Annotated in this window: 49 protein-coding genes and 1 riboswitch (2 of these 50 cut by a window edge); of the genes, 19 read left to right on the top strand and 30 right to left on the bottom strand. The window is 66.9% G+C overall.

Going from position 1 to position 57,671, the window contains the following annotated elements:
- From IB225_RS09520 to IB225_RS09500, 5 genes are all read right to left on the bottom strand, one after another.
- On the bottom strand, positions 1–1,803 hold the 5' portion of the coding sequence (locus IB225_RS09520; RefSeq protein WP_192311031.1) for a TonB-dependent receptor. Its footprint begins 438 nt before the window's first position; 1,803 of the gene's 2,241 nt are visible here — the first part of the coding sequence; its start codon is at positions 1,801–1,803; its stop codon lies beyond the left edge, outside the window.
- 228 nt (positions 1,804–2,031) lie between these two features.
- Positions 2,032–2,907: a LysR family transcriptional regulator gene (locus IB225_RS09515; protein ID WP_192311030.1), complete on the bottom strand. Its 876-nt coding sequence runs from the start codon at positions 2,905–2,907 to the stop codon at positions 2,032–2,034.
- A 72-nt stretch (positions 2,908–2,979) separates the two neighbouring features.
- The gene (locus IB225_RS09510; protein ID WP_345776604.1) at positions 2,980–5,415 is read right to left on the bottom strand and encodes a sodium:solute symporter; all 2,436 of its coding nucleotides are present in this window, start codon (positions 5,413–5,415) and stop codon (positions 2,980–2,982) included.
- Entirely contained in the window at positions 5,412–6,254 is an 843-nt protein-coding gene (locus tag IB225_RS09505) for a CoA ester lyase (protein ID WP_192311029.1), read from the bottom strand. Before IB225_RS09505 ends, IB225_RS09510 begins: the two co-directional genes overlap by 4 nt.
- A gap of 132 nt (positions 6,255–6,386) precedes the next feature.
- Positions 6,387–7,403: a sugar kinase gene (locus IB225_RS09500; RefSeq protein ID WP_192311028.1), complete on the bottom strand. Its 1,017-nt coding sequence runs from the start codon at positions 7,401–7,403 to the stop codon at positions 6,387–6,389.
- A 239-nt stretch (positions 7,404–7,642) separates the two neighbouring features.
- On the opposite strand from IB225_RS09500, the gene IB225_RS09495 reads away from it, so the two are divergent.
- Positions 7,643–10,414, top strand: coding sequence for a TonB-dependent receptor (locus IB225_RS09495; RefSeq protein ID WP_192311027.1), 2,772 nt, complete (start codon positions 7,643–7,645; stop codon positions 10,412–10,414).
- Positions 10,415–10,799: 385 nt separating this feature from the next.
- Here the strand turns inward: IB225_RS09495 and IB225_RS09490 are convergent, their stop codons facing one another.
- Positions 10,800–12,128: a pectate lyase gene (locus IB225_RS09490; RefSeq protein WP_192311026.1), complete on the bottom strand. Its 1,329-nt coding sequence runs from the start codon at positions 12,126–12,128 to the stop codon at positions 10,800–10,802.
- A 215-nt stretch (positions 12,129–12,343) separates the two neighbouring features.
- Here IB225_RS09490 and IB225_RS09485 point away from each other — a divergent pair, with 215 nt between their 5' ends.
- The 8 genes from IB225_RS09485 (at position 12,344) to IB225_RS09450 (ending at position 20,138) form a co-directional block, all read left to right on the top strand.
- A complete protein-coding gene (locus IB225_RS09485; protein WP_225583777.1) occupies positions 12,344–13,150 on the top strand; it encodes a 2-keto-4-pentenoate hydratase in 807 nt (268 codons plus the stop codon).
- Positions 13,147–14,142, top strand: a complete 996-nt coding sequence (locus IB225_RS09480) for a TRAP transporter substrate-binding protein (protein ID WP_192311024.1) — start codon at positions 13,147–13,149, stop codon at positions 14,140–14,142. The genes IB225_RS09485 and IB225_RS09480 overlap by 4 nt, the downstream gene beginning before the upstream one ends.
- Positions 14,143–14,151: 9 nt before the next feature.
- Entirely contained in the window at positions 14,152–14,670 is a 519-nt protein-coding gene (locus IB225_RS09475) for a TRAP transporter small permease (protein ID WP_192311023.1), read from the top strand.
- A 3-nt stretch (positions 14,671–14,673) separates the two neighbouring features.
- Complete coding sequence (locus IB225_RS09470) at positions 14,674–15,957, top strand: TRAP transporter large permease (protein ID WP_192311022.1); 1,284 nt, start codon at positions 14,674–14,676, stop codon at positions 15,955–15,957.
- A gap of 116 nt (positions 15,958–16,073) precedes the next feature.
- Positions 16,074–17,129 carry a LacI family DNA-binding transcriptional regulator gene (locus IB225_RS09465; RefSeq protein WP_192270758.1) on the top strand — a complete coding sequence of 352 codons (1,056 nt, stop codon included), beginning with the start codon at positions 16,074–16,076 and terminating at the stop codon, positions 17,127–17,129.
- 131 nt (positions 17,130–17,260) lie between these two features.
- Complete coding sequence (gene kduI, locus IB225_RS09460; RefSeq protein ID WP_192311021.1) at positions 17,261–18,109, top strand: 5-dehydro-4-deoxy-D-glucuronate isomerase; 849 nt, start codon at positions 17,261–17,263, stop codon at positions 18,107–18,109.
- Between the two features lie 32 nt (positions 18,110–18,141).
- Positions 18,142–18,900, top strand: a complete 759-nt coding sequence (gene kduD / locus IB225_RS09455) for a 2-dehydro-3-deoxy-D-gluconate 5-dehydrogenase KduD (protein ID WP_192311020.1) — start codon at positions 18,142–18,144, stop codon at positions 18,898–18,900.
- Between the two features lie 116 nt (positions 18,901–19,016).
- A complete protein-coding gene (locus tag IB225_RS09450; RefSeq protein WP_192311019.1) occupies positions 19,017–20,138 on the top strand; it encodes a cupin domain-containing protein in 1,122 nt (373 codons plus the stop codon).
- A 27-nt stretch (positions 20,139–20,165) separates the two neighbouring features.
- On the opposite strand, the gene IB225_RS09445 is transcribed toward IB225_RS09450, so the two are convergent.
- The 6 genes from IB225_RS09445 to IB225_RS09420 all read right to left on the bottom strand — a co-directional run bounded on the left by IB225_RS09445 (position 20,166) and on the right by IB225_RS09420 (position 23,244).
- Positions 20,166–20,630, bottom strand: a complete 465-nt coding sequence (locus IB225_RS09445) for a hypothetical protein (RefSeq protein ID WP_192311018.1) — start codon at positions 20,628–20,630, stop codon at positions 20,166–20,168.
- Between the two features lie 38 nt (positions 20,631–20,668).
- Positions 20,669–21,391 (bottom strand): HAD family hydrolase, encoded by a 723-nt coding sequence (locus tag IB225_RS09440; RefSeq protein WP_345776603.1) that lies wholly within the window; start codon positions 21,389–21,391, stop codon positions 20,669–20,671.
- A gap of 125 nt (positions 21,392–21,516) precedes the next feature.
- On the bottom strand, positions 21,517–21,804 hold the full coding sequence (locus tag IB225_RS09435) for a hypothetical protein (RefSeq protein WP_192311914.1): 288 nt from the start codon (positions 21,802–21,804) through the stop codon (positions 21,517–21,519).
- Between the two features lie 39 nt (positions 21,805–21,843).
- On the bottom strand, positions 21,844–22,155 hold the full coding sequence (locus tag IB225_RS09430; RefSeq protein WP_192311017.1) for a hypothetical protein: 312 nt from the start codon (positions 22,153–22,155) through the stop codon (positions 21,844–21,846).
- Between the two features lie 116 nt (positions 22,156–22,271).
- A complete protein-coding gene (locus IB225_RS09425) occupies positions 22,272–22,643 on the bottom strand; it encodes an EF-hand domain-containing protein (RefSeq protein ID WP_192311016.1) in 372 nt (123 codons plus the stop codon).
- Positions 22,644–22,848: 205 nt separating this feature from the next.
- Positions 22,849–23,244: a hypothetical protein gene (locus tag IB225_RS09420; RefSeq protein ID WP_192311015.1), complete on the bottom strand. Its 396-nt coding sequence runs from the start codon at positions 23,242–23,244 to the stop codon at positions 22,849–22,851.
- Between the two features lie 168 nt (positions 23,245–23,412).
- On the opposite strand from IB225_RS09420, the gene IB225_RS09415 reads away from it, so the two are divergent.
- On the top strand, positions 23,413–24,048 hold the full coding sequence (locus IB225_RS09415; protein ID WP_192311014.1) for an NAD-dependent dehydratase: 636 nt from the start codon (positions 23,413–23,415) through the stop codon (positions 24,046–24,048).
- Between the two features lie 10 nt (positions 24,049–24,058).
- Here the strand turns inward: IB225_RS09415 and IB225_RS09410 are convergent, their stop codons facing one another.
- From IB225_RS09410 to IB225_RS09400, 3 genes are all read right to left on the bottom strand, one after another.
- Complete coding sequence (locus tag IB225_RS09410; RefSeq protein ID WP_192311013.1) at positions 24,059–24,505, bottom strand: DUF4920 domain-containing protein; 447 nt, start codon at positions 24,503–24,505, stop codon at positions 24,059–24,061.
- 58 nt (positions 24,506–24,563) lie between these two features.
- Positions 24,564–25,067: a hypothetical protein gene (locus tag IB225_RS09405; RefSeq protein ID WP_192311012.1), complete on the bottom strand. Its 504-nt coding sequence runs from the start codon at positions 25,065–25,067 to the stop codon at positions 24,564–24,566.
- A gap of 128 nt (positions 25,068–25,195) precedes the next feature.
- The gene (locus tag IB225_RS09400) at positions 25,196–25,981 is read right to left on the bottom strand and encodes a lytic transglycosylase domain-containing protein (protein WP_192311011.1); all 786 of its coding nucleotides are present in this window, start codon (positions 25,979–25,981) and stop codon (positions 25,196–25,198) included.
- Between the two features lie 155 nt (positions 25,982–26,136).
- Between IB225_RS09400 and ppa the strand changes: the two genes are divergently transcribed.
- The gene (gene ppa / locus IB225_RS09395) at positions 26,137–26,691 is read left to right on the top strand and encodes an inorganic diphosphatase (RefSeq protein ID WP_192311010.1); all 555 of its coding nucleotides are present in this window, start codon (positions 26,137–26,139) and stop codon (positions 26,689–26,691) included.
- 66 nt (positions 26,692–26,757) lie between these two features.
- Here the strand turns inward: ppa and IB225_RS09390 are convergent, their stop codons facing one another.
- The 11 genes from IB225_RS09390 to ilvD all read right to left on the bottom strand — a co-directional run bounded on the left by IB225_RS09390 (position 26,758) and on the right by ilvD (position 43,563).
- Positions 26,758–28,599 carry a sulfotransferase gene (locus IB225_RS09390; protein WP_192311009.1) on the bottom strand — a complete coding sequence of 614 codons (1,842 nt, stop codon included), beginning with the start codon at positions 28,597–28,599 and terminating at the stop codon, positions 26,758–26,760.
- 144 nt (positions 28,600–28,743) lie between these two features.
- Complete coding sequence (locus tag IB225_RS09385; RefSeq protein WP_192311008.1) at positions 28,744–31,614, bottom strand: TonB-dependent receptor; 2,871 nt, start codon at positions 31,612–31,614, stop codon at positions 28,744–28,746.
- Positions 31,615–31,672: 58 nt separating this feature from the next.
- Positions 31,673–32,581, bottom strand: a complete 909-nt coding sequence (locus tag IB225_RS09380; RefSeq protein ID WP_192311007.1) for a helix-turn-helix domain-containing protein — start codon at positions 32,579–32,581, stop codon at positions 31,673–31,675.
- A gap of 148 nt (positions 32,582–32,729) precedes the next feature.
- Positions 32,730–34,964, bottom strand: a complete 2,235-nt coding sequence (locus tag IB225_RS09375) for a winged helix-turn-helix domain-containing protein (protein WP_225583670.1) — start codon at positions 34,962–34,964, stop codon at positions 32,730–32,732.
- 336 nt (positions 34,965–35,300) lie between these two features.
- Positions 35,301–35,987 (bottom strand): ion channel, encoded by a 687-nt coding sequence (locus IB225_RS09370; RefSeq protein WP_192311844.1) that lies wholly within the window; start codon positions 35,985–35,987, stop codon positions 35,301–35,303.
- Positions 35,988–36,003: 16 nt separating this feature from the next.
- Entirely contained in the window at positions 36,004–36,171 is a 168-nt protein-coding gene (locus IB225_RS09365; protein ID WP_192311005.1) for a hypothetical protein, read from the bottom strand.
- The gene (locus IB225_RS09360) at positions 36,168–36,767 is read right to left on the bottom strand and encodes a DUF4136 domain-containing protein (protein WP_225583667.1); all 600 of its coding nucleotides are present in this window, start codon (positions 36,765–36,767) and stop codon (positions 36,168–36,170) included. The genes IB225_RS09365 and IB225_RS09360 overlap by 4 nt, the downstream gene beginning before the upstream one ends.
- Before the next feature lie 94 nt (positions 36,768–36,861).
- Entirely contained in the window at positions 36,862–38,748 is a 1,887-nt protein-coding gene (thiC, locus tag IB225_RS09355; RefSeq protein WP_192311004.1) for a phosphomethylpyrimidine synthase ThiC, read from the bottom strand.
- A 122-nt stretch (positions 38,749–38,870) separates the two neighbouring features.
- Positions 38,871–38,971, bottom strand: a riboswitch (TPP riboswitch).
- Positions 38,972–39,002: 31 nt separating this feature from the next.
- Positions 39,003–40,841 carry a methyl-accepting chemotaxis protein gene (locus tag IB225_RS09350; protein ID WP_192311003.1) on the bottom strand — a complete coding sequence of 613 codons (1,839 nt, stop codon included), beginning with the start codon at positions 40,839–40,841 and terminating at the stop codon, positions 39,003–39,005.
- Positions 40,842–40,913: 72 nt separating this feature from the next.
- Positions 40,914–41,714: a PhnD/SsuA/transferrin family substrate-binding protein gene (locus tag IB225_RS09345; RefSeq protein WP_192311002.1), complete on the bottom strand. Its 801-nt coding sequence runs from the start codon at positions 41,712–41,714 to the stop codon at positions 40,914–40,916.
- 7 nt (positions 41,715–41,721) lie between these two features.
- Positions 41,722–43,563 carry a dihydroxy-acid dehydratase gene (gene ilvD, locus IB225_RS09340; RefSeq protein ID WP_192311001.1) on the bottom strand — a complete coding sequence of 614 codons (1,842 nt, stop codon included), beginning with the start codon at positions 43,561–43,563 and terminating at the stop codon, positions 41,722–41,724.
- Between the two features lie 367 nt (positions 43,564–43,930).
- On the opposite strand from ilvD, the gene ilvC reads away from it, so the two are divergent.
- The 8 genes from ilvC to leuB all read left to right on the top strand — a co-directional run bounded on the left by ilvC (position 43,931) and on the right by leuB (position 52,824).
- Positions 43,931–44,938 carry a ketol-acid reductoisomerase gene (gene ilvC, locus IB225_RS09335; protein WP_192311000.1) on the top strand — a complete coding sequence of 336 codons (1,008 nt, stop codon included), beginning with the start codon at positions 43,931–43,933 and terminating at the stop codon, positions 44,936–44,938.
- Positions 44,935–46,683, top strand: coding sequence for an acetolactate synthase 2 catalytic subunit (ilvG, locus tag IB225_RS09330; RefSeq protein WP_192310999.1), 1,749 nt, complete (start codon positions 44,935–44,937; stop codon positions 46,681–46,683). Before ilvC ends, ilvG begins: the two co-directional genes overlap by 4 nt.
- Positions 46,667–46,939: an ACT domain-containing protein gene (locus IB225_RS09325; protein ID WP_192270800.1), complete on the top strand. Its 273-nt coding sequence runs from the start codon at positions 46,667–46,669 to the stop codon at positions 46,937–46,939. The genes ilvG and IB225_RS09325 overlap by 17 nt, the downstream gene beginning before the upstream one ends.
- A 72-nt stretch (positions 46,940–47,011) precedes the next feature.
- Complete coding sequence (locus IB225_RS09320; protein WP_192311842.1) at positions 47,012–48,151, top strand: threonine dehydratase; 1,140 nt, start codon at positions 47,012–47,014, stop codon at positions 48,149–48,151.
- A complete protein-coding gene (locus IB225_RS09315; protein ID WP_192310998.1) occupies positions 48,148–49,701 on the top strand; it encodes a 2-isopropylmalate synthase in 1,554 nt (517 codons plus the stop codon). Before IB225_RS09320 ends, IB225_RS09315 begins: the two co-directional genes overlap by 4 nt.
- Before the next feature lie 42 nt (positions 49,702–49,743).
- Complete coding sequence (gene leuC / locus IB225_RS09310; RefSeq protein WP_192310997.1) at positions 49,744–51,165, top strand: 3-isopropylmalate dehydratase large subunit; 1,422 nt, start codon at positions 49,744–49,746, stop codon at positions 51,163–51,165.
- Entirely contained in the window at positions 51,165–51,746 is a 582-nt protein-coding gene (gene leuD, locus IB225_RS09305) for a 3-isopropylmalate dehydratase small subunit (RefSeq protein ID WP_192310996.1), read from the top strand. The genes leuC and leuD overlap by 1 nt, the downstream gene beginning before the upstream one ends.
- On the top strand, positions 51,736–52,824 hold the full coding sequence (leuB, locus tag IB225_RS09300; RefSeq protein ID WP_192310995.1) for a 3-isopropylmalate dehydrogenase: 1,089 nt from the start codon (positions 51,736–51,738) through the stop codon (positions 52,822–52,824). The genes leuD and leuB overlap by 11 nt, the downstream gene beginning before the upstream one ends.
- On the opposite strand, the gene IB225_RS09295 is transcribed toward leuB, so the two are convergent.
- The 4 genes from IB225_RS09295 to IB225_RS09280 all read right to left on the bottom strand — a co-directional run.
- On the bottom strand, positions 52,800–53,435 hold the full coding sequence (locus IB225_RS09295; protein WP_192310994.1) for a nuclear transport factor 2 family protein: 636 nt from the start codon (positions 53,433–53,435) through the stop codon (positions 52,800–52,802). The two genes, leuB and IB225_RS09295, sit on opposite strands and share 25 nt — an antisense overlap.
- Positions 53,436–53,490: 55 nt before the next feature.
- Positions 53,491–54,144 (bottom strand): multidrug transporter, encoded by a 654-nt coding sequence (locus IB225_RS09290; RefSeq protein ID WP_192310993.1) that lies wholly within the window; start codon positions 54,142–54,144, stop codon positions 53,491–53,493.
- A 166-nt stretch (positions 54,145–54,310) separates the two neighbouring features.
- A complete protein-coding gene (locus IB225_RS09285) occupies positions 54,311–57,271 on the bottom strand; it encodes a ligand-binding sensor domain-containing diguanylate cyclase (protein WP_192310992.1) in 2,961 nt (986 codons plus the stop codon).
- 83 nt (positions 57,272–57,354) lie between these two features.
- Positions 57,355–57,671 carry the 3' end of an efflux RND transporter permease subunit gene (locus tag IB225_RS09280; protein ID WP_192310991.1) on the bottom strand. Its footprint extends 2,854 nt past the window's final position, so only the last 317 of its 3,171 coding nucleotides appear in the window; its start codon lies off the right edge, out of view; the stop codon is at positions 57,355–57,357.

The raw sequence follows: 57,671 nt of genomic DNA, 5'->3' as shown, positions 1-57,671 counted from the left end.
GCCGCTGAGCTTCCAGTCTTCGTTGATGTTCCAGTCGCCGGAGAACTCGAAACCCTTGATCCGGGTCGGCGCGCGGTTCAGCACGAAGTCGTTGGTGGCCGGATCGATCGCGAGCGAGGTGCCGAAATCGGCCTTCGAGTCGTAGTACGACGCGCTGAATGACGTGGTGTCACCGCGCCAGTTGACGCCGACTTCGCGGTTGTCGACCACGATGGGCTGCAGGTCGATGATGCCGTCGACACTCTGGCCCGGATAATTGATGTTGCGCAGCGGGATGCCGACGTTCGGCAGACCGAAGCCCTCGCCATAGGCCGCGAACACGGACCACTGGTCGGTGATGCGCCAGATCGCACCGAAGTTGTACAGCGTCTCGGTGTAGGACAGCGTACCGCCCTGCACGAATACGCGGTTGCGGTACCAGGTGGTGGTGTAGTCATCCACGCTCAGTTCGCCGTCTTCGTGGCGGATACCGCCGCTGAAGGTCAGAGGACCGACATCCCAGCTCAGCTGGGCATATGGCGCGAGGCTTTCGTACGTCATCGGCGGCACCCACAGGCGATTGGTCAACGCCAGGCGCTGGTCGGCCTTGTCGCGGACCCAGTCGATACCGGCACGCAGCTCGAGACCGTCGACGCCGAACAGCTGGCCACGCACCCACGAGGGGCGGAAACCGACCTTGTCCGAGTTGATTTCCGACTGGTCCCAGATCAGGCCGTCGGGACCGTTCGGCGGGATGTCCGGGTCCTGGCGATCGGCGCCGTTCTCCGGCGGATAGCGCATGGCCTGGTCGGCCCAGTAAGCATTGAGGTTCAGCGTGCCGCCGAAGAAGTCGGCGTCGGTGTACTGCGCGTTGATCTGCCTGAAGTCGTTGAACTCGGCCTTGCTGCCGAAGATGTGGCCGCGCTCGGAGGTGTTCGGATGCGGATCTTCGCACCAGCCCGGCTCATAGCGGCAGCCATCCACCTGGATGTAGTTGCCGTTGCCTTCGATCTTGAAGTCGCTGTAGCTAATCTGCAGGCGCTTCTCGAGGTCTTCGCCGAAGTTGATGCCGCCCTTGACGAAGACGTTGCGCGTAACCGAATCGTGCAGCGAGCCGCTGGTGTTCATGCCCAGGCGCACGCCGTCGGCGTCGTAGCCCATGCCGCGGTCGATGCGCGAGACGCCGGCGACCAGATCGTAGTTGTCCTGCTTGTAGGCGTAGTTCAGGCCGAGCTTCCAGCCTGCACTGTCGTCCTCGAACTGGGTGGAGTAGCGGCTGAGGAAGCGGAACTCGCTGCCTTCCTTGGTCGGCACGGTGGAGATGTAGTTGATGATGCCGCCGGACGCGCCGACGCCCTCGGACGCGGAGGGACCGTTGATGACCTCGACGCGACCGACGATGCCCATGTCGGTGAACGTGGCGTTGCGGCTGCCATCGCGCAGCGGCGAACCCTGCGGCACGCCATCGAACAGACGGAGCGCCACGCGGCCACGCAGCGTCTCGCCGCTGTTGCTCATGGCCTGGGACGATTCGGCGTAGCCCGGCACGGTACGCGCCAGCACGGCGGTCGCATCTTCGGTGACCAGCAGCGTGTGCGCGATCTCTTCCTTGCTGACCAGCGATACCGCGCCCGGGATCCTGTCGACCGCCTTCGGCGAACGGACGCCGGTGACGATCACCTGGTCCAGGTCGGTGGCATCCTTCGCGCGCTCCTGTTCGGCGGCCGCATCCTGCGGCGGCGGGGTGTTCTGTTGGGCCTTGACGCTGGCGCTGACGGCAGCGGCCAGCAGGAAAACGCCGAACGCGGCGGGTACCTGTTTCATGGTCTGTTCTCGGAATGCTTCGGTGGACGGCGAGCGCGCGGGCGCGTCGGCGCGTGACTAGGTGGGTATGCGAGAAAGGCCGCCCTGGCGGCCGGCGTGCCCAGCGTTCCTCCCAGACGCGTGAACCCGACGATGGTCAAAGCCTAGGTCGACGTCCGTCACGGAAGAATCGCCCGCGGATATGTTCACAGGCTAGTTTTTGTAGCGTGCACTGCAACATCGCATCGCTCAGGCATGGCCGGTGGCGACGCGGCTCTCCTGCAGCAGCACGGTGACCAGGCGGATGCGCACCGACGAGCGCGACCACACCATGCCGATCCGCCGCGGCTCGCTGGGCAGCGGCAGCGGAATGCGCACCAGGTCCAGGCCTTCCGGCCACGGGCGCGCCCAGTCGGGCACCAGCGACACGCCCAGCCCGCGGTCCACCATCACCGCGATGGCGTTGAGCCCATTCAGCTCGAAACGCTCGTGCGGCACGATGCCGGCGGCGTGCAGGTAGTCGTCGGCCACGCGTCCGCCCCACTGGTTGCGGTCGTAGCGGATCAGCGGTTCGGTGCGCAGCAGCTCGTGCGGATCGCGGCCGGCCATCCGCGCTGGCGCGATCATCACCAGCGGTTCTTCGCGCAGCAGTTGCCAGTCGCAGGTCTTGGGCAGGTTGTAGGGCGCCTGCAGCACCAGCGCGGCATCCAGTTCGCCCGCCTCGACCGCGCGGTAGAGCTCGGCCGAGTAGCCCGGCCGGATATAGACGTTGATCTGCGGGAACTTGTCGACCATGCGCGCCAGGATGTCGGGCAGCATGCCGGCCAGCGCCGTGGGGCACGCGCCCAGGCGCAGTTCGCCGGAAACTTCGCTGTCGTTGGCGACGCTGCGCATGTCGGCCACGTCGCGCAGCAGGTCCCGTGCGCGCTGCAGGATGCGCGAGCCTTCCTCCGTCAGGCTGACGGTGCGGCCGGCGCGCGCGATCAGTGGCGCGCCGAGCTCGCGTTCCAGCGTGCGGATCTGCTGGGCGACCGCCGCAGGGGTGATGTTGAGCACGCGCGCGGCCGCGGCCATCGAGCCACGGTCCGCCACCACCACGAAGGTATTCAGGAACTGGGTGTCCACGCGCTCCCCCTGTCCGCGTCAGGCTACACGAGCACGGGCGAGGCAGCGACGGGACTTATGGCGCATGCGCGGTCATTCCGTACCCGTCACGGCGTCCTGGCGATGGATGGTCAGGCCTTGCAGCGAACGCGTCGGCGCCGGGAACAGCCAGCTCGCCGCATAGCCGATGACGATGCAGAGCAGGATCGAGATCGCCAGGTAGAAGTACGGATGCACAAGGTCCATGGACCAGATCAGCAGCGTCAGCACGATGCTGGAGCCGATGCCGATGGCGACGCCCTGCGAGTTCGCGCGGCGGGTGAACATGCCCAGGGTGTAGGCGCCCGCGAAACCACCCCCGAGCAGGCCGGCGAGTTCGATGGACACGTCGAACAGGGAGTGGATGTCGTAGCGCGACAGCACCAGCGCGATGGCGATACCGGCCAGGCCGACCAGCACACCCATGATCTCGGCGAACAGGACGCTCTTCTTGGGCGTCGGGTTCTTCGCCAGCTTCTCGTAGAAGTCGACCGACGCCAGCGTCGACACGCTGTTGATGATGCTGGACAGCGTGGACATGGCAGCGGCGAAGATGCCGGCGATGATCAGCCCGGTGACGCCTGCAGGCAATTCCGCCGCGATGAACAGCGGGAACGTCGCGTCGATCGGCAGCAGCGGGTTCATCCGCTCGGGGTGCGACTGGTAGTAGACGTACAGCGCGGTACCGATGGCATAGAAGAAGAAGCCGCCGGGGATCATGATCGCGGCGAACGTCCAGATCGAACGGCCGGCTTCCTTGTCGGACTTGGTCGACAGCACGCGCTGCATCAGCACCTGATCCTTCGGGAACGTCAGCACCACGTCGAACACGACCAGGAAGATGAAACCCCAGACCGTGGCCTTGGTGAGGTCGAAGCTGAAATCGAACAGCTGGGTCTTGTTCTCGGCCATCGCGACCTGGAGGAATTCCGGGACGCCGCCGTTGAGGTGGTAGATGATGAAGCCGATGGCGAAGATCGCGCCGCCGAACATCACGAACACCTGCACGAAGTCCGTCCAGATCACCGCCTTCATGCCACCCAGCGTGGTGTAGACGATGGTGAACACCCCCATGATCAGGATGCTCCACACCACGTCCAGGCCGGTGATCGTGGCGATCGCCAGCGCGGGCAGGAACAGGATGACGCTCATGCGGCTGCCGATCTGCATGGCGATGCACAGCGCACTGGCCAGCATGCGGATGGCCGGATGGAACCGCTTCTCGAGGTAGGAGAAGACGGACATCAGGTCCAGGCGACGCAGCAGGGGCACGATCCAGATGGCGACGAACACCAGCCCCAGCACCGCGATCAGGTTGTTGGTCAGGTACTGCCAGTTCGTCTCGAACGCCTTGGCCGGGATGGCGATGAAACTGATCGAACTGGTGTTCGTGGCGTACAGGCTGACGCCCGCTGCCCAGAACGGAATGCTGCGGCCGCCGACGAAGAAGTCCGCCGTCGAGGCACGCTTCTCCTGCAGGTAGAAGTACAGGCCGATGCCGACCATCGCGGCCAGATAGACCACGATCACCAGCCAGTCGAGCCACTTCAGCAGGTAGGTCTGCGCCGTCAGTTCGACCGTGCCGAGCGTCGATGCCTGCGTGTCCCAGCCGGCGAACCCGGTCCCCCAGGCCGTCAAGGTCGTCGGCAGCACGCCTTCCAACGCCGGCAGGTCTGCCCACGCGCGGGTGATGGTGTGGAACGTTGCCAGGCGGGGCGGCTTTCCGTCCGACGACTGCAGCAGGTACAGCACATGTGCCTGCCCGGTCGCACGCGCACCTTCGCTGGCAAGCACGCGGCCGGGAACCGGAGCCAGCGCCTGCCATCCGTTGTCGGGCGACCAGCGCCACACCGCGTCGTGCGGTTGCGCGGGTGCGGTGACGACCAGTTCGCCACGCTGGGCGACCAGCGTGCCGGCCGCAGCACCGCCCGGCCACGTCGGCATCGCTTGCCAGGCCGACATCGCCTGCGCGAGTGTGCGTCGCAACAGGTGCGGCTGCTTCGCGGCATCGACGCCGGCGACATAGAGGACGCCAGCATGTTCGGCGAGGCGGATGTCGTGCAACGCCACCGGGAGCGCAGGCAGCGACCGCAGCGACAGCCGGTCGCCGACCAGTTCCGCTGTCTGCAACGTGGCCGTCGCAACGTCATCCGTGGTGGATACGCGGTACAGCTTGTCGATGGCGGCGTTCTGCCAGCCGTCCCGTGCCGTCGCCCCTCCCGGGAGCTGCACCGGCTGCCATTGCGGTGACGCCGACGACCAGGCCAGCACGCGGTCATCGGAGAAGGCCAGCAGTCGCCCGCCCGCCGTTCGCAGTGCGTGCACCGGTGCCGGTGGCGCGGGCAGTGTCGACTGGCGGAGTCCTGCCAGGCTTTCCGCGAAGGCCGTTGCCGGCAGCAGTGCGAGCACGCAGGCGAGCAACAACAGGTAGCGCAGCCGCGCTCCCCAGGCCATGGAGCGCTGGATGGGCAGACGGGAAGGGCGCGTCACGCCTGCCGTCCTTCGGCCTGGGCGATCACGGCGCGCGCTCGCGCGAGAAACGGTGCATCCACCATGCGTCCTTCCACTGCATACACCCCGTCTCGTGCGGCATCGACGATGCTTCGCGCCGCGTCCACTTCTTCCTGCGTTGGTGCGAACACCGTATTGGCCCACGCTACCTGGCGCGGGTGCACACAGCTCTTGCCGACATAGCCGAGTGCGCGCGCAGATTCGGCTTCTGCGCGGAAGCCGGTTTCGTCGTCCAGCCCGGGAAAGGCGGCGTCATAGGCGAACACGCCCGCCTCGGCCGCCGCCATGCGCAATGCGTACTGTGCCGCGTGCACGTTGCGCAGGTCGGTGCGGCGGATGCCGTGTGGTTCGAACAGATCGCCGAGCCCAAGCTGCAGGCCACGCACGCGGGGATGCGCGATCGCGATGGCGACGGCATGGCGCAGCGCGCGCGGGGTCTCGATGTTGACGAGCAGGCCTGCACCACCCCGGATACCCAGCCTGGCTTCGATGGCTTCGATCTCCGCCGCGGCCTGCTTGAGCTGTTCGGCCGATTCGATCTTGGGCAGGTTGATCAGGTCGATGTCGAGCGGCAGCAACGCACGAAGATCGTCCTCCCACGCCGACGAGTGCCACGCGTTGGTACGGACGATCACCTGCTTGCCGGCCGCGCGATGCGGCGCATTGCGCAGATAGGCGGACACCTGGGTGCGCGCCTCCGCCTTGGCGGCGACCGCCACCGCGTCCTCCAGATCGAAGGACAGCATGTCGGCATCACCCGCCATCGCCTTGGCGAACAGCGCCGGGCGATCTCCGGGCACGAACAACTTGCTACGCATGGACGGCGCTCATCATGGCGCGCAGTCTGCGGGAAACAGGCAGACAGCAAAGCCCGCCCCGGCATTTTCAAACGATAGATTTTGCTGCGTCCGGAGATGTCGCAACGCAACATCTCCTGCGCTTCCGGAGCATCAGCGCTTGACGTCCAGACTGTTCTCGCCGAGGAACGCCTGCACATCCGCTGCGGCCACCAGATTGAAGTCGCCCGGCAACGAGTGCTTGAGGCAGGCCGCCGCCACGCCGAAGTGCAGCGCCTCGGCCGCGCTCAGGCCGGTCAGCCCACCGTGCAGCACGCCCGCCGCGAACGCGTCGCCCGTGCCGATGCGGTCGACGATCGGCGACACCTCGTAGGACGGCGTGGTCAACAGGCTGCCGTCACGCAGCGCGGTGATGCCCGACAGTGCATGGTGATCGACGCTGCGCTGCACGCGCACCGTGGCCGCCATCTGCTGCAGGTGCGGAAACGCCTTGAACGCGGCCGCCGCGCCTGCCGCGAAACGCTCCTGCGGAGTAGCCTGGGGGAAGTCCAGGCCGAGCACGACCTGAAGGTCGCGTTGACTGGCGAACAGGAGGTCGGCTTGCGACATCAGGCCGCGAAGGATCGCCGGTGCATCACCGCCCCAGGCGTCCCACAGCTTGGGACGGAAGTTGCCGTCGAACGATACCTTCGCCCCCGACGCCCGGGCTGCCTTGACCGCAAGCAGCACGCCGTCCGCAGCCGACTGGCCCAACGCCGGCGTCACGCCGGAGACGTGCAGCCAGTCCGCGCCTTCGAGCAGTGCAGGCCAGTCGTGCGTACCACCACCGGCGCGCGCGAATACCGAATCCGCCCGGTCGTACAGCACTTCGCTCGGCCGCTGGATGGCGCCGGGCGTCAGGAAGTAAAGACCCATGCGCCCGGCCGACTGCTGCACTGCACGCGTGTCGACGCGGTACCTGCGCAACTCGCCCAGTGCGGCTTCACCCAGCGCGTTGTCCGTGACGAGTCCCACCATGCGCGCGTCGTGGCCGAAACGCGCCAGCGACACGGCGACATTCGCCTCCGCACCGCCGACATGGACATCGAGCACCGGCGATTGCAACAGCACTTGGCGACCCGGTGCGCCGAGGCGCAGCAGCAGCTCACCGAAACAGACGATCTTCCCCATCTCCCCTCTTCTCCCGTGGCGTTGAGGCCATGCGCCTTGCAGGCCGTTCCGGCTTGTCCATGGGACAAGATAAACCGGCCCGTCAGACAGTTGTTGTTGCAGCGCACACTCTGTTAGCGTTGTTTTTGACCAGCGGTGTCATTTTATCACCCAGGCAAGATTCGAACAGGGAAATCAAGCGCTTTTACCAACAAAACAGTCGCTACGCGCGGCCATGGTCCCTTGAGGAGGGGAGGAACATGCCAGTACGTCACTACCGCCGGAAGACACCGGTTACCTTGCTTGCCGTTTCGATCGGGCTGGCGCTGCAGATGACCGCGGCCGCTCACGCCCAGGAGACGACACAGGCACCTGCAGAAGCCACACAGGAGGCCGTGGACACCACGCTCGACACGATCAGCGTGACGGGCTACCGCGCCAGCCTGGAGAAGGCGATGGACATCAAGCGTGGCGAGGCCGGCGTGGTGGATGCCATCGTCGCCGAGGACATCGCCGACTTCCCGGACCTCAATCTCGCCGAGTCGTTGCAGCGCATTCCCGGCGTGTCGATCACCCGCGACGGCGGTGAAGGTCGCAACATCTCCGTGCGCGGCCTTGGCCCGCAGTTCACCCGCGTCCGCATCAACGGGATCGAAGCACTGGCCACCGGCGGCGGCACCGACACCGCTGGCGGCGTCAATCGCGGTCGCGGTTTCGACTTCAATACGTTCGCGTCCGAGCTGTTCAGCCAACTGGTGGTGCGCAAGACTTCGTCGGCCGACACCGAAGAAGGCTCACTCGGTGCGACAGTCGACCTGCGCACGGCGCGCCCGTTCGATTACGACGGCTTCACGATGGTCGTCGGCGGCCAGGCCAGTTACAACGACCTGCTGGAAGAAACCGATCCACGCGGTACGTTCCTGATCAGCAACACCTTCGCAGACAACACGATCGGCGCCCTGCTGTCGGTGGCGTACACCGATCGCAAGGTGATCGAAGAGGGCTCGGATTCCGTGCGCTGGTGGACCGCCCAGAGCGGTACCAACTTCTTCAATCCCAGCTCCCCGTACACCGCGGCCCTGGATCCGAACGTATTCCATCCGCGCATCCCCCGCTACAACGTCTACCTGCACGATCAGGAGCGCATCGGCGTCACCGGGTCGCTGCAGTTCAAGCCGAGCGCCGACACCGAACTCTCGTTCGATGCACTGTATGCACGCTTCGACGCGAATCGCTACCAGGACAACATCAACGCCGTCTCGTTCAGCCGGACCAATCCGGCCGGCAAGCAGAACACGATCGTGCGTGACGGCGAGATCGATGCCAACGGCAACCTGGTGTACGGCCTGTTCGACAACGTCGACATCCGCTCCGAGGGGCGTTACGACGAGCAGACCACCGAGTTCAAGCAGTGGGGCGCGGAGCTTCGGCACCGCTTCAACGACTCATTGTCCATGCATGCGCTGCTCGGCGGTGTCAGGTCGACCTATGAGAACCCGATCCAGACCACCGTCATCATGGACAAGTTCGATGTCGACGGATACTCGTGGGATTACCGCGGCAACAGCCGTTTGCCGGTATTCAACTACGGCAACATGGACCCGCTGGATCCGAACGGCTGGACGCTCGCGGAGATCCGCCTGCGTCCGCAGTCGACGAGCAACGACTACGACGCGCAGCAGATCGACCTGACGTGGATCGCTTCGTCCTACTTCACCCTGAAGGGCGGTGTCCACCACAAGGACTACACCTTCGAGTCGAAGGAATGGCGTCGCTCGAACGAAACGGCCGTCCCGGCAATGACGAGCGCGACGCTGGCGACGCTCCTGCGGCAGTTCGGTACCTACGGCATCGGCGCCGGTGGCGTGAACCGCTGGCTGGTGCCGGACGTCAACGCCTTCCAGCAAGCGCTGGGCATCCATGACGGTACCGGTATCTACGAGGTCTACGACAACCTGTCGTCGCTCGCGGCGAACAACCGCACCGTCAACGAGAAGAGCCTTGGTTACTACGTGCAGGGCGACTTCAACTTCGACGTCGGCTCGGTTCCGGTGCGCGGCAACGTCGGTGTCCGCCGCGTGGACACCAAGCTCACGAGCGACGGCTGGTCATTCCTGGGTGCGGTGGCGGTACCTACCCAAGTGGTCCACGAATACAGCGATACCCTGCCCTCGTTCAATCTGGCGGCAGAGATCACGTCCGACTTCGTGGTCCGCCTGGCGGGCGCCGAAGTGATGACGCGCCCAAACCTCGGCTTCCTCAATCCCGGCGCGACGGTCAGTGCTTCCGGCGGTGCCTTCACGGTCACCACCGGCAATCCTAAGCTCGAGCCGTTCCGTGCCAAGACCCTGGACCTCAACCTCGAGTGGTACTTCACCAACGAGGCGCTGCTGTCGTTGGGCCTGTTCTACAAGGATATCGACAGCTACATCCAGAACTCGCGCGAAAGCCGTCCCTACAACACCTCGGGGCTCCCCAACGAGCTGCTCAACGGCACCATCGCCACGCCCGAGGACATCTTCACCTTCAATCAACCGCTGAACACGCCGGGTGGCGAACTGCGTGGCTACGAACTCAGCTACCAGCAACCCTTCACCTTCCTGCCAGGCTTCTGGAAAGACTTTGGTGTGCAGCTGAACTACACCTACGTCGACTCCGACATCCAGTACCTCAGTGCTGCCGGCGTGCCGACAGTAAAGGGACCGCTGGTCGGGCTGTCCAAGAACGCCTGGAACGCCACGCTGTACTACGACAACAACAAGTTCTCGGCCCGCGTTTCCGCCGCGTACCGCGATGAATTCGTCAATACCATTCCGGGGCGCGAAGGCAGCGACGTCGAGGCGACGTCGGAGTTCACCACCGTGGATGCTTCCTTGTCGTACAACATCACCGACAAGCTGACGATCTCGCTGGAAGGCCTGAACCTGACCGACGAGTGGACCGACATGTGGATGGACACGGCAGGTGATCGGTCGATCGCGTACACCCACACCGGTCGCCAGTACATGCTGGGTTTCCGCTACAAGTTCTGATGCAACACAGTCCCGCCCCTCCTTCTTGGGGGGGCACCAAAGCCCGGCCACCTCTCCTGGCCGGGCTTTTTCTTGCCCGCTGCAATACCCGACGTCCAGCCCTAGTTCCATCAGGGAGGACTGACAGCGATGCGCGCGAGCGGCAGGATCCGACGCCGCGCCGGCGGGTGCGTTGGTGCGAAGACTCAGTGCATCGCGCCCCACCATTGCGTCGAGCGCTCTCTGCACGCGTCCACGTAAGGCATGGGCAGCCTCGCCGCACTACCGATCAATGCCAGCCGATCGCGCTACGGAAGGCAAAGAAGAAGGCCCGCCTGTCGGCGGGCCTTCTGATCAGGGAGGTGTCGTCAGCGCGACGCACATTCCAGCAGACTGTTCCGGCGACTTACCTCAGCGGTTCTCCCCGCGGATAACTGCCGGACACCGGCTCCATCACCTCGAGATTCCATTCGCTCTCGACGAATGCCTTGCGGGCTTCCTTGTACTGCGGATAGCCGCCGACCTGTTCCTGGCTGTCGATGATCTCGCCGCGCCCTTCGATGACGTCGGCGACGATGCGGCGATCGATCAGGTCGCGGTTCCAGGGCGTGGCGCCGACGGTTTCAATGACCGTGTCCTGCACCTTGTCCGACGGTAGCAGGTTGACACCAAACGGCAGTGGCGGCGCCTGCTTCACGCGATTCAACTTCACCGGTGCCGTGGTGTAGCTGCCGGTCTCCTGGATGGTCTTGTGGCCGACGCGATCGACCACCAGGTTGTCCTGCGCGTAGAGATCCAGGTCGCCCGAACCGCCGATCATCATGAAGGCGAGTGGCTCGGTCGACTTGCCGGCGCGCATGACATTGCCACGCACGGCCATCTCGCCCTTCGAGTACGGGTGGCCCAGCCACTCTTCCGCGATCAGGTTGTAGTGGATCGCGCGTTGCCCCGGGTTGTAGATCAGGTTGTTGATCACCTGTCCGCGTGCACCGCCCTTGAACAGCGGACTGCGTTCGTAGTTGTGCGCGTAGAGATTGCCGACGATCAGCACGTCGTTCACGTGATCGTGGATCAGCGAGCCCTTCGAGTGCTCGCCCTTGGGGTGGGTGGAATGCGCCAGCCCTTCGCTGACGATGTTGTTGCTGTAGGTGATCCGGCGCGAGGCATTGGCCATCCACTCGGCTTCGTTCTCGCCATGGAAGCGCGTGCTGGAAGCGCTGAGATTCTCGTCCGTCGCCCAGGTGAGCGAGCAATGATCGACGATCACGTCATGGGCGCCGCGCACGGTGGTGATGGCGTCGATGTCGCCGGACCGCGTCGGCATGCCACCGTCGCCCGGCCGGATGCGGATGTGGCGGACCACCACGTCATGCGTGGCGATGGTCAGCCCGCCTTTGATGATGGTGACGCCGGGATGCGGCGCGGTCTGGCCGGCGATGGTCAGGAAGGGCTCGGTGATGCGCAACTCCTTCATACCCAGGTCGATCACGCCACCGACCTCGAACACCACGATGCGCGGCCCGCTGCCGGTCACCGCTTCCTTGAACGAACCGGGACCGTCCGCCGCCAGGGTGGTGACGCGGACGATCTTGCCGCCGCGTCCACCGGGCGTATGCGCCGCTGCGCCCTGGGCGCCCGGGAATGCGAGGGGACGCGTTTCGGCCGCCCATGCGGTGGTCGTGGCGAACGCGATCAGCAGGGCGACCGCGCCGCGGACCAGCCTTCGGGACCGCATCGACGCGGTTGAACGGGTATCAAGCATTGGCTCCCTCCCAGGAGTAAGCGACGCATCGTGGCATCGGGATGGATTTTGCGGCAGTGCACATTGTCAATGACACCGGTTTACCATATACAGGCCATCAGCCTGCACTGTCACTCGGCGGTGCAACAAACGCAGCGGGGAGAGCCCACTTGAGTAACGACCGCAACGCCCACGCCGACGCGCCCATCCTGGCCGCCATCGCGGACAGTTTTGTCGGCGCGCGGCGCCAGGGGCGTGCCCTGACCGGGTTTCCCGGCGAGATTCCGGAAGACCTGGTCACCGCCTACCGCGTGCAGGATCTGGCGATCGCGCAATGGCCGGACCAGGTGGTGGGCTGGAAGGTGGGCTTCATCGCCCCGGAACGACGCGATGCATCCGGCGACGAGCGCCTGCTGGGCCCGATCTTCGCGCGACAGCTGCAGATGACTACCGGTAGTCATTCGGTGTTCCAGATCTTCGCCGGCGGCTTCGGTGCCGTGGAAGCGGAGTACGTGCTGCGTCTCGACGCCGACGCGCCGGCCGACAAGACCGACTGGACGCCGGACGAAGCCGCTGCGGTGCCTTCGACATTGTTCATCGGCATGGAGGTGGCCAGCAGTCCGCTGGCCACGATCAACCAGCTGGGCCCCCGCGTGGTCGTGTCGGACTTCGGCAACAACAACGGGCTGGTGGTGGGTCCCGAGATTCCCGCCTGGACAGAGCGCAGCGATGCGTCGTTGACCTGCTCTACCTGGATCGATGGCCGGCAGGTCGGCCAGGGAGGTGCCACCACGCTGCCCGGCGGCCTGCGTGCGGCGTTCGCGTTCGCGCTGGCGCGTTCCGCGCGTCGCGGCCGGCCACTCAAGGCCGGCGACCTGATCGCCACGGGCAATGCGACCGGCATCCACGACATCCTGCCGGGCCAGCAGGCCCGCATCGACTTCGATGGACATGGCAGCATCGAATGCCTGGCCGCGGCTGCGACACCGAAGGACGAGGGAGACTGGCGCGCATGATGAATCGTCGTCGTTTCCTGGCCGGCGGACTCGGCGTCGCGGCTTCCCTGCCCTTGGCAGGGAAGCACGTCCTGGCCGACGAGGGCCGGCACGTGCTGACCGCGACCGACGTGCACGTGAAGGACTATCCGACGGTGGAAGCCGTGCGCTGGATCGGCGACACGATGGCGCGCGAGACCGGTGGGCGGGTGACGCTGCGCCAGTACCACTCGGGCCAGCTGGGTCGCGAGTCGGAAGCCATCGACATGGCGCGCTTCGGTGCCATCGACATCACCCGCGTGTACGCCGGCGCGTTGAACAACGCATTCCCGCTGACCCAGGCGCTGTGCCTGCCCTACGTTTTCGATTCGGTGCCGCACATGCGGCGCGCGATGGATGGGGGTATCGGCCAGGCGGTGCTGGATGGATTCGCCAAGCGGGGACTGGTGGGCCTGGCCATCTACGATTCCGGCGCCCGCTGCTTCTACAACACCAAGCACGCCATCAATGCACCCACCGACCTGCATGGACTGAAGATCCGGGTGCCGGTGTCGGACATCTTCATCCGCATGCTGCGCCTGTTCGGCGCCAATCCCACACCGCTGTCCCTGGGCGAGGTGTTCTCCGGCCTGGAGACGCACATGATCGACGGTGCGGAGAACAACATCCGCAGCTTCCACTCCAGCCGCCATTTCGAGGCGGCGCACTACTGGTCGCAGACCAACCATTCGTATGCACCTGACGTGCTGCTGGTGTCGCAACGCACGCTGGAAGGCCTGCAGCCACGTGATCGCGCGCTGCTGATCGAGACCGCGCGCCAGTCGGTCGGCGTGATGCGTTCGTTGTGGGATGCGTCGGAAGCCAAGGCAAGGGAAGCCGTATTTGCGGCGGGCGTGAAGCACAACGAGGCGGATCTGGCCGCCTTCGCGCGCGCCTCGCAGCCGCTGCTGTCCGAGTACCGCAACGACCCGGCGATCGACGCGCTGTACCGCCGCATCCGCGACCTGGCCTGAGAACCGACGATGTCCGAAGAATCCACGCCACCTCCCGCCACGCCGCTGCAGCGCGGCATGGACCTGCTGTCCAATGCCGCGGTCGCGGTTGCGGTCGTCGCGCTGCTGGGCCTGGTGGCCGTGCAGGGCTGGCAGGTGATTGCCCGTTACGTCATCAACGACTCGCCCAGTTGGACCGAGCCGGTCACCGTGCTGTTGCTGACCACCGCCATGAGCCTCGGTGCCGCTGCAGGCGTCCACACCAATCGCCATTTCGGCTTCTTCCTGCTGGCCGATGCAGTGGGGCCCCGCCTGAAGCGGCTGTTGCATGCCCTGTCGCCGCTGGTGATCGCGGCCATCGGTGGCGTGATGGCGTATTGGGGTGCGGTACTGCTGATGGACGGACTGGATATCCGCATCGCAGGCGCCTCGATGCCGCAAAGCATCGGCTATCTGCCCCTCGCGATCGGGGGCGTGCTGATGGTGGTGTTCGCCCTGTACCGACTGCTCCTGGTGCTGCGCGCGCCGTTGAACGACGAGGCCCGCTGACCCATGGCAATCACCCTGCTCTTCTCGATCTTCGCGATCCTGCTGCTGATCGGTGTGCCCGTCGCCTATGCCTTGGCTGCCGCATCGCTGGCCACACTGCTTTACCTCGACCTGCCCAGCATCGTGCTGGTCCAGCAGATCTCGTCGGGCACAGGCTCGGCATCGCTGATCGCGATCCCGCTCTTCATCTTCGCCGGCGAGATCATGCTGCGCGGCGGCATCTCGGAACGGTTGATCAGTCTGGCCGCTTCGCTGGTCGGGCGCCTGCGCGGTGGCCTGGGTCAGGTAAGCATCCTGTCGTCGCTGTTCTTCGGCGGCGTGTCGGGCTCGGCGATCGCCGACGTGTCGGCCGTGGGCGGGACGATGATCCCGCAGATGGTCAAGCGCGGTTACGACCGCGACTTCGCGGTCAACGTCAGCATCACCGCCGCGCTGGTGGCGCTGCTGGTGCCGCCCTCGCACAACCTGATCCTGTTCTCGGCCGCGGCCGGCGGTGGCCTTTCCATCGCCGACCTGTTCGCTGCCGGTATCGTGCCAGCGCTGCTGATGACGGCCGTCCTGATGGTCACGGGCTGGGCCGTGGCCTGCAAGCGGGGTTACGGCACCGAACCTTTCCCCGGCATGCGCGCGGTGATGCTTCGCCTGGTCGCAGCACTGCCGGGACTGGGACTGGTGGGCCTGATCTTCTTCGGCATCCGCGCCGGCATCTTCACGGCGGTAGAGAGCGCCGCCATCGCCGTGGTCTATGCGCTGCTGGTGACGAGCGCGCTGTACCGGCAACTGTCGTGGAAGGAGTTCTTCGGCACGGTGACCCACGCCGCACGCACGACGGGCGTCATCCTGTTCGTGATCGCCACCGCCGCCGTGTTCGGATGGCTGCTCGCCTACCTGCAGGTGCCGGCCGCCGCCGTCGACGCCCTGCAGTCCATCGCCCACAGCAAGTACACCGTGCTGCTGCTCATCGTGCTGGTACTGCTGCTGCTCGGCACGTTCATGGACCTGGCGCCGATGATCCTCATCTGCACGCCCATCTTCCTGCCGGTCGCGCGCGCGTACGGCATCGATCCGATCCACTTCGGGCTGGTGCTGGTGCTGACAGGCGGCCTGGGTCTGGTGACGCCGCCGGTGGGCTCGGTGCTGTTCATTGGCACGGCCATCGGCAAGATCACGATCGCCCAGAGCATGCGCACCATCTGGCCCTTCTGGCTGGCCGGCGTGGCGGTGCTGCTGGTAGTGACCCTGTTCCCCGAACTGTCACTTTGGCTGCCACGAGCGCTGAAGGGATGAATCCGAACCCCGCAGTGCGGACGGGCAAGGCGCCGGCACGTAATTCCCGCTATCGCGCCGGGCCGATCCCCAGCCGCTAGAATCCTTCCGACAGACGAACGGACCCGCCCTGCCCCATGCCCGCGCGCAAGAAGCCCGAAACCCCCGCCGCCCTGCCCACCGGTGGCAAGGCCGCGACCATCAACGACATCGCGCGGCTTTCCGGCGTCTCCAAGAAGACCGTCTCCCGCATCATCAACCACTCGCCGCTGGTCCGTAAGGACACCCGCGAGAAGGTCGAAGCGCTGATGCGGGACGTGGGCTACGTGCCCGATCCGATGGCCCGCGGCCTGGCGTTCCGCCGCTCCTTCCTGATCGGCATGGTCTACGACAACCCGACCGCGCAGTACATCGTGAACATGCAGTACGGCGCGCTGGATGCGCTGCGCGACTCGGGCTTCGAGCTGGTCGTGCATCCCTGCGACAGCCGCAGCCCGGGTTACATCGATGGCGTGCGCCGCTTCGTGCAGCAACAGAAGCTGCATGGCGTGATGCTGGTGCCGCGCGCATCGGAAGACCAGGCGTTGGCCGACATGCTGGCCGAGATCGGCTGCCGCTACACGCGCATCGCCTCGGTATCGATGGACGAACCGTCGCGCATGGTGGTGACGCACGACCGCGACGGCGCCGCCGAAGCGGCCGAGTACCTGCTGTCGCTGGGCCACACCGATATCGCGCTGATCACCGGTCCCGCAGCGTACCGGTCGTCGATCGAGCGCACCGACGGCTTCGTGCAGGCGCTGGCCAAGCGCGGCCTGGAATTGCCCAAGTCGCGGATCATCGAAGCAGGTTATACCTTCGAGTCCGGCGTGGTCGCCGCCGAGAAGCTGCTGTCCGGCAAGAACCGTCCCACCGCCATCTTCACTGGCAACGACGAAATGGCCGCAGGCGTCTACAAGGTGGCCATGCGCGCCGGCATCAGCATCCCGCGCCAGCTGTCGGTGGTCGGGTTCGACGACAGTCCGCTCGCGTCCCGGCTGTGGCCTTCGCTGACCTCGGTCCGCCGCAACACCCGCGATACCGGCCGTACCGCGGCCGCCATGCTGATCCAGCCGGAAGGCACGCCGATGCTCGCCGCCGCCAGCATCCGCCCGCACCTGGTCATCCGCGACTCCTCGCAGCCCCCCGAGTAAGCCTTGCCGCGTCGGTGGTTGTCCCGCTGCCGCACCGCAAAATGACACCGGTTACCAAAGTCATTAGAATCGCCCCCACGACTTCCCGACGCCCCGCTTCATGGGCGTCCGCACACGACGGAGCTCCGCGCATGTTCTGCAAGACCTACCACGCCACCCACCCGGACATGATGGACGGCGCCAGCAACGACCAGCTGCGCGACCGCTACCTGATCGGCAACCTGTTCGTTGCGGAAACGGTGCAGCTGAACTACTCGCACAACGAGCGCTTCGTGATCGGTGGCGCCGCGCCCGTGTCGAAGAAAGTCGACCTGCCGCGGCAGACCGAACCTGCGTCGGCCGCCGGCAAGCCCTTCCTGGAGCGTCGCGAGCTGGGCGTGATCAACGTCGGTGGTGGCGCGGGCAAGGTCACCGTCGACGGCACCACGTACGTGCTTGGTCCGAAGGATGGCCTGTACGTGGCGATGGGCAGTGCCGATGTGGCATTCGAATCCGATGACGCCGCCAACCCCGCCAAGTTCTACCTGACGTCGACGCCGGCGCACGCGCGCTTCGAGACCAAGCAGCTGTCGATCAAGGATGCCGTCGCGCTTGAGCGCGGCGCGCTGGAGACCAGCAACGAACGCACCATCTACCAGTTCATCGTGCCGGCCACCTGCCAGTCGTCGCAGCTGCTGCTGGGCCTCACCGTGCTGAAGACCGGCAGCGTGTGGAACACCATGCCGCCGCACCTGCACGACCGCCGCAGCGAGGTCTATTTCTACTTCGACCTGGCCGACAACGACCGCGTCTACCACTTCATGGGCGAGCCGGAAGCGCAGCGCCACATCGTCGTGCAGAACGACGAAGCCGTGGTCTCGCCGCCGTGGTCGATCCACATGGGTTCGGGCACCAGCAACTACGCCTTCATCTGGGCGATGGGCGGCGAGAACCTGGACTACACCGACATGCACGTGCTGGACATCTGCCAGCTCAAGTAACCGCGCCACCCAACATCCGAGGGGAACACACGATGGCACGCAATCCTTTCAGTCTCGAAGGCAAGGTCGCCCTGGTGACCGGCGCCAACACCGGTCTGGGCCAGGGCATCGCGCTGGCGTTGGCCGAAGCGGGCGCCGACATCGCCGCCGCGGGCATCGTCGAAGCCGCGGAAACCAGCGAGAAGGTGCGCGCGCTCGGGCGCCGCTTCCTCAACCTGGAAGCGAACCTGATCAGCATCGATCCCGTCGAGCGCCTGGTGAAGGAAACCGTCGAAGGCCTGGGCGGGCTGGACATCTTGGTGAACAACGCGGGCCTGATCCGTCGCGCCGACGCCGTGGATTTCAGCGAGAAGGACTGGGACGACGTGATGAACGTCAACATCAAGTCCGCGTTCTTCATGTCGCAGGCCGCCGGTCGCCATTTCATCGCGCAGGGCCGCGGCAAGATCATCAACATCGCGTCGATGCTGTCGTTCCAGGGCGGCATCCGCGTGCCGTCGTATACCGCCAGCAAGTCGGGCATCGCCGGCATCACCCGTCTGCTCGCCAACGAGTGGGGCGCCAAGGGCGTGAACATCAACGCCATCGCGCCCGGTTACATGGCGACCGACAACACCGCGCAGCTGCGTGCGGACGAAAACCGCAACAAGGCGATCCTGGACCGCATCCCGGCCGGTCGCTGGGGCGAACCGTCGGATCTCGGCGGCACGGCCGTATTCCTGTCCTCGCGCGCGTCGGACTACGTCAACGGCGCCGTCATCCCGGTCGACGGTGGCTGGCTGGCGCGCTGACGCGGCGCGTATCTGCACGGAATCCTGTGGGAGCGACGTCAGTCGCCAAGCAGGCATCCCGATGCGTCATCGCGACTGACGTCGCTCCCGCAAGGGACGGCGCGAGGAGAGCATCGATGTTTCGTTGGCTTGTCATCGTGGCGATCTTCCTTTGCTGCGCATCTGCGCACGCCGCCTCGCCACGCCAGGTCTTCATCGCCGGCGATTCCACCGCCAGCCAGTACGGCCCGGAGCGCGCCCCGCGTGAGGGCTGGGGCCAGCAGTTGCAGGGCTTCCTCGACAAGGACGCCTACCTCGTGCGCAACCACGCGCAGAGCGGCCGCAGTTCGCGCAGCTTCATCGCGGAAGGCTGGTTCGACGGCATGGCGAAGGACATGCGCGCGGGCGACGTGCTGCTGATCCAGTTTGGCCACAACGACGAGAAAATCGAGGACCCCACGCGCTACAACGAACCGCAGCGCGCGTTTCCCCAGTGGCTGATGCGCTACGTCGCGCTCGCGCGCGACAAGGGCGCGACGCCGATCTTGGTGACGCCGGTGGCGCGGCGGAAATTCGACCATGGCCAGCTGCTCGACACCCACGGGCTGTACGCACAGGCCGTACGCGATCTGGCGCAGCGCGAACAGTTGGGGCTGATCGACCTGACCGCACTCAGCATGGATTGGCTGCGAGCAGCCGGCGATGAGGCGAGCAAAGCCTATTTCATGCACGTGCCCGAACAGGGCCAACAGGACGACACGCACTTCCAGCAACGCGGCGCGGTGATGGTTGCCTGTCTGGTCGTCGCCGGCTGGAAGCAGATCGATCCGTCGCTGGCCGCCCACGTCACGCGCGACACCGACTGCGGTGCGCCCGCTACTGCGCTGGCCGACCGCAAGGCGCAGGCACATCCCTCGCTCGTCGTGCACGAGCGCGACATCGCCGTACAGCAGCCGGGTCCGCACGGCGGTGCCGGCAACACAACGGCCTTTCCGTTCTTCCGTGATGCGCCCGCGCTCGGCTTCGAGTTCCGCAAGCGCGTGCTGCATCGGGGTGCGGGTATCGGCCTGCACCAGCACCACAAGGACGAGATCTACTACGTGCTCAGCGGCCGCGGCATCTACGAGCTGGACGGCAAGGCACAGGAAGTGCGTGCCGGCGATGCGATGCTGACCCGTCCCGGCAGCACGCACGCGATCCGCCAGGACGGTGAGGAAGACCTGGTACTGCTGATCATGTACGCCCGCAAGGCACCGTAGATCGCCGCCCTGTACACACCGTAGCACTCAGTCCCGCGGCGAGGGCCTGTCCCAGCGCGCGTAGCTCGCGTCGATGGCACTGCGCAGGCGTCGATACTGCGCGCTGCCCGGTTCCGCCTGCAGGCGACCGGCAACCGCTTTCCATCCGCCTTCATGGTCGCGTGACCACTCGCGGACCACGGCCCGGCACGGCTGTCCGACGATCTGCGCCAGCGCGCACGCCATGAAGATGTCGCCGGCCGTCCAGTCGGGCTGCTGCTGCATCGCTTCCACATAGGCGCGCGGCACCGCGTAGTAGCGCGCCATCTCGTCCGCGAAGGCCGCCGGATACCGGCTCGCATACTCGTTGATGTCGGCCAGGTGGCGGTCGACCGAGGTGTCGCCCGTGGCAGGCGCGTAGTTGTCCACGTCCTCCTGCGCGAACGCGGGCAGTCCGACCATCAAGGCCAGGCAGCAGGACAGGAGACAGGCAGGTGCGGTCGCGCGCTTCACGGAATCATTGTGCCCCAGCAACGTGCACCTGCGCGCCGTCAGGCGTCAGGCATCGCTTCGATGGCCGCCAGCGCGTCCACCAGCTGGCCGGCATTCTCGACCACGCGCAGGCGTGGTGCATCGGCGTCGACACCATGCTCGGCCTCCAGTGCCCAGGTGACGTGGTACGGCATGTGGACGCCCCAACCGCCCAGGGCGAGCACCGGTTCGATGTCCGATCGCAGGGAGTTGCCCACCATCGCGAACTGCGCTGGCGCCACGTCCAGCTCGCGCAGCACGCGCGCGTAGGTCGCCTCGTCCTTTTCGGACACCACCTCGATGCGGTGGAACAGATCGGCCAGTCCCGATTGCGCGATCTTGGCTTCCTGGTGGAACAGATCACCCTTGGTGATCAGCACGATCTCGTGGTCGGCGGCAATCCGTTCGACGGCATCGCGGATGCCGGGCAGCAGGTCGACCGGATGCTGCAGCGTGGTACGTCCGATCTCGATCACGCGGTGCAGGTCATGCGCGCTGATGCGCTCGTCGGTCAGCTGGATCGCGGTCTCCAGCATCGACAGGGTCATGCCCTTCACGCCGTAGCCGAAGATCTTCAGGTTGCGGCGTTCGACGTCCAGCAGGTGCTGGTGCGTGCGCGCATCGGCGAGATCGACATACGCACCGAGGATCGCTTCAAAATCCGCTTCCGCCTGCCGGTAATAGTCCTCGCTTTTCCACAGCGTGTCGTCGCCGTCGAAGCCGACCCATCGGATGCGCGCCATCGGATGCCTGCCTTCCATCTGTACGAAGGCCGCGAAGGATAGCAGCCGTGCGGTCGCGCATGAGGAAACGGCCGCCCCTTTCGGGGCGGCCGCGTGTCGAGATGATCGTTGGACGATGTCCGCGATCAGCCGCCGGAACTCGGCGGAGGTGCGCTGCCATCGGTCGGCGGCGGCGTGGTTTCCGGCGCGTTCGGATTGGCGGGCGGCGGCAGGTTCGGATCGGTGGGCGGCGTGGCCGGATCCGTCGGTGCCGGCGGCGTCATGTTGTCGGTTGGCGGCGGCGTGGTCTCCACCGGCTCCGGCGCGCTCGGCGGCGGGGTGTCTTCCGGTTTCGGACCACAGGCCGTCATCAGGCCCGCGCTCAGCAGCGCCAGACCAAGGCCCATCGTCAGTCGGTGAGTGGAGTTCTTCATGGTTCCTCCGTGCGTTCTTTCATGAAAAGGGCGGTGGCGTCAGGGCGTACCCTGCGTGTGCACCGCATATTCTTCGGGACTCAGGCGCCCGTCCGCGTCCTTGTCGAGCGTACCGCACACCTGCGCCAGGGGCGGATCGACCGCCGCCTCGTCCTTGCTGATGGCACCGTCCGCGTTCTGATCGAGTTCCTCGAACGGGCGCGGCGTGGTCGTGGGTGCCGCCGTCGTGGCGGATTCGTCCACGCGCTGGCCAGCCTCCTGCGCGAACACCGACGGCACAGAGGCCATCAGTGCGAAGGCGAGCGCCAACATGCCGGGGACGAGGCGCACTTTCGGGGTGTTCGTAGTCATACGGCTCTCCAGAAGCGGTGGTGCGCCGGAAAAAAGAGGGGCGGCTCGAGTGGCCGCCCCTCGTCGGGCAGCGCCGGCATTTCAACGCGCGGCGTCACCCACCCTGACGGCGCTGGTTACTTCTGCTGCTCGCCGTAGTTCTTGCTCACGAACGCCTTGTACTCATCGGCGGTCAGCGAGCCATCCGCATTGGCGTCAGCCTGGTCGAACACCTGGCTCAGGCCCGGATTGGCAGCGGCCTCTTCCTTGCTGATGTTGCCGTCGCCATTGGTATCCACATCCGCCCAGCCCTGCTTGGCCTGGGTACCGGCCGCGTCAGTGCTCTGCGTCGGCGTGGTCGCCGAGCCCGTGGCCTGTTCGGCGCTCTGCTCGGTCTGCTGCGCCTGCGCAGCGTCCTCGGTCTTCTCCTGCGCGAATGCCAGCGGCATGGCCAGCGCGGCGCTCAGGGCGACCAGGGCGATCAGCGGCTTGCGGTTGTTATTCGTCATGTCAGTGCTCCGTTCTGTAGGGAGTGCGTCCGATTGCGCACGGCCCCACCTTGCCGCCGGGCATCTGAATGAAATTTGCGGCGCGACATGAACGTGCACGCATGCTTAACCACACCGTGCACGGCATCGACTAAACCGGTGTTAGCCGCTCGTGAGCACGGCGTCAGCGGCGCGTCGATTGCGTGATGTCGCGCCGGGTTTGGCGTTACGCATCCGTTTTTTCGGTGTGGTCTGCGCCATCGTCGCCCAGCGATTTTTTGCTGAACCATTGCCAACCCAGCACGACGCCACTCAACGCGCCTGCGATCTCCAGCACGACGCGGGACCCCAAGCCGTCCGGATCATGGATGCCCTGCAGCGCGATGCGTGCATATAGCGGCGATTCGAGCCGGGCGATCCCCAGGTAGAACATGTTCCAGGTGTCGATGCCGGCGCCGATGATCACGGCCGACACGCAGGCCCACCCGATCGCGTGGCCCATCGACCAGTGCATCTTCGCGCTCAGCCAATGCCAGAACAGGAAGCACAGCATGCCGACGAGCATCGCGATCAGCCCTGCTTCCAGTGCACCCAGCACACCGTAATGGAGGGGCAGGTTCATCGACCGGCCCCCATCGGAAAGGCATGGACGGCGAGGCGGGCGTAACGGTGCATGGCGGGATCCCCTGTCATCGGGCCGCGCCCGCCGGGAAAGGGTAACCGATGCCATGCGCACTCCCGCGCGTGACTGGCAAGATGGCGCCACCCCTCCGCTCACTCGGCCTTCCCCATGACACGTCTGTTGCTGGCCGGCGCGACCGGCCTCGTCGGCGACATCACGCTACAGCAGGCCCTCGCCTCGCCTCGCGTCCAGCAGGTGGTCGCACCCACCCGCCGGCCACTGCCAGCGCACCCGAAGCTGCTGAATCCGATCGTCGATTTCGACGCACTGCCTGACGACGCCGACTGGTGGCGGGTGGATGCAGTGGCCTGCGCGCTGGGCACGACGATCCGCGACGCCGGTTCGCAGGACGCGTTCCGTCGCGTGGACCACGACTATCCGTTGGCGATCGCACGCCGCGCGCACACGCACGGCGCGACGACGTTCGCGCTGGTGTCGGCGAAGGGTGCGGCGGCGGGTTCGCGCATCTTCTATTCGCGCGTCAAGGGCGAGGTAGAAGAGGAACTTGCGGGCATCGGCTTTGCGTCACTGACGCTGTTGCGCCCCGGGCTGCTGGGCGGTGAACGTCGGCAGCAGCGCGCGGGCGAAGGGTTGGCCCTGCGTGTGTTCGGCGCCCTGGATGCGGTGCTGCCCGCGAGTTACCGCATCGTGCCGGCGCAGCGTGTCGCCGCCGCCCTGCTGCAGGCGGCGCTGGACGCGCCACCCGGCCGCCATGTCATCCCGTCCGAGCAGTTGCTGCGCTGAGCATCGGTCCTCAGGCACCCGGATCGTCGGCCAGCACCTGCACGCCGTCAGCGACGATGCGGTATTCCACCGCCGGCACCGGCGCGCCGGAGGTTTCCTTCGCGGTGTGCTGCCGTGCATCGGGCGACAACGCCACGCGCGACAGCACGCCATGCACCTGCGCCTGGCCCCGCACATCCTTCGGCACGTAGAAGTCGTGGTCGCCAAGCAGCACGCGCGCGCCCTGCCCGTCGTCCTCGAGCATCACCCAGCACCCCTTCTTCTGGCAGACATCGACGACGCGACCGCTGAACACCTTCGCCTGTCCCTCGTGCGCGGCCGGGTTCGCCAATGCCTGCGCTAGCGGCACGACCTCGCCGGCCGGCACGTCGGCGCCGTACTTGTCCCACGCCGCCTCGGCCGCCATCGCCGGACCCACCAACGCCATCATGCCGATGGCCATCAACGTGCGTCGCATGGTTCCGCCTTGTCCTGGATGAAGTAGCGGCATCTTACCCAGACCGCCGCCGCTTCACTCAGTGCAGCAGGCCGTGATGCACCAGTTGCAGGCGCTGCGTGCCGGCAGCCGTGATGGCGTTGCTGGCCCGATCCAGCAGGCGTTCGTCCTCGTCGTCGATCACCACCAGCACCTTGCCGGCGTCGATCTCGGTGCGATAGTCCCGGCGCACCTCGCTCGGCACGGACGAGCCCGCCAGCGCCGCGGCCCAGCCGCCGACGGTGGCACCGACCACCATGCACAGCGGCACCGCGGCCCACGGAATGCCGACCGCCGGCACGGCCATCGCGATCAGGCCGATGATCAGCCCCAGCGCGCCACCACCCACCAACCCGCGCACGGCGGCAGGCATGAAGTCGGTCGGCGAAGCCTCCTTCTCGGCATCGGGCATCTGCATCATCTCGATGTCGGATCGACCGACCAGGGACGCATGGTCCGGCCGGATGCCGAGATGCAAGGCCACATGGAGCGCCGCTTCGGCCGTGTCGATGTCCGGGGCGCTGAATACGCGTCGCGTCTTCATGGCGATCTCCTGGCCGGCACAGAGGGGTCGGCCGTGACGATCACCCTAGGCCGGCTGGCGGGAGCAGCGGGTGAAAAAGCGCTGTGTGCACTCACGTGCCGACAACCGGTCGACCTCAACGACAGCGATCAGAGCGCCGGCGTCTCCGGCGCCTGCTTGCGTCCCAGCGCGCGCAGGTAGAGTTCGTACAGCGCGGTGACCTTGGAGACGTATTCCTGTGTCTCGGCGTACGGCGGCACGCCGCCGTAGCGGGTCACCGTGCCGATGCCGGCGTTGTACGCGGCGGCCACCAGCGTCAGGTCGCCCTTGTAGCGCTTCATCAATTGCCGCAGGTGGCGCGCGCCGGCGTTGATCGATTCGGTGGAGGAGAACGGGTCGGCGACGCCGTATTCCTTTGCCACGTCCGGCATCAGCTGCATCACGCCCATCGCGCCCTTCGGCGACACCGCCTTGGCATCGAAGTCGCTTTCCGCGTGCGCCACCGCGCGCAGCCAGGCATCGTCGACACCGGTCTGGCGCGCGGCTGCCTTGAACTCGGACGGATAGCGATCCAGGCGCGGCTTGCCTACCCGTCCCAGGCCGGGGTGCGCGGGTTCGCCCGGCGGGGTCTGCACGGTGAACTTCAGATAGGGAGTGGACCCGGGCAGGTTGCGGGTGGAATAGACCTTCTGCCCGTCCTGCTCGCGCTCGTACAGGGTGCCGCTGAACACGCCCATCGAACCCCACAGGTTGGGGGTGCTGACGGCGTTGTCGTCGATCTCCTTGGCCACGCACTTCGACCCCGGCTCGGGGGCGGTGGCCAGGCTGACCGTCCCGCCCTGGACGCAGCGGTAGACCGTGCGTGCGCCGGCCTCGGCGCTGGCGAAGACCAGCACCGTCAGCAGCAGGACGGCGGCGTAGCGGGAGGGGTGCATGGGCGGCGGATTCTAGGCCCGGGAAGCTGAAGGCCACCCTGAACCACGCGCCCCGGGCCGACGGCCGGCCAGGCTCCACCGCCCCCTGCTGCGCCGCAGCAGCCAAGCGCGTAAAATGCGGGCCCTCTTTCACCGCACCCCCTTCGGAGCATGCAATGGGCCTGGATCTGGTCACCGCCGGCAAGAACCCGCCGGACGAAATCAACGTCATCATCGAGATCCCGAAGGATGCCGAGCCGGTGAAATACGAAGTGGACAAGGCCAGCGGCGCGATCTTCGTCGACCGCATCCTGTCCACCCCGATGCGCTATCCCTGCAACTACGGCTACGTCCCGCACACCCTGTGCGGCGACGGCGACCCGGCCGACGTGCTGGTCGTGCTGCCGCTGCCGCTGATCCCCGGCTCGGTGATCCGTTGCCGCCCTGTCGGCGTGCTGCGTATGAGCGACGAAGCCGGCAGCGACGAGAAGCTGCTGGCCGTGCCGGTGGACAAGGTGTTCGCCGGCTACAGCCACATCAACGACATCGACCAGGTCAGCCCGCACTGGCTGGAGCGCATCGGCCACTTCTTCGAGCACTACAAAGACCTGGAGAAGGGCAAGTGGGTCAAGCTGGACGGCTGGGGCAATGCCGCCGAAGCCAAGGCCGTGCTGGTCGACGCCATCGCCCGCCAGGCCGCGCAGCCGGACGACGAGAAGCACAAGTTCTGAGCCCCGGCGCGGCAACGCGCGCGTGGACGAGAAGGCCGCCCTGGGCGGCCTTCTTTTTTTCAGTCATCAGACGCCGGCAGCGCGCGCCGCGCGCTCGATCGTGTCGTTCCACTGCAGCAGACGCGGCTCGATCGCCGCCGCATGCCGGCGCCATTTGTCGGGGTCGGGTTTCGACAGCGTGTAGCGCGACAAAGGCAGCTGCGGACCGAGTTCGCGATCCCAGGACCAGCCGGCGAACGTGCTCAGGCGCAATGCCTCGCCCTGCGGATCCTGCAGGAAGCGCCCGTAGTCCACGCCCGTCCAATCCTCTGGCGGCAACGCCTCCAGGTCGTCCAGCATCAGGCGCGTCGCGGTCTCCCACTGCCGGGCGACGATCTCGCCAAGGTCCTGGCCGATCAGTGACTGCCAGCCCGGCGTCAGCAGGAAGGACCACATCGGCCCCTCCCATCCGGGCAGGTTGTACATGCGGAAGCGGCCGGACTGCCAGCCATCGATCATGCTGCCCCAGACCTGCCGCGGGTCACGGTGCAGGTAGATGAACTTCGCATCCGGGAAGACCGCTTTCAGGAACGGGATGCGCAGAGCGTTCTTCGGTGTCTTCTCCAGCAGGCGGACGACGGCATCCGGCGCCGGCTTCTCGCCCTCGCGGTCGCGCAGCGCATCGAGGAAGCGGCCGCGCAATGCCTGCACCACCTCCGGCGTGGCGTCGGCACGACCCAGCTGGTTCGAGTGGTATTGGCTATGCGATGGCGCCAGGCCCTCCACGCCTTCGATCAGCTGATGACTTTCGTCGCCGATCGTGTGCACGCCGGGCGCGCCCGACAACGTCTCGAACAACAGCGTGGAGCCGGAACGCGGCGGACTGACGATGAAGACGGGGCGCTCAAAGTGCGACTTCTCCGTCGTGACTTGCCCACCCTGCCCTCCCGCCGGCCTTGCACCATGTGGATCGCGCAGCGCCGACGCATCGGCGTCCGCCGCAAGTGCCATGCTGAAGATGTGTGCCTTCAGCGCAGGCAACAGGCCGAGGCCATTCTGCAACTGGACTTGCGCCACGCCCGCCTGCGCGAGGGCAGCCTGGACGTCTTTCAACAACGCCCGGAAATGCGGCAGGCCCGAGGGCTGGTCGCCATGGCAGGCCCACACGCCGTGCCAATGGCGTGCGAAGCGCATCAGCGCGGCATGCACGGCGGGCAGCTGCGGACTGCGCTCGGCTTCACCCGTCAGGAAGTTGATGCATTCCCGCAGTTCCCATGGCGTCATCACCTCTGACGCGTTGAACGACTCGTAGTCCAGCATCGCCTGATGCCCGGCGACCGGACTCATTCTGCGTGGCGCCCAGCCCGGCTCCCGCCGCTCCGGCGTCCTGCCCTGCTCCAGCAGGTTCCAGAAGCCGACGCCGCCGACCGTGTCGGCCACCAGGTGGATGCGCGTCTGATCGCCCGGGTTGAGTACGCGGTGATGGCGCCAGGTGTCGAAGATCCAGCATTCGCCCGCGGCCATGTTGACTTCGTGCTCACCGCACAGGAAGCGCACCGAGGGCGTGGTGACGATGGGCACGTGCACGCGCATGTGCTCGCGCCAGTAATAGTTGATGTCCACATGCCCGACGACTTCGGACTGGCCGGACAACCGCATCAGCCGCGAACGCCCCCAGGTGGCGTCGAGCGTTTCCAGCACCTGCATCAGGTAGGGAAGCCGCTCCAGCCACGGCGTCGGCCGCATCGCCCCGGTCACCTGGTCGCTGTCGGGATCGCCATCGGTCGTGATCAACGGCAACGCACTGTTGCCGGGAATGCCATTCGGGTGTGAGCGCCAGGCCGAGACGTCGATCACCGAGATCTCGCGCGCCAGCGCCTCGGCATCGAAGCTCAACGGCAACTGGATGAACGGCGCGGGGAGTTTCATCTGAGACGGGCGGCGGTCCGGAGGCGGCCGACCGATCATAGCAACGGCCATGCATGGCGCCGAGCGCCCGCCCCGCCTCTCCGGAAAGCACTACGGCCCCGTTCGGGGCCGTAGTGGTCAAGCATCAGACTGCTGATCGGGCGATCAGAAGCGCTGGGTGTACTTCACGTACATGAAGCGGTCGTAGTCGAAACCACCGTAGTAGGCGAAGTCGCTGTGACGGTACGACGAGTTCGAGAACATCAGCGGACCCTGGTGGTCGAACACGTTGTTGGCGCCCACGGCGATCGTGGCATTCCACGGCGCCTGGTAGCTGACCTGCAGGTCGTGGAACGTGTTGGAGCCCACCTTGCGGATCGCGTCCGCCTCGCCGTTCGCGTAGTGATCCGGCTCGGTGCACGGACGGGCCGTGACACAGTTTTCCTTCATGCCCGAGTAATAGCGGGCCGTCCAGTTCACCGCGAAGGCTCCCAGCGACCAGTCCACGCCCAGGTTAGAACGCACGCGGAAGATGCCCGAGTTGCCTACGTTGCCGACGATGATCTTCTCGCCAGCGCGGTTCTCGGATTCTTCGTCGTACACGCTGGTGTAGGACGTGGTCCAGTCGAACGCGAGCTTGCCGAACGACTGCTCCGGCAGGGCGTACTTCACGCCCAGGTCGTAGCCTTCGGTCTCCATCGCACCCAGGTTGGCCAGGCCATAGAACAGGTTGGTGATGTGGCCGTCGTCCGCACGCACGATGCCTTCGCAACGGGCGCTGTTGCCGAGCACATAGCAGTCACGCAGGATGCGGTCGACGCTGTCCGAGATGATCATGTTCTTCAGCTCGTAGCGGTACCAGTCCAGCGAGATGTCCAGGCCCTGCACCCAGCGCGGCGACCAGACCAGACCCATGGTCTTGCTCTTGGACGTTTCCGGGATCAGATCCGGGTTGGAGCCCGTGATGAACTGGTCCGGCGTGGCGCACGGATAGGTCGTGCAGGGCACCAGGCCCTGGCCCAGCTGCACGTAGCCCAGCGGCACGCCGGCAGCCGTACAGGCGGCATTGCCGTTGACGCTGTTCACCGCACCGGTACCGCAGGGATCGGTGTAGTTCTCGAAACTGGTGCCGATGCCGCCGTACAGATTGTCGATCGTCGGGGCGCGGAAGCCCTCGGCGTAGGTGCCGCGGACCAGCAGCTCGTCGATCGGACGCCAGGTGAAGCCGAACTTGCTGTTGATCGTGTCGCCGAAGTTGCTGTAGTCGGAGTAGCGGCTGGCCATGTTGATGGTCAGCTCCTTCGCGAACGCCACGTCGGCCAGCAGCGGGATGTTCAGCTCGAGGTAGACCTCGTCGACCGAGTAGTCGCCTTCGGTGGTCTGCGCACCGAGGCCCGTGCTCTGGCCCGACTGCGCGAACGCGTCGGGCACGAAGCGGCCCTGCTCCTTGCGGTGTTCGACGCCGACGGCGATGCCCAGGTCGCCGGCCGGCAGCTCGAACAGCGAGCCTGCCAGGTTGGCGGTGTAGCTGGTGGTGCGGGTCAAGCCGGTGTCGGTGAACCACGGGAACAGGAACTTCTGCACGTCCGGGTCGGCCAGCGAACCCTGGCCGGCGACGCCGTAAGGCAGCAACGGGTTCCACGGACGGCAATCGCTGAGCGGGGTCGGATCGGCCGCGGTACCGCACTGGGCGATGCCGTCGGCATTAATGAACGACGGACCCAGCGCCTGACGCGATGCGATCAGGCTCATGTCGCCATGCGAGCGCTTGGTCGACTGGTTGCGGTTGATCAGTGCGCCGACATCCCAGTCCCAGGTCTTGCCTGCCATGTCGAAGAAGCCCGAGAAACCGCCGGCGAAACGATAGGTCTCCATTTCGCTTTCGGTGGTACGCGGCACTTCCCACAGGCGGCGGCGGAACTCGGTCGCCTGGCCCGGCATCGGGTTGAACGCACTGTCAGCATCGATCGGCGTGCCGAACGCACCGGACTGATACGGGTAGCCGGCGATCTGCTGCCGCGTGGAGCGGTGGTTGTACAGCACATCTGCGTTGAACGAGATGTTGTCGGTCAGGTCGTAGTTCGCGTTGGCGAACACCGAACGGCGCTCGATGCCCGTCGAAAGGAACATCTGCTGGTTGGCGTTGGCGTTGTCTGCCGCGGTGTGCACGCGGTAGTCGGCACGGTTGGTCGGATCACCACCTTCGGCGAGCGTCCACCACACCACGTCCTCCGGGTCCACCTCCGGCGAGCAGGGATCGCAGAACGAGCCGTTCTGGCTGATCGGGCTCCAACCCGAGCCCGGGTAGGCGGGACCGGCGTTGCCGTCCTTGGAGAACCAGCGGTCGGCGGCGGAGATCGGATCTTCCTTCGAGTACTCGACCGACAGCGTGACGCCGCCACGATCGCTGGCCGAGCCCACGGTGAAGGAGTACTGCTTGGTGTCGCCATCGCCTTCACCGGTCTGGCCGATGTAAGCCGAAGCTTCAGCGCCTTCGAAGCGCTTGCGGGTGATCACGTTGACCACGCCGGCGATCGCGTCGGAGCCGTAGATGGCCGAGGCGCCGTCCTTCAGCACTTCGATGCGATCGATCGCCGACATCGGGATCTGGCTCAGATCCTGGTAACCACCGGTAGTGGCGCCCAGGCGGCGGCCGTTGACCAGCACCAGGGTGCGGGTGGCGCCGAGGTTGCGGATATCGACGTAGTAACCGCCCACGTTCTCGCCCGAGGCCAGCGCTTCCGAACGCGCGATCGCCGGCGAGCCGGCGGACGTCAGGTTCTGCAGCACGTCGGCCACCGAGGTGAAACCCTGCTTCTCGATGTCTTCACGTCCGATCGTGATGATCGGCTGCTGCGTTTCCATGTCGGCGCCGCGGATGCGCGAGCCGGTTACTTCGAGGCGATCCAGGGTCGTCGTGCTGGAAGCCTCGTTCGTGGCCTCCTGTGCGCTGGCGAACGCCGGGATCAATGCGATGGCGATACCGGCCGGCAGCATGCCGACCCGCATCGCGCGACGCGAATTGCGGTGGTTCATTCAATCTCTCCTCAGAGGAACGTGTTGCGTTATGGGCGTGTTAAAACGCCTTGCAAACTTACGTTCCAGTCTTCAACACCGCTTTGCGGCCGACGCCCGATGACTTTGCCGAGTCTGTCCTCGACGTCACGGTCGCGGAGCGGTAACGGCTGGCCGACGTACCGAAGCGCGCGCGGAATGCCCGCGCGAAACTGCAGCAATTGTCGAAGCCCGACGCCGCCGCGACTTCACCCACCATCATCGAGGTGCTGCGCAGCAGGTCGGCCGCGTGTTCGAGCCGCAGGCGCGCCGCCGCTGCCTGCGGACTCTCGTCATAAAGGCTGTAGAACGTGCGCGAGAAGTACCAGCTGGAAAAGCTGGTCAGTTCCGCCAGTTCGCTGATGCGGACCACGCGGTCGCAATTGCCTTCCAGATAGAGCCGGGCGCGCTGCAGGCGTCCGAACACTTGGCGCTTGCGTGTGCGCGAACGGCCCGGACAACGCTGAATGTAGCCGTCGAGCTCCTGCTGGACCGCAGCGAAGTGCAGCAGCAGAGGGCGCAGCGCGTAGGTGTCAGTGCCCTCGGCGCCACGCTCGGACGCCGCGCGCCACAGTCGCAGCAGGGTCAGCGCATCGCGACGGCCCAAGCGCCCGCGTCCCGCATACAACGGGCCATCGGCGAACCGTGCCATCGCCTTCATGCCGTCGCTGTTCAGGACGACACCGATACACAGACCGTAGCGGTCGCTCTGCACCAGCGGCTTCGAGTCCCGCTCCAGCGCGATCCATTGGCCGCGACGCAGGCGGAAGCGCCCTTCCTTCGCCTCGACCCAGGAGGCGCCCCGCAACTGCACCCAGATCGTGAACAGGTCACTGCCGGCCTGGGCGCCGCCCAGCCGCGAAACCGCGACACAGCCGCTAGAGGACGAGCCTTCAGCCGCGTCCAGCCGGACCAGCTGCCCCCGGTCCCCCCACCATGTTTGCTCCATCGGTCGTTCCACTTTGCATGACGTGTGGAAGCGATGTGCCGTGTCGGCACCGGGACGGGCAGGAAGTTTGTCGTAAATGTCGACGAAATCTTGCCGAACGTGGGTCCGATAAAGTTACGAGAGAAACTTCCTCTTCCGTATCAGTCGGTTACCAGAAGCCACCACCACTCTCGGTCGGAACGGGATCCAGCGACAGGAAGCCGATATCCGAGCCGTCAACGACCGCCATCGAGACGTACGTCACACGATCGCGCGCGTGTGCGCTGAACCCGTTGATCGTCGAAAGGTGGGTAGGCTCCAGGCATCGCGGGGGTGCGTGGGCGCGGCCGATCCCGATATGGCGCAGACTGACGTAGCAGCCGGGCAACTGTTCCAGGTATTCGATCTGGCCGTCCTCGGTCACCGTCCAGGTCCGGTAGCGCTGGCTGGCCGGCCGGCGACTATCCACCTGGCGGATGCTGGCCGCCGCCAATCCCAGATCGGACTGCCACAGCCCGTCGCGCGCCAGGCGGGTGAACAGCACGCGCCCCTGGGTCGGGTCCGGGAGCGCGAAGGACACCCCGTCGATGCTGGCCAGGCGGCGCCATGGGATCGCCCGGCGGTCGAACAGCACCAGTTGCTGGCCATCGCCTTTGCCCGCAACGACCAGGACATGGTCGGGGTTGGGCAGGTAGGTCGCGAACAGCAAGTCTTCGCGCGGCACCGGCACCGGCAGCGGGCGCAGCTGCCCACTGGTGGGCTCCAGTTCGTGCAAGCCGTAATGGCCTCGCGCATCCGTGCCGACGATCAGCAGTCGACCGCTGTCTGGCGACCACGCCGGCAGATGGCGCGACTCCGGGCGGATGCCCTCAATCAGCCGCAGCGACGCGGGCCGCTCCATGTCGGCCCACCAGAGCGAGAACTCACCGGACCGGTCGGAGGTGAACGCGATCTGGCGTCCGTCCGGCGCCACCGATGGCAGAGAGTCGCGTCCGGTGGACGGGAACAACCGTTGCGATGGCCGCGCGCGCTCGCCTTCGCCGCCATCGCCAATGCGGTAGAGCCCGAACTGCGGCTTGCGTTGCACGAACGCCAACTGGTTGGCCTGTGCGGCGATCGCGGGCGCCTGCGCGTCTTCGATGCCCAGGTCGATGACAGCACGATCGGACAGGTCAAGCCGATACAGTCGCGTATGGCTGTCCACACGACGCCCGAAGACGATCGCTTCGCCATCCGGCGTCCAGTCCCAACCACGCAATTCCGCACGCTGATGGGTCAGTCGCTCCGCCTTGCCCCCTTTCGATGGGATCCGCCACAGATCGCCGAGCGGCGTATTGCGGACGAAGGCGATCCACTTCCCGTCCGGAGAGAAGCGGGGCGCTGTGTCCACGTCTTCCGCACTTGCACCGTACTCGATCGAGCGCCAGCGCCCCGTTGCCAGATCCAGCAGACGCAGGCCTGGCTCACCATCTCCGCTCAAGGGGCTACTGAACACCAGACCGTTACCGTCAGGCGTCCAGTCGAACGAGGGCCGATTGTGGGGATCGCAACCTCCCAGCACTCGAGGTTCGCCGCCACTGGCCTGCACCGCCATGATGCGGCAATCCTCTCCGGGCGAGCGCCGCAGGAATGCGATTTCCCGCCCATTGGGCGACCACTCCGGATTGGTGTCCCACGCACCTTCCGGAGGGAAGGTCAGCGTACGCGGCTGCGCTGGTTCGGTGGTCTGCACCAGGATCGCGGTACCCGCCAGTTCTTCCGTCATGCTCGACAGGTATGCGACCTGGGAGCCGTCGGGCGACAGTGTGGGGGCCAGCTCGAAGCCGGGGGCGGACGTGATGAGCCGGTACGGCCGGGGCGCAGGCAGCAACGCGGTCATCTCGTCCTGCGCGCCTACCTGTGGCCGCTTCAGGCCTGACCACCACAGCGCGGCCGCGACACACCCGATCGCCAGCACGCCAAGGCCGATACCCCAGGCCCAGCGACGGAACAGCAACGCCTGTCGCGCTGCCGGTGCTGCAGTGCTTGCGGCGACGTTGTCTGCAGCGTTTTCCTTTACCGGCGCTTCGTCGATTTCAACTTCAGGCGAGCCTGCGCCGACCGGCCTCGGCTCGCCTTCCTCGTGCGACAGCCATTCAACGTCCACCAGCAGGCGATAGCCGCTCTTGGCGATGGTCTCGATGTAGCGCGGCCCTTCGGTGCTTTCGCCAAAGGCTTTGCGCAACTGCGTGATGGCCTGGGTGACCACATCGTTGGTCGGCATCGTGTCCGGCCAGACGGCCGCGAGCAGCGCCTCGCGCGTCACCACCCGCCCCGGATTGTCCGCGAGCACCCGCAGCACGCCCATCGACTTGGGCGTAATGCGCGCGGGCCTGCGCGCGCCCGGCGCGTGGATTTCACGCAACGGGACGTCAACGAGGCATTCCCCCACCTTCAGGCGGTCGCCTGTAGGGAGGGCAGAGGAGTCGGGGGGTCTCATCGGAGGCGAATGCTGCGCTGTCTTCCGGTTCTCGTCATGTGCCTTAATGCCCGCCGCTTGTCAGGCCAAGGGATCCGGCAGATTCGGCAAAGTTCAAAGGCAGCACGGGGAAAGCGCACCGTCAGGCCGCATTTTACAGTGGACGCCATGCTCCCCCTGAATGGGAGCAGCACAGGCAAACTCTCTCTCTCGCCGACGTCCTACTACATAAGCTCCAGCATTCGCGCCGCAAGGCGCGAATTTTTTATGTGCCGGAGGCGCTCAATCGACTTTGCGCGCAGGTGCCTTGAGAATGGTCAGGCCGATCAGCCGCGACACCACCACGGCGATGTACATCACGCCCGCGAACTGCTCCAGCATCACCAGCGCTCGCGCCTGCGGCAGGATAGGCACCACGTCACTCAGACCGACCCCGGACAGCAGGCTGAAGCTCAGGAACAGCAGTTCCATCCAGCTGCGCGCCGACGTGGGATCCACCGCGGCCGTGAAGCTGCCCGGATACCACTGCTGGCAGACCGAGAAAGAGAACGCGAACGCCCACGCCAGCAGCGTGAACGTGGCGCCGGCGGCATACAGCTCGTCGCTGGTGACGGAGTGGTCCTGCAGCATGTACGCGATCAGGCTGCCTGCGGTGTAGAAATACAGTCCGCTCTCCAGCAAGTGCGCATAGACGCCCAGCGACGGCAGGTCGAAGACCGCCGCGGATACCGACAGCAGTACGGAGGGTATCGCCAGCGACCAGGCGATCCAGTTCACCGCCGTACTGCGATTGACGACCCACAGCGCCAGCGCCAGCACCAGGATGCCGAAGGCGCCGAACAGGGCGCGGCCCGCCTGGGTGTCCTCCATCACCGGATACAGCAGGATGCCCGCCAGCTGCACGATCAGCAGGAACGCACAGGGATGGCGACGCGCCGTGACCAGCCATCGCAGCCACGCCAGGGGCATCGTCATGAAGCGACCTTCATTTGAAGTGGTAGACCAGCGCGTAGTAGACCACGTAGATCCACGACAACACGCCATGGATCACCACCCACAGCAAGGACTTGTTCGCGCTCCACGAAATGGTGATAGCCAGCGCGGTGCCAAAGCCGATGCCGGCCTTCGCAAGGCTGCTGCCACTGCCCTTCATGGCGTGGCCGCCGGCGTGCCGCTGCCCGCACGGTACGGATAACGCAGGAAGATCTCCGCCACCGCGCCATCGATGCGTGCGCCGCGCTCTTCCGGTTTGGTGCGGCCGACGCGGCCTACCGCGACACCTGTCCAGACCAGGCGGTTCTGCTTCGCATCCACCAGGTCCACGTTCAACGTACCTTCGGTGTACTTGTACACGTCGGTCCGGTCACGCCAGTACGGCACGGAGACATAGCGACGGGCGCGGTAGCTGTAGTAGTAGTCGTAGTCGACTTCGGGCGTGCTCACGACGTCCGTCTTTTCTTGCATGTAGGCATTGAGGTTCACCCACAGGTCCGGCGACTTCTCGTCGTACACGTAACCGCGCGACTCCATCTGCCGGCGCGCGGCGTCCTTGGTGCGCCCGCTGGTCAGCGTGGCGTAGCCCTGCCCCTCGATCGCAAGCGGCGAATAGAAGGCGAAGGTGCGGTACTGGCCGAAGTTGGCCGACGGGTCCACGTCGCTGGTGACGCGCGGGCCGGTGGCGCAGGCGGCCAGGAGGAGAGCGCTGGCCACCATCATCCAGCGGCCGGTCGTGCGGGCGAATCCGAGCATGTTCATTCTCCTGTCGGGGACGCCGCCATGATGGCGGACGTCCCGTGAACACTACGCGTGAGAGCACCGCGCGGATGCACGCCGCCGGGCCTGTTCAGCCCTGACGATACACCTGGGCGCCCTGGGCCAGGAACTCCGCCGACTTCTCGGCCATGCCGGCCTCCAGCGCTGCCTGCTCCTCCACGCCATGCTCGGCCGCGTAGTCGCGCACGTCCTGGGTGATCTTCATCGAGCAGAAGTGCGGACCGCACATCGAACAGAAGTGCGCGAGCTTGTGCGCGTCCTTCGGCAGCGTCTCATCGTGGAATTCCTTCGCCTTCTCTGAATCGAGCCCCAGGTGGAACTGGTCTTCCCAGCGGAACTCGAAGCGCGCCTTGCTCAACGCGTTGTCGCGTACCTGGGCACCCGGATGACCCTTGGCCAGATCGGCCGCGTGCGCCGCAATCTTGTACGCCATGATGCCATCGCGCACGTCCTGGCGGTTCGGCAGGCCGAGGTGCTCCTTCGGCGTGACGTAGCAGAGCATCGCGGTGCCGTACCAGCCGATCATCGCTGCACCGATGGCACTGGTGATGTGGTCGTAGCCCGGCGCGATGTCGGTGGTCAGCGGCCCGAGCGTGTAGAACGGCGCCTCGCCGCACTCGCGCAGCTGCTTGTCCATGTTCTCCTTGATCAGCTGCATCGGCACGTGGCCGGGCCCTTCGATCATGCACTGCACGTCGTGCTTCCACGCGATCTTGGTCAGCTCGCCCAGCGCTTCCAGTTCACCGAACTGCGCCGCGTCGTTGGCGTCGGCGATGCAGCCCGGTCGCAGGCCGTCGCCCAGCGAGAAGGCCACGTCGTAGGCCTTCATGATTTCGCAGATGTCCTCGAAGTGCGTGTAGAGGAAGTTCTCCTTGTGGTGCGCCAGGCACCACTTGGCCATGATCGAACCGCCACGCGAGACGATGCCGGTCACGCGCTTTGCCGTCAGCGGCACGTGGCGCAGCAGCACGCCGGCGTGGATGGTGAAGTAGTCGACGCCCTGCTCGGCCTGTTCGATCAGCGTGTCGCGGAAGATCTCCCAGGTCAGCGCTTCGGCGCGACCGTCAACCTTTTCCAGCGCCTGGTAGATCGGCACCGTGCCGATCGGTACCGGCGAGTTGCGGATGATCCACTCGCGCGTCTCGTGGATGTGTTTGCCGGTGGACAGGTCCATCACCGTGTCGCCACCCCAGCGGATCGACCAGACCAGCTTCTCGACTTCTTCGGCGATGCCCGACGACACCGCGCTGTTGCCGATGTTGGCGTTGATCTTGGTCAGGAAGTTGCGGCCGATGATCATCGGCTCGCTTTCCGGATGGTTGATGTTGTTCGGCAGGATGGCGCGACCGCGCGCGATCTCGTCGCGCACGAACTCCGGCGTGATGACCTTCTGGATGCTGGCGCCGAAGCTTTCGCCCGGGTGCTGCGCCAGCAGGTGCGCTTCGCGGACGGCGTCGAGACGCTGGTTCTCGCGGATGGCGACGTACTCCATCTCCGGCGTGACGATGCCGCGGCGGGCGTAGTGCATCTGGCTGACGTTGGCGCCGGCCTTGGCGCGACGCGGCAGCACGCGGCTGGGGAAGCGCACCGCATCCAGTTTCGGGTCGTGCTCGCGCTTGCGGCCGAAATCGGAGCTCAGGCCTTCCAGTTGTTCGGTATCGCCACGCTCCTCGATCCACTTCGTGCGCAGCGCGGCCAGGCCGGCGGCCAGATCGATGCGGGCATCGGGATCGGTGTAGGGACCGGAGGTGTCATAGACGGTGACCGGCGGATTCTCTTCGCCACCGAAGATGGTCGGCGTCTGCGTCAGCGCGATCTCGCGCATCGGTACCTGCAGGTCGGGACGCGATCCCTGCACGAAGATCTTGCGCGAGCCCGGGATCGGCCGCGTGACGGATTCGGAGAGTTGCCCGGTTTGTTGCAGCAGGTCGGCGGCGGGCTTCGGAATGGCATTCATCGGCTTCGTCCTTCTTGAATCCCCGCACAGGGAGATTCGCATGGTGGGATGCGAGGGTTCGCATCACGGACGAAGCGGCGGCGCGGCGGCGGACGGACTGCGGGCACGGGGCACGGCAATACGGCGCATCCTGCGAAGCTTCCCTACGCCGGTCTCAACCGGATCAGGTTCGAAGGGTCTGTCTCAATCGCCGGCCCGGCCGGCGATACCCCCGCTTCGGGGCGAATTAGACCACAAACCCCGGGCCGGCAAGGTCACTCCAGCGTATAGCCCACGCGGAATCCGCCCCAGTGGCGGTCGCCGACGAAGACGGGCACCGACAGGTCGAACATGATCTGCCCGGTGTCGCGCCGATAGACCTGCAGCCGGTACGGGTCGGTATGCGCGCCCACACTGCGGCCGACGCGGTCGGCGAAGATGCGCTTGGTGCGGTTCCCCACCAGATCCCGGGCGCGGTCGCCCGTCAGCGGCTGGGTGAAGCGCAGGTTGTGCGTGGGCACGTAGCCGTCCGGATTCGCGCAGATGGCGAACACGATCCAGGGATGGCGCGCGGTCACCGGTTCCTGCAAGGACGGCAGCAGCTCGTCGCAGAGCGCGTCGAACGGGGTGGTGAACTTGGCTGGCTCGATGCCCGGCATCGGCGTGTAATCGCGCGAGAACAGGGCGTCCTCATCGATGCGCCCCTGCTCCAGTGCGTCCGCCAGGGCATCGCCGATACGCAACGATGCCGCCTGGGCCAAGTCGCGGACGCGCGCGTGCCGACGATGTCCCAGCGGATCGGCCGGCAGCCTGAACAGGCCGACGCAGTCTCGCAACGTGTCCGTGCCCTGCGCCAGCGCCGTGCCGCGCGCCGCCACCTGGTCCGCGTGCTCGAGATTGCTGCGACTGAGGGCGGCGACGCGATCCACGGCGGCATCGATCGCGATGACTTCCTGATCCTGCGCGGAGACGCGCTCGACCACGGATTCCATCGCCTGGCTGGCGCGTGCCAGCAGGTCGCCGATGCCGACCAGCACCTGTCCGGTCGCTTCGGCGGAGGCCGCGCTTTCGGTCAGCGCGCGACCGCTCTCGTCGAGGATCACGCGCACATCGCGTGCCGCCGTCGCCGCCTGTTCGGCAAGACGGCGGATCTCGGTGGCGACGACGGCGAAGCCACGCCCTGCCGGACCCGCACGCGCGGCTTCGATACTGGCGTTGATCGACAGGATGTTGGTCTGGAAGGCGACAGCATCGATGACCTCGATGACCTCGCCGGCACGCGCGGAACGGCGTTCGACTTCGCGCATCGCATCGCCCAGCTGACGCGCGGCCGCCACGCCCTGGCGGGCGCTGGCGTCAGCGCTGGCAGCGACACTGATGACGGCCTGCAGTTCCTCGCCCGCGCCCTTCAGACCCTGCAACAGGCGACGGGCGGCGTCGAGCACGGTGTCGAGCGCCGTGACCTGTGCCTGCGACTGGGTGAGCAGTTCGTCGTTGTCGCCGACCAGGTGCGGCACTTCGGCCGCGACCTGCACCGACAGCGCGACGGCTTGCCGGATCGCCTCGGCCAGGTTGCCGAAGCCGGCGGCGATCTGCCGCGACAGTGGATGCCCCGCCTGCGCATCAGGCAACGCCAGATCAAGATCGCAGCCACCGAGCAGGCCGCCGATACGCTCCAGCAGGGCGCGCTCGGTCGCGGCATCCGTCAGGCGTTGCGCGACGTCGCGCAGCACCGGGGTGACGGCGGCAGGGGTTTCACCCTGCGCGAGGCGGGCGGCATCGCGCAGCAGCGCGGCGGTTTCCGGATGCGGCAACGACAGCAGCCAACCTTCACCGTCGCGGTCGGCCTGGTAGCGGATGCGGCGTGCGGGATCGTTGCCGGGCGCGCACCAGCTGCCTTCTTCGTCATTCAACACTGCGGCAGGGAGGCCCCACAGCTGCTCGCACGGCTGGCCCAGCAATGCGTCGGGCGATTGCGCCAGCAGGTCCCAGGCGGCGCGATTGGCTGCGACGACGCGCGCAGACGCATCCAGCCGCACCAATCCCACGGGCGCGTCCGGCAGGACGTCCCCTGTCGCCACGCTGTCGGCGTGCCTGTCTTCGATCGCTGCCATAACCCCTCCTCCGTCTATCGGTAGCGGCCGGAGAAGATGTGAGTTGAGGGGCCTGTTCAGGCAGGACCGGGGTCAGTCCCTTGGCAGTGCGACCTCTGACAGCCGCGCGACATCGGCCGGAACGAAGACGGTCGCGTCACCGAACTCGGGCCAGCCCGCGCGCAGGGCCGCCATCACGGACGGATCCTCCCGGTGCGCCTCCAGCAGCCATGCGGCGATGGCCTGGCACGGCACCTCGGTCGTCGCGCGACACAGCAGCGGGCCGGGCGGGATCGGATCGGAACGCCACAGCACGTTGACGTCGTCCGGGCGCGCGGCGGCGTAGACGTCACCCGCCAGCGCCGCCACGTCGGCATGGCCTTCGACGACGGCCTGCAAGGCCGCGGCGTGGGAGCCGGCGTAGGCGACGGACGCGAACGCCTTTTCCGGATCCAGTCCCTGGCTGCGCAGGTACTGCGTCGGCACGAAACCGCCCGACGCGGAATCGCGTCCGACCAGGGCCAGCCGCAGCTGGCCGGCCTGCGTCTTCAGCGCTGCAAGCGACGCGACATCGCGCGCCACGATCACCGTGCGATAACGGTCCGCTTGCGCCGCAGGTACCTGGGGCACCGGCAGCGTGGTGGCCTGCGGCACGTCGCGACGCGCCTGCAGATAGCCATGGAGATTGGGCACCGCGACATCGACCTGGCCCGCCTGCACCGGATGCCGGCCGCGCTTTGCGAGATAGTCCGCCAACGGCTGGATCGCCGCTGCACGGTCGCGCTCGGGATAGGCGTACGTGGCGACAACCCAGGGCTTGCGCACCTCCTCCTTCGCTGACGTCGGGAGGACGGTGAGTGCGAGCAGCAGGGCGAGAACAGAGCGGAAGCGCATCCGCGTATCAGACGGCATCCAGCAGCGCCTTGTCACGCACCGCGCCCTTGTCTGCGCTGGTGGCGAGCAAGGCGTACGCCTTCAACGCGGTGCTGACCTTGCGTGCACGCGGCTGTGCAGGCTTCCAGCCTTTCGCATCCTGCGCGGCACGACGCGATGCCAACTCGTCGTCGGACACCAGCAGGCTGATGGACCGCTGTGGGATGTCGATGCGGATGCGATCGCCTTCCTGCACCAATCCGATTGCGCCACCCGCCGCCGCTTCCGGCGATGCGTGGCCGATGGACAACCCGGAGGTCCCACCCGAGAAACGCCCGTCCGTCAGCAGCGCGCACTGCTTGCCGAGGCCCTTCGACTTCAGATAACTGGTCGGGTACAGCATCTCCTGCATGCCCGGCCCGCCCTTCGGACCTTCGTAGCGGATGACCACCACGTCGCCCGCCTTCACTTCGTCGCCGAGGATGCCGGCCACCGCCGCATCCTGGCTTTCGTAGACGCGGGCATTGCCTTCGAACACATGGATCGACTCGTCGACGCCCGCCGTCTTCACCACGCAACCATCGACGGCGATGTTGCCGTACAGCACCGCCAAGCCGCCTTCCTGCGAGAAGGCATGCTCCACGCTGCGGATGCAGCCCTCGGCACGGTCGGTATCCAGCGACGGCCAGCGCGTGGCCTGGCTGAAGGCGACCTGGGTCGGGATGCCGGCCGGTCCGGCTTTGTAGAACGTCTGTACCGCTTCGTCCTCGACGGTGGTGACGTCCCACTTCGCGATGGCCTCGCCCAGCGTCTTCGCGTGCACGGTGGCGACATCGGTATGCAGCAAACCGCCGCGCGCCAGTTCGCCGAGGATCGCCATGATGCCTCCCGCGCGATGCACGTCTTCGATGTGGTACTTCTGCGTGTTCGGCGCCACCTTGCACAGCTGTGGCACGCGCCGCGACAGGCGGTCGATGTCGCGCATGTCGAACGGCACTTCGCCCTCCTGCGCCGCGGCGAGCAAGTGCAGGATGGTGTTGGTGGAACCGCCCATCGCGATGTCCAGCGTCATCGCGTTCTCGAACGCTTCGAACGTGGCGATGCCGCGCGGCAGCGCCGTCGCGTCCTCGCCGCCGTACCAGCGATGGCACAGCTCCACCGCCACCACCCCGGCGCGTTTGAACAGCTGTTCGCGGTCGGCATGCGTGGCCACCACCGTGCCGTTGCCCGGCAGCGACAGGCCGAGCGCCTCGGTCAGGCAGTTCATCGAGTTGGCGGTGAACATGCCGCTGCAGGAGCCGCAGGTCGGGCACGCGCTGCGTTCGACGGCGGCGACTTGTTCGTCGCTGGCATTCGGATCGGCTGCCATCACCATCGCATCGATCAGGTCGAGCTTGTGGTCGGCCAGGCGCGTCTTGCCGGCTTCCATCGGGCCACCCGACACGAACACCGCCGGAATGTTGAGCCGCATCGCGGCCATGAGCATGCCGGGCGTGATCTTGTCGCAATTGGAGATGCACACCAGCGCGTCGGCGCAGTGCGCGTTGACCATGTACTCGACCGAGTCGGCGATGATTTCGCGCGAGGGCAGCGAATACAGCATGCCGTCATGGCCCATCGCGATGCCGTCATCGACGGCAATGGTGTCGAACTCCTTGGCCACGCCGCCGACGCGCTCGATCTCGCGTGCGACCAGCTGGCCGAGGTCCTTCAGATGCACATGGCCCGGCACGAACTGGGTGAACGAGTTGGCGATGGCGATGATGGGCTTGTGGAAGTCCTCGTCCTTCATGCCGGTGGCGCGCCACAGCGCGCGGGCACCCGCCATGTTGCGGCCGTGGGTGGAGGTCTTGGAACGGTACTCGGGCATGAAAACCAGCGGTGCTGCGACGACGTGGGAAGCCTTGATTCTGCTGGCTTTTCACGGTTTCAGTTGCAACCATATCGAGTGAAATCATCCAATCGTCGAAAAGCTTGTCGAATCGCTTGACACGCTTCCGAGCGGCATGTTTTTCTTGCCGCATGTTGCAACGCCACACGCCCACGACGACCGACCCGACCGCACGCATCGCGGCGCCCGTCCTCGTACTCGTCCTTATTACCTCGCCCACAACTGCGGGACGGACAGGCGTGTAAGCAACAAGCAACGCCAGATTCGCAAAACCCCGCACTGAGAAGTGCGGGGTTTTTTGTTTAAGAGCCTTTCCTTCCACCTCAATCCTCAGGAATTCCGCCCCATGACCACCGCCAACGCTCTCCCGCAACCCAAGATCGCCGTCGTCGGCTACGGCAGCCAGGGCCGCGCGCATGCGCTGAACCTGCGCGACTCCGGTTTCGACGTCACCGTCGGCCTGCGCCCGGGCGGCCCGACCGAGGCGAAGGCGCAGGCCGACGGCTTCGTCGTCAAAGCGGTGGCCGATGCGGTGAAGGACGCCGACCTGGTCGCCGTGCTGACCCCGGACATGGTGCAGAAGAAGCTCTACGCCGACGTGCTGGCCCCGAACATGAAGCAAGGCGCCGTACTGCTGTTCGCCCACGGCTTGAACGTGCACTTCGGCATGATCGAACCGCGCGCCGACCTGGACGTGGTGCTGGTCGCGCCGAAGGGCCCGGGCGCACTGGTGCGTCGTGAGTACGAGATCGGTCGTGGCGTGCCCTGCATCTACGCCGTGCACCAGGACAAGAGCGGCAAGGCCGAGCAGTTCGCGCTGGCCTACGCCGGCGGCCTGGGCGGCGCCCGCGCCAACATCATCAAGACCACCTTCAAGGAAGAGACCGAGACCGACCTGTTCGGCGAGCAGGCCGTGCTGTGCGGCGGCGCTTCGTCGCTGGTGCAGGCCGGTTTCGAGACGCTGGTCGAAGCGGGTTACCAGCCGGAAATCGCCTACTACGAAGTGCTGCACGAGCTGAAGCTGATCGTCGACCTGTTCTACGAAGGCGGCATCACCCGCATGCTGGAGTTCATCTCCGAGACGGCGCAGTACGGCGACTTCGTCAGCGGCCCGCGCGTCATCGACGCCTCGGTCAAGGCGCGCATGAAGGACGTGCTGACCGACATCCAGAACGGCACCTTCACCCGCAACTGGCAGGCGGAGTACGACGCCGGCCTGCCGAACTACAAGAAGTTCCAGCAGGCCGACAAGGACCACCCGATCGAGAAGGTCGGCAAGGAACTGCGCGCCAAGATGGTCTGGCTGCAGGCCAACGCCCCGCAAACGAAGACAGACGAGCAGGCCGCCGCATGAACGCCGCCGCGGCCACTGCTCCACGCAATGGCGCCCGCTGGTTGACCCGTGCGCTGGAAGCCGAGGGCGTGGACACGCTGTTCGGTTACCCCGGCGGCACCATCATGCCGTTCTACGACGCGCTGGTGGACTCCAACCTGAAGCACATCCTGGTGCGCCACGAACAGGGTGCGGCGCTGGCCGCGAACGGCTACGCTCGTGCCAGCGGCAAGGTCGGCGTGTGTGTCGCCACCTCCGGCCCGGGCGCATCGAACCTGGTCACCGGCATCGCCGACGCGATGCTGGATTCGGTGCCGATGGTCTGCCTGACCGGCCAGGTCGCCACCACGCTGATGGGTACCGACGCGTTCCAGGAACTGGACGTGTTCGGCCTGACCCTGCCGATCGTGAAGCACAGCTTCGTCGCCCGGCGCGTGGACGATCTGCCGGAGATGGTCCGCGAGGCCTTCCGCATTGCGCGCGAAGGCCGCCCCGGTCCGGTGCTGATCGACCTGCCGAAGGACGTGCAGATGTCGGATGCCTCGCATCTGCCCGATCACGTGCCGGCCAGCGTCGATCCCGTGCCGGCACCGGAAGACGCGAAGCTCGCAGACGCACTGGCCGCCATCGCCGGCGCCGAGAAGCCGGTGATCTACGGCGGCGGCGGCATCGGCCTGGCCGATGCGGTGGACGCGTTCCGCCAGTTCGTCGATGCGACTAAGATCCCGACTGTGCTGACGCTGCGCGGCCTGGGTGCCCTGCCCGCCGGCCATCCGCATTACCTGGGCATGCTGGGCATGCACGGCACGCGGGCCGCGAACATGGCGGTGCAGGAATCCGACCTGCTGATCGTGGTGGGTGCACGGTTCGACGACCGCGCCACCGGCAAGCTGGCCGAGTTCGCCCCGTTCGCGCGTGTGCTGCACATCGACGCCGATGCCTACGAGATCAGCAAGCTGCGCAAGGCCGACATCGCGGTTCCCGGCGACGTCGCCGCCAGCCTGAAGGCACTGAACGCGGCACGCAGCACCTGCGACGAATGGCGCAAGCGCTGCGCGGGCAACCGTGAGCGCTTCGGTTTCCGTTACGACGCACCCGGCACCGACATCTACGCGCCCGGCCTGCTGAAGCGGCTGAGCGAGGTGGCGCCGGCCGATACGATCATCGCGTGCGACGTGGGTCAGCACCAGATGTGGGTGGCGCAGCACTGCAAGTTCACCCATCCCCGCAACCACCTGACCAGCGGCGCGCTGGGCACGATGGGCTTCGGCCTGCCGGCTGCGATGGGCGCGCAGTTCGCCTGCCCGGATCGCACCGTCGTCCTGGTCAACGGCGATGGCGGCTTCATGATGAACGTGCAGGAGCTGGCGACCATCGCCCGCTGCAAGCTGCCGGTGAAGATCGTGCTGATCGACAACAGCGCGCTGGGCATGGTGCGACAGTGGCAGGAACTGTTCTTCGCCGAGCGCTACAGCGAGATCGACCTGTCCGACAACCCGGACTTCGCCGCGCTGGCACGCGTGTTCGGCATTCCGGCCCGCCACATCAGCCTGCGCGACGAAGTCGAGGACGCGCTGGCCGACCTGCTGGCCCAGCCCGGCCCCGCCCTGCTGCACGTCACCATCGACATCAAGGCGAATGTCTGGCCGCTGGTGCCGCCGAACCATGCCAACAGTTCGATGCTGGATGCCAATCCCGCGAAACCATCCGCCGAGCCGGCCGTCGCGGCCGACGGCCCGGAGAAGAAGAATGCGCTACCGGCTTGAACTCAAGCTCAAACCTGCCGAGGGCGCCCTGGTCCGCGTGCTGGGCATGATCGAGCGCCGGGGCTTCCCACCCCATGCGGTGCATGCCACCCATGACAGTGAAGGCCACTGGGCGCTGGCGCTGGTGATCGACAGCACCCGCGCGCCGGAGACCCTGCGCCAGCAGCTGCTGAAGATCTACGATGTGGAGGAACTGTCCTTCAGCGCCGTGCAGGAGCTGAGCCGGGATAGCCGTCACCAGGACCGCGCCGCATGAAGGCCGCACCCGCCAACGCGGATGTTGCGGTACGGAGGCGTCTTCTTCGAGATCAGCCGTTCGCGTGCCGCGATGCCTGATGCCGGCCGCGCCTCCGCCAGCAACGAGCCCGACGTAGGCGACGTCGTCGTCACCGTGGCCGACGTGCTGGCGGCGCAGGCGCGTCTGCGCCGTTACCTGCCGCCGACCCCGATGCACCATGCCGAACGCTTCGGCGTGATGCTGAAGCTGGAAAACCTGCAGCGCACGGGTTCGTACAAGGTCCGCGGCGCGCTGAATGCCTTGCTGGCCGCGCGCGAGCGCGGCGACCACCGCCCGGTCATCGCCGCCTCGGCGGGCAACCATGCGCAAGGCCTGGCGTGGGCGGCCTACCGCCTGGGCGTGCAAGCCATCACGGTGATGCCGCATGGCGCACCGGAAACCAAGATCGCCGGCGTCGCCCACTGGGGCGCCACCGTGCGCCAGCACGGCAACAGCTACGACGAAGCGTTCGCCTTCGCGAAAGAGTTGGCCGAGCAGAACGGCTACCGCTTCCTGTCCGCGTTCGACGACCCGGACGTGATCGCCGGCCAGGGCACGGTCGGCATCGAGATCGCACCGCATGCGCCTGACGTGGTGATCGTGCCGATCGGCGGTGGCGGCCTGGCGTCCGGTGTCGCGCTGGCGCTGAAGTCGCAGGGCGTGCGCGTGGTCGGCGCACAGGTGGAAGGCGTGGATTCGATGATCCGCGCGATGAAGGGCGATATCTCGCCGGTCGATCCTGTCGCCTCACTGGCCGACGGCGTCCGCGTGAAAGTGCCCGGCTTCATCACCCGCCGCCTGTGCACGCAGCTGCTGGACGACGTGGTCACCGTGCGCGAAGCCGAGCTGCGCGAGACGCTGGTGCGTCTGGCGCTGGAAGAGAACCTGATCGCCGAGGGTGCCGGCGCACTGGCCCTGGCCGCCGGTCGCCGCGTGGCAGGCAAGCGCAAGTGCGCCGTGGTGTCTGGCGGTAACATTGACGCCACCGTCCTGGCGCAACTGCTGTCCGACGTGCGCCCCCGGCCGCCGCGCAAGCCGCGGCGACGCGCGCTGGAGGGCGAGCCCGCGCTTGCGGGCGGCCGCGCGACACCCCGCGCGGCCGCCCCGAAATCATCCCCTGCAAAAACCGGCGCGCGCCGCATTCCGGCCGCTGCCCTGGAAATTGAAGTACACGAGGAACCCATCTGGTGAATACGCCAATCCCGTCCGCCCCCGCGGAGATCCACATTTTCGACACCACGCTGCGCGACGGTGAACAGTCCCCCGGCTGCAGCATGACGCCGCAGCAGAAGCTGGTGATGGCCCGCGGCCTTGCCGACCTGGGTGTGGACATCATCGAGACCGGCTTCCCGGCCAGCTCGCAGTCCGACCGCGAGGCGCACGCGCTGATCGCCCGCGACCTGCGCGAGACCACGCTCGCAGTGCTGTCGCGCTGCCTGCCCGGCGACATCGAGACCTCGCTGCGCACCCTGTCCGCCTCAGCGAAGCCACGCCTCCACCTGTTCCTGTCCACCAGCCCGCTGCACCGCGAGCACAAGCTGCGCATGAGCCGCGAGCAGGTCCTGCAGTCCATCGACACGCATGTGCGCCTGGCGCGCGGCCATGTCGACGAGATCGAATTCTCGGCCGAAGACGCTACCCGTACCGAAGAAGACTTCCTGCACCAGGCCATCGCCACGGCCATCGCGGCCGGCGCCACCACCATCAACCTGCCGGATACCGTGGGTTTCACCACGCCCGAGGAGATCCGTGCCATGTTCCAGCGCGCGATCGCCAGCGTGCCGGGCGCCGACAAGGTGATCTTCAGTGCGCACTGCCACAACGACCTGGGCCTGGCCGTCGCCAATTCGCTGGCCGCCATCGAAGGGGGTGCCCGGCAGGTGGAAGGGTCGATCAACGGCATCGGTGAGCGCGCCGGCAATTGCGCCATCGAGGAACTGGTGATGGCGCTGAAGGTACGCAACGCCTTCTACAACCTGGACACACGCATCGATACCCGTCGCATCGTGCCCACCTCGCAACTGCTGTCGCGGCTGGTCGGCATGCCGGTCCAGCGCAACAAGGCCATCGTCGGCGCCAATGCGTTCGCCCACGAGTCCGGCATCCACCAGCACGGCATGCTGCGCCACCGTGGCACCTACGAGATCATGCAGCCGCAGGACGTGGGCTGGCCGTCTTCGCAGATGGTGCTGGGCCGCCACAGCGGGCGCGCCGCCGTCGAGCAGCGCCTGCGCGCGCTGGGTTACTGGCTGGAAGAGGAGGAGCTGAAGCTGGTGTTCGAACAGTTCAAGGCGCTGTGCGAGAAGCAGCGCGTGGTCGGCGACGCCGACCTGCAGGAACTGATGCAGGACGCCGCGGTGAGCGATGGCTACCGCCTGGCCTCGATGACCATCAGCGATGTCGGCAGCCGCGCGAACGCCTTGGTCGAACTGTCGGATCCGGACGGCAACCGCATCTCCGAGACCGCGCAAGGCAACGGCCCGGTCGACGCGCTGTTCAGTGCACTGGCCGCCGCCACCGGCGTGCAGCTGCAGTTGGAGAGCTACCAGGTGCACAGCGTCGGCATCGGCGCGGACGCGCGTGGCGAAGCCAGCCTGTCGGTGCGCTGCGATGGTGAGGAATACGAAGGCACCGGCACCAGCAAAGACATCATCGAGGCGAGCGCGCTGGCCTGGCTGGACGTCGCCAACCGGCTGCTGCGCCAGCGCCGCGTCGAACAACAGGAAGCGGCCGCCGCCTGAGGCGCGCGCCACTTCCCTCTCCCACGTAGCACCGGATTCCGCATGACCGCGCCACGCACCCTGTTCGACAAACTGTGGGACGCCCACGTCGTTGTCCCCGAGACCGACGCGGCGCCTGCCGTGCTGTACATCGACCTGCACCTGATCCATGAGGTCACCTCGCCGCAGGCCTTCTCCGAACTGAAGGCACGTGGGCTGTCGCCACGCCGCCCGGACCGTACCAAGGCGACGATGGACCACTCCACGCCGACCCTGCCTGCCGGTCCGGACGGCAAGCTGCCCTACTACACGCAGGCGGCGGAAACACAGGTCGATACGCTGGCGCGCAACTGCGCGGAGTACGGCATCGAACTGTTCGACATGGCGTCGCCTAACCGTGGCATCGTCCACGTCATCGCGCCGGAACAGGGCTTCACCCTGCCCGGCATGACCATCGTCTGCGGCGACAGCCACACCAGCACGCACGGCGCGTTCGGTTCGCTGGCCTTCGGCATCGGCACCAGCGAAGTCGGCCACGTGCTGGCCACGCAGTGCCTGCTGCAGCGCAAGCCGAAGACGATGGCGATCACCGTCGACGGCACCGTGGCCCCGGGCGTCGGCGCGAAGGACATCGTGTTGCACGTGATCGGCGTGATCGGCGTGAACGGCGGTACCGGCCACGTCATCGAGTTCCGTGGCAGCGCCATCGAAGCGCTGGACATGGAGCAGCGCATGACCCTGTGCAACATGTCGATCGAAGCCGGGGCGCGTGCCGGCATGGTGGCGCCGGACCAGACCACCTTCGACTGGGTCGCCAACACGCCGCGCGGCCCGAAGGGCGAAGCCTTCGACAGCGCCGTGGCCTACTGGAGCACGCTGTGCAGCGAGGACGGCGCCACGTTCGACACCGAGGTTCGCATCGATGCCGCCGACATCCGGCCGACACTGACCTGGGGCACGCATCCGGGTACCGCGATCGCGGTGGATGCGCTGATTCCCGACCCCGCTGACGCCGCCGCGCAGAAGGGCCTCGATTACATGCACCTGAGTGCCGGCCACACGCTAGAAGGCACGCCGGTCGACGTGGTGTTCGTCGGCTCCTGCACCAACGGTCGCCTGCGCGACATGCGCGAAGTGGCGCAAGTGCTGCGCGGTCGCAAGGTCGCCGACGGCGTGCGCATGCTGGTGGTGCCGGGCTCGGAGATCGTCAAGCGCGAGGCCGAAGCCGAAGGCATCGACCAGATCGTGCGTGACGCAGGCGCGGAGTGGCGTGAGCCGGGCTGCTCGATGTGCATCGCGATGAACGGCGACCTGGTGGCGCCGGGCCAGTTGGCGGTCAGCACCAGCAACCGCAACTTCGAAGGTCGCCAGGGCCCCGGCGCACGCACGCTGCTGGCCTCGCCGCTCACGGCGGCATGGGCGGCGGTGAACGGACGCGTCAGCGATCCGCGCGACCTGTTCGACACACAGAAGGCGGTGGCGTGATGGCCGGGTTCAACGAAGTGCGCTCGAAGAGCGTGGTGCTGGCGCAGACCAACATCGACACCGACCAGATCATCCCTGCGCGCTTCCTGTCGACGACCGAGCGCGCCGGCCTGGGCAAGAACGCATTCAACGACTGGCGCTGGCAAGCCGATGGTTCGCCGAACCCGACGTTCCCGTTCAATCAACCGGAGAACGCAGGCCGCAAGATCCTGCTGGCCGGGCGCAACTTCGGCTGCGGCTCCTCGCGCGAACACGCGCCGTGGGCGCTGACCGACCTGGGCCTGCGTGCCATCGTCAGCAGCGAGATCGCCGACATCTTCCGCAACAACAGCCTGAAGAACGGGCTGGTGCCTGTGGTACTGCCGGAAGCCACCGTGCAGACGCTGATGCAGCGACCGGATGACGAACTGGTCGTCGACGTCGCCGCCAAGGAACTGCGCACGCCCGGCGGCGACGCCTTCTCCTTCCCGCTCGATGCCTTCGCGCAGACCTGCCTGCTGCAGGGCGTCGACGAACTGGGCTACCTGCTGGCCCGCCATACCGACATCGAACGCTACGAGGCCACCCGCCATGCACGCTGACATCGCCATCCTGCCCGGGGACGGCATCGGTCCCGAAGTCACTGCCGCCGCCGTCACCGTGCTGCGCGCACTGGCGCGCCGTCACGGCCACACCTTCGACTTCCACGAGTACGACATCGGCGGCATCGCCATCGACCGGCATGGCGAACCGCTGCCGCAGGCCACGCTGCAAGGCTGCCAGCAGGCGAATGCGGTGTTGCTCGGTGCGGTCGGCGGTCCCAAGTGGTCGGACCCGAATGCGAAGGTGCGCCCGGAGCAGGGCCTGCTGGCGCTGCGCAAGGGCCTGGGCCTGTTCGCCAACCTGCGTCCGGTGCGCCCGCACCCGGCGGCGTTGAACGCCTCGCCGATCAAGCCGCACCTGCTGACCGGCGTGGACATCGTGGTGGTGCGCGAGCTCACTGGCGGCATCTACTTCGGCGAGAAGACGCGCGATGCACGCGGCGCCAGCGACCTGTGCAGCTACAGCGTCACCGAGATCGAACGCGTGGTGCGCAGTGCGTTCAAGCTGGCACGCCAGCGCCGCGGTTATCTGGTCTCGGTGGACAAGGCCAACGTGCTGGAAACCTCGCGCCTGTGGCGCGACGTCGCCACCCGCATCGGCCGCGAGGAGTTCCCCGACGTGAAGCTGGAGCACCAGCTGGTCGATTCGATGGCCATGCACCTGCTGGCCAAGCCGCGCGAATACGACGTCATCGTCACCGAGAACATGTTCGGCGACATCCTGACCGACGAAGCCTCGATGCTGGCCGGTTCGCTGGGCCTGCTGCCGTCCGCGTCGCTGGGCGACGGCAAGGTCGGCCTGTACGAACCCATCCACGGTTCGGCCCCGGACATCGCGGGCAAGGGCGTCGCGAACCCCTACGCGACCATCCTCAGCTGCTCGCTGCTGCTGCGCCACTCGCTGGGCCTGCACGAGGAGGCCGACTGCATCGAGCGTGCGGTCGACGGTGCGCTCAATGCGCAGGTCTTCACCAACGACCTGGCCACCGGCGGTCGCGGCGTGTCCACGCAGGCCGCCACGCAGGCCGTGCTGGAACAGATGCAGGCGCGCTGCTACGTGGCGGAACTGCGCGACTGAGTCGCGTGGCGGCGCCGCCACCGCAGCGCCGCCCGCAGTAACCACACCGCGAGCAGGGTGGCGAGGCACGAGGCCGCCGCTGCCTTCGCCAGACTGCTCCAGCTCGCGCCGTCCTGCCAGGCTTCGGCTTCGAGGCGCACGCGTAGCTGGCCATCCTGCAGGCGCAGTACGGCGACGTAGGATTGGACCTGCGGCTTTTCCGAGCGCGAACCGGCCCAGGCGAACAGCCCGACGACCAGCACCTTGTCGGGCGCCAGCGCCTCATAGGACAGGTCGCGCCACTCGAAGAACGCCGGCTTGCTCCAGCGATCGCGGTATCGGGGCAGCAGGGTGTTGTAAGAGGTGAAGCGCTTCATCGCCGGGCGTACTTCGTAGACGCCGTCGCGATCGTAGTACGCCGCGATCTCCGCCGGATCACCCCGCAGCAGGGCCGCCGCATAGCCCTCCATGAAACGTTCGGCCTGCGCGATGAGCGGAGCATCGTCCGAGGCCGCGGCGTTTTCCGCGCGCGTTGCCGCACCGTTCGGCGGAGGCGCCGCCGGCACCTGCGATGCCACCAGCATCAGGGAGGCCGTCGCCAGCCAGCAGATCCAGGTAGGTGCGGAACGCATGTTCGTCCTCCCGTTGTTTTCCCGTTGTCACCGGAAAGCGCGCTTCGCCCGCAGGCTACGGCGCGTCCACGCGATGCCGTGCAGGCACCAGGCTGCTGACGTCGATGTAGTGCAGCAGTGCGCCGATGAACACGATCACGCCGGCCATCTCCATGCCTTCCTCGATGCTGGCCAGCAGCGCATAGATGGGCGTGTGCTCCCCATGCCACTTGTCCTGGATGCCCTCGAACAGCTCGACACCAAGACTGCCACCGACGAAAAGCACCGCCGACAGGATGAACTGGGTGCGGATCGCCGTCGGCAACCGCAGGACGAATCCACCCAGGTAGACCATCAACCCGAGCACCAGCAGGAAGTAGGGGATGACCCACGCGTAGAAGATCACGCCGGGCACATCGCGACCCAGCAACTCGTGGCCGGGCGTGATGAAGAGCTCGTGCAGCATGGCGGACTCGTCCACCGCCAGGAAGAGAAACACCATCGACAGCAGCTTCCAGCGACCGACATCGCGTCCGCCCCTTGCCCGCTCGCCACTGGCGATCACCGCCAGCAGCAGGCCGGCCGACAGCAACAGCAGGGTCGAGAACAAGGTGGGGATGTTCGCTTCCTCGTTGACGTCGAACAGCCTCAACAGGCCGAGCAGATAGTCGTGGCCGGTGCGGTACCGGATGACCTGCAGGACGATGTTCACCACCAGAAGGCACGCCATGACCATGAACAGCCTGCCCACGATGAGGCGCCGCTGCCGCGTCAAGCTATGAACCCACTCCATTGCGCCCCCTGTGCGCCGCTCCAGGTCGGATGGCGTGCTTCAGATAACGACGGCAGCGGCGCGAACAGGACACGGCGCGGAGGCTGCCTCCGTATCCGCAGGATCAGGTGGAGACCAGGCGATTGCGTCCCTGCTGCTTGGCGCGGTAGAGCCGTTCATCCGCGACGCGCAGCAGGTCGCGCAGGTCTTGGCCGGCTTCCAGTTCCGCCATGCCGATGCTGACCGTGCACTGCAGCGTGTCGCCGTCCGGCGCGTCGATGCTGGCCTGCGCGATGCCTTCGCGCAGGGCTTCCAGGCGTGCGCGCGCAGTCGACCAGGGCAGTTGCTGGCAGACCAGGAATTCCTCGCCACCCCAGCGCGCGATCAGCACGTCGTCGCGGCCGCCCGCCAGCTGTTCCGCCAGTGCGGCGACCTGCGAAAGCACTTCGTCGCCGAAGGCGTGGCCGTACCGGTCGTTGACCGCCTTGAAGTGATCGATGTCCAGCAACGCGACCGACAGCGGACGCCCTTCGCGGCGACTGACCTCGAGCGCCTCCGCAAGGAAGGCATCGCCAGCGCGCCGGTTGGCCAATCGCGTCAACGGATCATGCCGCGCCTGGTAGGCCAGTTGTTCGAGCAGCTGCGCATTCGCTTCGCCTGCCTGCTCGAGCAGCCGGTTCTTGTCGCTCAGCTCCGACGTCCGCACGTCGACCAGCGCCTGCAGCCGCCGCTGGCGCAGGCGGTGGCGGCGCATCGCCAGCAACAGCACGCCCCAGCCGACCAGACCCAGCAGCAGGACATACGCCACCATCGCCCACGCACGCATCCACCAGGGTGACGCCTTGTCCAGTTCCACCGTGCGCGCGACCACGTCCTCCTGCTTGCTCCAGTCCGCGGGCGCGTTCATCGCCTGGACTTCGAAGCGGAGCTTGCCCGACGGAAGATTGGTGTACACCGCGTCGTGCGCGATGCTGTTGTCGGTTTCGATCCAGCCACGGTCGAAGCCGACCATGCGGTAGCGATACCTCAGCCGTTCGGAGGCACGCTGGTTCAGTCCGGTGAAACGGATGACGACGCGACGCGTGTCGGCCGCCAGCGTGTACCGGGTCTGCAGCGGCAGCACACGCCCATCAGCGTCAATGGCCTCGACCACCAGCGTTACGCCCTGGTTGCGCTGACGGCGTGCATCGTCGGGATCGATCACGCCAATCCCGTTCGCCGTCGCGAACCACAGCTTGCCGTCGCGCATCAGCCAGCCCGCCGGCGCGGACGCCCCATTGGCCTGGCTGCTCGGCAGGCCATCGGCATGGGTGAAAGCCTCCACGGGCAGGCGGGCCAGGTAGTGGTTCTCCACCGCCGTCAGCGCGGGTCGCGAGATACGGAACACGCCCCGGTTGCTGGACACCCAGAAGTCGCCGTTGTCGTCCTCGAGCAGGCGGAACAGGCGGTTGTTGGGCAGGCCCTGGCGATGGTCGAACTGCACGAAACGACCCTCGCTCCAGTGCAGCAGGCCGCGGTCGGAGGCGATCCACAGGCTGCCGTCGGGATCGGCAAGGAAATCGAAGGCCGCCACCGCGGGAAAGTCGGACATCGGCTTCCACGTCTGCAACGTACCGTCGCGGCGCATCATCGCCATGCCGTTGCCGGTGCCGATCCACAGCACGCCCTGCGCGGTTTCGTACAGCACGTACACATTGCCCGCCGGCAGGCCGTCTTCCACGCCGTAATGGCGTGCGATGCGGCCGTCGCGGTAGACAGTCACGCCTTCGTTGCTGCCGATCCACAGCGAACCGTCCGAGCGCTCCAGCAATGCGCGGACGTGGTTGGACGGCAGGCCGCCGGCTTCGTCGATGCGCCAGGGCCGTGCCTGCGTGCCTGCGGCCGGCAGATGGATCACGCCCTGGTCGTAGGTGCCGATCCACAGGCCGCCATCGCGCGCATTGGCCATCGACAGCACGGAGGGGTCGGTCTTGCCGTCGAACGCCAGCGGGACCGGGCGGCTCTGGCCGCCCTGCCACATGTCCACCCCCATCGGATGGCCCACCCACACGCCTTGTCCGGGCCGTTCGATGATGGTGCGCACATAGATGTCGCGCAGGCCGCTGCTGCGCCCCAGCCCGAACACCGGGCCGTCCGAGATCCGGTACAGACCGTTGGTAGTGCCCACCCACAGCAGGCCGTCGCGGTCCTCGAACAGCGACGGCGCCAGCCGCCCCATCAGCCCGTTGGGTTCACCGAGCGTCTCGTAGCGACCCTGCGCATAGCGACGCAGTCCGTCGAGCGTGGAGATCCACAGATTGCCGTTGCGGTCTTCCAGCATGGCTTCGGCGCGCTCGCCGGTGACCTGCTGCGGGCGATCGCGTTCCACCCGCCACACGCCCGCACCGCCGCCAACCAGGATGCCGCCCCAGCGCGACGCCTGGATGGCCAGCACCGAGGTGTCCGGCAGGCCGACCCGGCGCCCCCAGTCGGTGGCACGTCCGTTGTCGATGCGGAACAACCCGTGCCGGTTGCCCACTAGGGCTCGTCCGTCCGGCAACGGCAGGATCGCCAGTACGCGCTCATTGGCGAGGCGCTCATGGGTACTGCCGATGTCCTGCAGCCGTCCGGAGGGATCCATGCGGAACAGCGAATGATCGGTGCCGATCCAGAGCGCGCCGTCCGGCGCGAAACGCAGGACCGAGACATCGGGCAATGTCCCCGCCTGTCCGGGCAGCCGCTGCCAGCGACCCTGGTGGAAGCGGACCACGCCCGGCCCCACCCGACCCAGGCTGAGCACCATGCCACCCTGCGGATGCGGCGTGATCGCGCGTACGCCCTCGATCTCGAGTCCGGGGACGGTGCCGGCGTCGTAGGCGGTGAAGCGTCGGCCATCGAAGCGCGCCGCGCCCTCCCAGGTGCCGGCCCAGACGTAACCGTCGGCGTCCTGGCTGATGGTGTGCACCAGGTTGTGCGGCAACCCGTCTTCCATCGTCCAGCGGGCAATCGTGTACTCGTCGACCTTGCGCGCAGGGTCCAGCGCCCAGGCGGGCGCGCCGACCAGCAGGACCAGCAGACACAGGCCGTTGAGGAACAGGCGGCGCACGGCGGGCACGGGGTCCGGAGGCTTCGACCCCCTCAGTATCGGCCCTGTCAGGGGGGTTCTTGAACCCCCCTGCCGCCAATGTGCTACTGAGCGGCGCGCTCTTCGGGGCGAACCTTGAACCATGCCGCATACAGGGCCGGCAGGAAGAACAGGGTCAGCACGGTCGCGACGGTCAGGCCACCCATGATGGCGACGGCCATCGGACCGAAGAACGCACTGCGCGACAGCGGGATCATCGCCAGCACCGCGGCCAGCGCGGTCAGCACGATCGGGCGGAAGCGGCGCACGGTCGCGTCGATGATGGCGTGCCAGCGGTCGTGTCCGGCCTGGATGTCCTGGTCGATCTGGTCCACCAGGATCACCGAGTTGCGCATGATCATGCCCGCCAGCGCGATGGTGC

The organism is Pseudoxanthomonas sp. PXM02, from assembly GCF_014851805.1.
In the GTDB taxonomy this organism is placed as follows: domain Bacteria; phylum Pseudomonadota; class Gammaproteobacteria; order Xanthomonadales; family Xanthomonadaceae; genus Pseudoxanthomonas_A.
The sequence above is the reverse complement of the archived record's forward strand: the minus strand, read 5'-3'. Positions and strand labels throughout refer to the sequence as shown.

Bases quoted from the DNA above. Each gene is read 5' to 3' on its own strand.
- IB225_RS09480 (WP_192311024.1), top strand. From the start codon at position 13,147: ATGATGAATCGTCGTCGTTTCCTGGCCGGCGGACTCGGCGTCGCGGCT.
- IB225_RS09425 (WP_192311016.1), bottom strand. From the start codon at position 22,643: ATGACGAATAACAACCGCAAGCCGCTGATCGCCCTGGTCGCCCTGAGC.
- IB225_RS09325 (WP_192270800.1), top strand. From the start codon at position 46,667: ATGCGCTACCGGCTTGAACTCAAGCTCAAACCTGCCGAGGGCGCCCTG.
- IB225_RS09440 (WP_345776603.1), bottom strand. From the start codon at position 21,391: ATGGCGCGCATCCGATGGGTCGGCTTCGACGGCGACGACACGCTGTGG.
- IB225_RS09400 (WP_192311011.1), bottom strand. From the start codon at position 25,981: ATGCACCCCTCCCGCTACGCCGCCGTCCTGCTGCTGACGGTGCTGGTC.
- leuB (WP_192310995.1), top strand. From the start codon at position 51,736: ATGCACGCTGACATCGCCATCCTGCCCGGGGACGGCATCGGTCCCGAA.
- IB225_RS09370 (WP_192311844.1), bottom strand. From the start codon at position 35,987: ATGCCCCTGGCGTGGCTGCGATGGCTGGTCACGGCGCGTCGCCATCCC.
- kduD (WP_192311020.1), top strand. From the start codon at position 18,142: ATGGCACGCAATCCTTTCAGTCTCGAAGGCAAGGTCGCCCTGGTGACC.
- IB225_RS09380 (WP_192311007.1), bottom strand. From the start codon at position 32,581: ATGGAGCAAACATGGTGGGGGGACCGGGGGCAGCTGGTCCGGCTGGAC.
- IB225_RS09390 (WP_192311009.1), bottom strand. From the start codon at position 28,599: ATGAAACTCCCCGCGCCGTTCATCCAGTTGCCGTTGAGCTTCGATGCC.
- IB225_RS09405 (WP_192311012.1), bottom strand. From the start codon at position 25,067: ATGAAGACGCGACGCGTATTCAGCGCCCCGGACATCGACACGGCCGAA.
- IB225_RS09415 (WP_192311014.1), top strand. From the start codon at position 23,413: ATGACACGTCTGTTGCTGGCCGGCGCGACCGGCCTCGTCGGCGACATC.
- IB225_RS09470 (WP_192311022.1), top strand. From the start codon at position 14,674: ATGGCAATCACCCTGCTCTTCTCGATCTTCGCGATCCTGCTGCTGATC.
- IB225_RS09360 (WP_225583667.1), bottom strand. From the start codon at position 36,767: ATGCTCGGATTCGCCCGCACGACCGGCCGCTGGATGATGGTGGCCAGC.
- kduI (WP_192311021.1), top strand. From the start codon at position 17,261: ATGTTCTGCAAGACCTACCACGCCACCCACCCGGACATGATGGACGGC.
- IB225_RS09495 (WP_192311027.1), top strand. From the start codon at position 7,643: ATGCCAGTACGTCACTACCGCCGGAAGACACCGGTTACCTTGCTTGCC.
- IB225_RS09295 (WP_192310994.1), bottom strand. From the start codon at position 53,435: ATGCGTTCCGCACCTACCTGGATCTGCTGGCTGGCGACGGCCTCCCTG.
- IB225_RS09435 (WP_192311914.1), bottom strand. From the start codon at position 21,804: ATGAAGAACTCCACTCACCGACTGACGATGGGCCTTGGTCTGGCGCTG.
- IB225_RS09430 (WP_192311017.1), bottom strand. From the start codon at position 22,155: ATGACTACGAACACCCCGAAAGTGCGCCTCGTCCCCGGCATGTTGGCG.
- IB225_RS09350 (WP_192311003.1), bottom strand. From the start codon at position 40,841: ATGGCAGCGATCGAAGACAGGCACGCCGACAGCGTGGCGACAGGGGAC.
- thiC (WP_192311004.1), bottom strand. From the start codon at position 38,748: ATGAATGCCATTCCGAAGCCCGCCGCCGACCTGCTGCAACAAACCGGG.
- ilvC (WP_192311000.1), top strand. From the start codon at position 43,931: ATGACCACCGCCAACGCTCTCCCGCAACCCAAGATCGCCGTCGTCGGC.
- IB225_RS09500 (WP_192311028.1), bottom strand. From the start codon at position 7,403: ATGGGGAAGATCGTCTGTTTCGGTGAGCTGCTGCTGCGCCTCGGCGCA.
- IB225_RS09365 (WP_192311005.1), bottom strand. From the start codon at position 36,171: ATGAAGGGCAGTGGCAGCAGCCTTGCGAAGGCCGGCATCGGCTTTGGC.
- IB225_RS09490 (WP_192311026.1), bottom strand. From the start codon at position 12,128: ATGCGGTCCCGAAGGCTGGTCCGCGGCGCGGTCGCCCTGCTGATCGCG.
- IB225_RS09475 (WP_192311023.1), top strand. From the start codon at position 14,152: ATGTCCGAAGAATCCACGCCACCTCCCGCCACGCCGCTGCAGCGCGGC.
- ppa (WP_192311010.1), top strand. From the start codon at position 26,137: ATGGGCCTGGATCTGGTCACCGCCGGCAAGAACCCGCCGGACGAAATC.
- IB225_RS09385 (WP_192311008.1), bottom strand. From the start codon at position 31,614: ATGAACCACCGCAATTCGCGTCGCGCGATGCGGGTCGGCATGCTGCCG.
- leuC (WP_192310997.1), top strand. From the start codon at position 49,744: ATGACCGCGCCACGCACCCTGTTCGACAAACTGTGGGACGCCCACGTC.
- IB225_RS09290 (WP_192310993.1), bottom strand. From the start codon at position 54,144: ATGGCGTGCCTTCTGGTGGTGAACATCGTCCTGCAGGTCATCCGGTAC.
- ilvG (WP_192310999.1), top strand. From the start codon at position 44,935: ATGAACGCCGCCGCGGCCACTGCTCCACGCAATGGCGCCCGCTGGTTG.
- IB225_RS09450 (WP_192311019.1), top strand. From the start codon at position 19,017: ATGTTTCGTTGGCTTGTCATCGTGGCGATCTTCCTTTGCTGCGCATCT.
- IB225_RS09505 (WP_192311029.1), bottom strand. From the start codon at position 6,254: ATGCGTAGCAAGTTGTTCGTGCCCGGAGATCGCCCGGCGCTGTTCGCC.
- IB225_RS09345 (WP_192311002.1), bottom strand. From the start codon at position 41,714: ATGCGCTTCCGCTCTGTTCTCGCCCTGCTGCTCGCACTCACCGTCCTC.
- ilvD (WP_192311001.1), bottom strand. From the start codon at position 43,563: ATGCCCGAGTACCGTTCCAAGACCTCCACCCACGGCCGCAACATGGCG.
- IB225_RS09320 (WP_192311842.1), top strand. From the start codon at position 47,012: ATGCCTGATGCCGGCCGCGCCTCCGCCAGCAACGAGCCCGACGTAGGC.
- IB225_RS09410 (WP_192311013.1), bottom strand. From the start codon at position 24,505: ATGCGACGCACGTTGATGGCCATCGGCATGATGGCGTTGGTGGGTCCG.
- IB225_RS09420 (WP_192311015.1), bottom strand. From the start codon at position 23,244: ATGAACCTGCCCCTCCATTACGGTGTGCTGGGTGCACTGGAAGCAGGG.
- IB225_RS09465 (WP_192270758.1), top strand. From the start codon at position 16,074: ATGCCCGCGCGCAAGAAGCCCGAAACCCCCGCCGCCCTGCCCACCGGT.
- leuD (WP_192310996.1), top strand. From the start codon at position 51,165: ATGGCCGGGTTCAACGAAGTGCGCTCGAAGAGCGTGGTGCTGGCGCAG.